This window comes from Megasphaera indica, assembly GCF_046614755.1.
GTDB lineage: Bacteria > Bacillota > Negativicutes > Veillonellales > Megasphaeraceae > Megasphaera > Megasphaera intestinihominis.
On sequence record NZ_JBKKJR010000012.1, the window covers coordinates 1 to 57,671 of the forward strand.

Annotated in this window: 53 protein-coding genes, 2 tRNA genes and 1 CRISPR repeat array (1 of these 56 running past the window's edge); of the genes, 5 read left to right on the forward strand and 50 right to left on the reverse strand. The window is 49.6% G+C overall.

Features of this window, described 5'->3' with window-relative positions; all coding sequences use genetic code 11:
* Positions 1–248: 248 nt before the first annotated feature.
* From ACFCTO_RS07250 to ACFCTO_RS07260, 3 genes are all read right to left on the reverse strand, one after another.
* Positions 249–1,658 (reverse strand): FAD-binding oxidoreductase, encoded by a 1,410-nt coding sequence (locus ACFCTO_RS07250; protein WP_292262491.1) that lies wholly within the window; start codon positions 1,656–1,658, stop codon positions 249–251.
* Positions 1,659–1,919: 261 nt separating this feature from the next.
* A complete protein-coding gene (locus ACFCTO_RS07255) occupies positions 1,920–3,848 on the reverse strand; it encodes an ABC-F family ATP-binding cassette domain-containing protein (RefSeq protein ID WP_499876629.1) in 1,929 nt (642 codons plus the stop codon).
* Positions 3,849–5,846: 1,998 nt separating this feature from the next.
* Positions 5,847–6,341 carry a hypothetical protein gene (locus tag ACFCTO_RS07260; protein WP_499876630.1) on the reverse strand — a complete coding sequence of 165 codons (495 nt, stop codon included), beginning with the start codon at positions 6,339–6,341 and terminating at the stop codon, positions 5,847–5,849.
* A 174-nt stretch (positions 6,342–6,515) separates the two neighbouring features.
* On the opposite strand from ACFCTO_RS07260, the gene ACFCTO_RS07265 reads away from it, so the two are divergent.
* Positions 6,516–6,872: a hypothetical protein gene (locus ACFCTO_RS07265; protein ID WP_499876631.1), complete on the forward strand. Its 357-nt coding sequence runs from the start codon at positions 6,516–6,518 to the stop codon at positions 6,870–6,872.
* A gap of 144 nt (positions 6,873–7,016) precedes the next feature.
* On the opposite strand, the gene ACFCTO_RS07270 is transcribed toward ACFCTO_RS07265, so the two are convergent.
* The 5 genes from ACFCTO_RS07270 to ACFCTO_RS07290 all read right to left on the reverse strand — a co-directional run bounded on the left by ACFCTO_RS07270 (position 7,017) and on the right by ACFCTO_RS07290 (position 13,511).
* Positions 7,017–7,559, reverse strand: coding sequence for a hypothetical protein (locus ACFCTO_RS07270; protein WP_287046671.1), 543 nt, complete (start codon positions 7,557–7,559; stop codon positions 7,017–7,019).
* 51 nt (positions 7,560–7,610) lie between these two features.
* Positions 7,611–12,536: a DEAD/DEAH box helicase gene (locus ACFCTO_RS07275; protein ID WP_499876632.1), complete on the reverse strand. Its 4,926-nt coding sequence runs from the start codon at positions 12,534–12,536 to the stop codon at positions 7,611–7,613.
* Between the two features lie 209 nt (positions 12,537–12,745).
* Positions 12,746–12,928, reverse strand: coding sequence for a hypothetical protein (locus ACFCTO_RS07280; protein WP_499876633.1), 183 nt, complete (start codon positions 12,926–12,928; stop codon positions 12,746–12,748).
* A gap of 28 nt (positions 12,929–12,956) precedes the next feature.
* Positions 12,957–13,190, reverse strand: coding sequence for a hypothetical protein (locus ACFCTO_RS07285; protein ID WP_499876634.1), 234 nt, complete (start codon positions 13,188–13,190; stop codon positions 12,957–12,959).
* Positions 13,191–13,340: 150 nt separating this feature from the next.
* Positions 13,341–13,511 carry a hypothetical protein gene (locus ACFCTO_RS07290; protein ID WP_293989488.1) on the reverse strand — a complete coding sequence of 57 codons (171 nt, stop codon included), beginning with the start codon at positions 13,509–13,511 and terminating at the stop codon, positions 13,341–13,343.
* Between the two features lie 317 nt (positions 13,512–13,828).
* On the opposite strand from ACFCTO_RS07290, the gene ACFCTO_RS07295 reads away from it, so the two are divergent.
* Positions 13,829–14,002 (forward strand): hypothetical protein, encoded by a 174-nt coding sequence (locus ACFCTO_RS07295; protein ID WP_155274709.1) that lies wholly within the window; start codon positions 13,829–13,831, stop codon positions 14,000–14,002.
* A 30-nt stretch (positions 14,003–14,032) separates the two neighbouring features.
* Positions 14,033–14,308: a type II toxin-antitoxin system HicB family antitoxin gene (locus ACFCTO_RS07300; RefSeq protein ID WP_296910035.1), complete on the forward strand. Its 276-nt coding sequence runs from the start codon at positions 14,033–14,035 to the stop codon at positions 14,306–14,308.
* Positions 14,309–14,385: 77 nt separating this feature from the next.
* On the opposite strand, the gene ACFCTO_RS07305 is transcribed toward ACFCTO_RS07300, so the two are convergent.
* From ACFCTO_RS07305 to ACFCTO_RS07360, 12 genes are all read right to left on the reverse strand, one after another.
* Positions 14,386–15,339, reverse strand: a complete 954-nt coding sequence (locus ACFCTO_RS07305) for a DUF6557 family protein (protein WP_499876635.1) — start codon at positions 15,337–15,339, stop codon at positions 14,386–14,388.
* 20 nt (positions 15,340–15,359) lie between these two features.
* Entirely contained in the window at positions 15,360–15,659 is a 300-nt protein-coding gene (locus tag ACFCTO_RS07310; RefSeq protein WP_499876636.1) for a hypothetical protein, read from the reverse strand.
* Between the two features lie 34 nt (positions 15,660–15,693).
* Positions 15,694–15,996: a hypothetical protein gene (locus ACFCTO_RS07315; RefSeq protein WP_499876637.1), complete on the reverse strand. Its 303-nt coding sequence runs from the start codon at positions 15,994–15,996 to the stop codon at positions 15,694–15,696.
* 135 nt (positions 15,997–16,131) lie between these two features.
* Complete coding sequence (locus ACFCTO_RS07320) at positions 16,132–16,389, reverse strand: metallophosphoesterase (RefSeq protein WP_499876638.1); 258 nt, start codon at positions 16,387–16,389, stop codon at positions 16,132–16,134.
* Positions 16,390–16,492: 103 nt separating this feature from the next.
* A CRISPR array of direct repeats spans positions 16,493–16,861; the repeat unit is 32 nt; unit sequence ATTTCAACCCACTCATATACACGGATTGCAAG.
* A gap of 855 nt (positions 16,862–17,716) precedes the next feature.
* A complete protein-coding gene (locus ACFCTO_RS07325; protein ID WP_499876639.1) occupies positions 17,717–18,898 on the reverse strand; it encodes a zinc ribbon domain-containing protein in 1,182 nt (393 codons plus the stop codon).
* Between the two features lie 171 nt (positions 18,899–19,069).
* Positions 19,070–19,807: a hypothetical protein gene (locus tag ACFCTO_RS07330; protein WP_499876640.1), complete on the reverse strand. Its 738-nt coding sequence runs from the start codon at positions 19,805–19,807 to the stop codon at positions 19,070–19,072.
* Positions 19,808–20,080: 273 nt separating this feature from the next.
* The gene (locus ACFCTO_RS07335; protein ID WP_499876641.1) at positions 20,081–21,286 is read right to left on the reverse strand and encodes a relaxase/mobilization nuclease domain-containing protein; all 1,206 of its coding nucleotides are present in this window, start codon (positions 21,284–21,286) and stop codon (positions 20,081–20,083) included.
* The gene (locus ACFCTO_RS07340; protein WP_298587919.1) at positions 21,247–21,573 is read right to left on the reverse strand and encodes a MobC family plasmid mobilization relaxosome protein; all 327 of its coding nucleotides are present in this window, start codon (positions 21,571–21,573) and stop codon (positions 21,247–21,249) included. Before ACFCTO_RS07340 ends, ACFCTO_RS07335 begins: the two co-directional genes overlap by 40 nt.
* A 436-nt stretch (positions 21,574–22,009) precedes the next feature.
* Positions 22,010–23,647: an ATP-dependent DNA helicase gene (locus tag ACFCTO_RS07345; RefSeq protein ID WP_499876642.1), complete on the reverse strand. Its 1,638-nt coding sequence runs from the start codon at positions 23,645–23,647 to the stop codon at positions 22,010–22,012.
* Positions 23,648–23,963: 316 nt separating this feature from the next.
* On the reverse strand, positions 23,964–25,475 hold the full coding sequence (locus ACFCTO_RS07350) for a DNA primase family protein (RefSeq protein ID WP_499876643.1): 1,512 nt from the start codon (positions 25,473–25,475) through the stop codon (positions 23,964–23,966).
* Between the two features lie 98 nt (positions 25,476–25,573).
* A complete protein-coding gene (locus tag ACFCTO_RS07355) occupies positions 25,574–26,806 on the reverse strand; it encodes a tyrosine-type recombinase/integrase (protein WP_499876644.1) in 1,233 nt (410 codons plus the stop codon).
* Entirely contained in the window at positions 26,799–27,008 is a 210-nt protein-coding gene (locus tag ACFCTO_RS07360) for a helix-turn-helix domain-containing protein (protein ID WP_169013876.1), read from the reverse strand. The genes ACFCTO_RS07355 and ACFCTO_RS07360 overlap by 8 nt, the downstream gene beginning before the upstream one ends.
* A gap of 123 nt (positions 27,009–27,131) precedes the next feature.
* Between ACFCTO_RS07360 and ACFCTO_RS07365 the strand changes: the two genes are divergently transcribed.
* Complete coding sequence (locus ACFCTO_RS07365) at positions 27,132–27,809, forward strand: helix-turn-helix domain-containing protein (RefSeq protein WP_499876645.1); 678 nt, start codon at positions 27,132–27,134, stop codon at positions 27,807–27,809.
* 147 nt (positions 27,810–27,956) lie between these two features.
* Here ACFCTO_RS07365 and ACFCTO_RS07370 read toward each other — a convergent pair.
* From ACFCTO_RS07370 to ACFCTO_RS07380, 3 genes are all read right to left on the reverse strand, one after another.
* A tRNA-Ala gene (locus tag ACFCTO_RS07370) sits at positions 27,957–28,032 on the reverse strand.
* 151 nt (positions 28,033–28,183) lie between these two features.
* Positions 28,184–28,639: a flavodoxin family protein gene (locus ACFCTO_RS07375; RefSeq protein ID WP_499876646.1), complete on the reverse strand. Its 456-nt coding sequence runs from the start codon at positions 28,637–28,639 to the stop codon at positions 28,184–28,186.
* Positions 28,640–28,735: 96 nt separating this feature from the next.
* Entirely contained in the window at positions 28,736–30,283 is a 1,548-nt protein-coding gene (locus ACFCTO_RS07380; protein ID WP_499876647.1) for a pyruvate kinase, read from the reverse strand.
* A gap of 167 nt (positions 30,284–30,450) precedes the next feature.
* Here ACFCTO_RS07380 and ACFCTO_RS07385 point away from each other — a divergent pair, with 167 nt between their 5' ends.
* A complete protein-coding gene (locus ACFCTO_RS07385) occupies positions 30,451–30,993 on the forward strand; it encodes a phosphatase PAP2 family protein (RefSeq protein ID WP_292281279.1) in 543 nt (180 codons plus the stop codon).
* A 163-nt stretch (positions 30,994–31,156) separates the two neighbouring features.
* Here ACFCTO_RS07385 and ACFCTO_RS07390 read toward each other — a convergent pair whose 3' ends face one another.
* From ACFCTO_RS07390 to kdsA, 27 genes are all read right to left on the reverse strand, one after another.
* Complete coding sequence (locus ACFCTO_RS07390; protein WP_020310745.1) at positions 31,157–31,954, reverse strand: HAD-IIA family hydrolase; 798 nt, start codon at positions 31,952–31,954, stop codon at positions 31,157–31,159.
* 28 nt (positions 31,955–31,982) lie between these two features.
* A complete protein-coding gene (locus tag ACFCTO_RS07395) occupies positions 31,983–33,143 on the reverse strand; it encodes an acyl-CoA dehydrogenase family protein (protein ID WP_499876648.1) in 1,161 nt (386 codons plus the stop codon).
* A gap of 450 nt (positions 33,144–33,593) precedes the next feature.
* A tRNA-Pro gene (locus ACFCTO_RS07400) sits at positions 33,594–33,670 on the reverse strand.
* Positions 33,671–33,714: 44 nt separating this feature from the next.
* Complete coding sequence (locus tag ACFCTO_RS07405) at positions 33,715–35,064, reverse strand: pyruvate carboxylase subunit B (RefSeq protein ID WP_302491186.1); 1,350 nt, start codon at positions 35,062–35,064, stop codon at positions 33,715–33,717.
* A gap of 65 nt (positions 35,065–35,129) precedes the next feature.
* Positions 35,130–36,185, reverse strand: coding sequence for an elongator complex protein 3 (locus tag ACFCTO_RS07410; RefSeq protein ID WP_499876649.1), 1,056 nt, complete (start codon positions 36,183–36,185; stop codon positions 35,130–35,132).
* A 137-nt stretch (positions 36,186–36,322) separates the two neighbouring features.
* Positions 36,323–37,039, reverse strand: coding sequence for a ribonuclease III (gene rnc / locus ACFCTO_RS07415; protein WP_020310749.1), 717 nt, complete (start codon positions 37,037–37,039; stop codon positions 36,323–36,325).
* 17 nt (positions 37,040–37,056) lie between these two features.
* Positions 37,057–38,310, reverse strand: coding sequence for a beta-ketoacyl-ACP synthase II (gene fabF / locus ACFCTO_RS07420; protein ID WP_020310750.1), 1,254 nt, complete (start codon positions 38,308–38,310; stop codon positions 37,057–37,059).
* Positions 38,311–38,343: 33 nt separating this feature from the next.
* Positions 38,344–39,300: an NAD(P)H-dependent flavin oxidoreductase gene (locus ACFCTO_RS07425; RefSeq protein ID WP_499876650.1), complete on the reverse strand. Its 957-nt coding sequence runs from the start codon at positions 39,298–39,300 to the stop codon at positions 38,344–38,346.
* Positions 39,301–39,376: 76 nt separating this feature from the next.
* Positions 39,377–39,622, reverse strand: coding sequence for an acyl carrier protein (locus ACFCTO_RS07430; protein ID WP_014015039.1), 246 nt, complete (start codon positions 39,620–39,622; stop codon positions 39,377–39,379).
* 38 nt (positions 39,623–39,660) lie between these two features.
* Positions 39,661–40,404, reverse strand: coding sequence for a 3-oxoacyl-[acyl-carrier-protein] reductase (gene fabG / locus ACFCTO_RS07435; RefSeq protein WP_499876651.1), 744 nt, complete (start codon positions 40,402–40,404; stop codon positions 39,661–39,663).
* Position 40,405: 1 nt separating this feature from the next.
* On the reverse strand, positions 40,406–41,347 hold the full coding sequence (fabD, locus tag ACFCTO_RS07440) for an ACP S-malonyltransferase (RefSeq protein ID WP_292260698.1): 942 nt from the start codon (positions 41,345–41,347) through the stop codon (positions 40,406–40,408).
* Between the two features lie 24 nt (positions 41,348–41,371).
* Positions 41,372–42,367 carry a beta-ketoacyl-ACP synthase III gene (locus ACFCTO_RS07445; RefSeq protein WP_302485042.1) on the reverse strand — a complete coding sequence of 332 codons (996 nt, stop codon included), beginning with the start codon at positions 42,365–42,367 and terminating at the stop codon, positions 41,372–41,374.
* Entirely contained in the window at positions 42,351–43,376 is a 1,026-nt protein-coding gene (plsX, locus tag ACFCTO_RS07450) for a phosphate acyltransferase PlsX (RefSeq protein ID WP_292301068.1), read from the reverse strand. The genes ACFCTO_RS07445 and plsX overlap by 17 nt, the downstream gene beginning before the upstream one ends.
* Positions 43,377–43,391: 15 nt before the next feature.
* Entirely contained in the window at positions 43,392–43,934 is a 543-nt protein-coding gene (gene fapR, locus ACFCTO_RS07455; protein ID WP_036200866.1) for a transcription factor FapR, read from the reverse strand.
* A 145-nt stretch (positions 43,935–44,079) separates the two neighbouring features.
* Entirely contained in the window at positions 44,080–44,310 is a 231-nt protein-coding gene (locus ACFCTO_RS07460; protein ID WP_014015045.1) for a YdbC family protein, read from the reverse strand.
* A gap of 145 nt (positions 44,311–44,455) precedes the next feature.
* The gene (locus ACFCTO_RS07465) at positions 44,456–45,292 is read right to left on the reverse strand and encodes a YitT family protein (protein WP_292260696.1); all 837 of its coding nucleotides are present in this window, start codon (positions 45,290–45,292) and stop codon (positions 44,456–44,458) included.
* Positions 45,289–45,708 (reverse strand): RuvC family protein, encoded by a 420-nt coding sequence (locus tag ACFCTO_RS07470; protein WP_303147556.1) that lies wholly within the window; start codon positions 45,706–45,708, stop codon positions 45,289–45,291. The genes ACFCTO_RS07465 and ACFCTO_RS07470 overlap by 4 nt, the downstream gene beginning before the upstream one ends.
* Positions 45,709–45,822: 114 nt before the next feature.
* A complete protein-coding gene (locus tag ACFCTO_RS07475) occupies positions 45,823–47,082 on the reverse strand; it encodes a DUF3084 family protein (protein WP_370854050.1) in 1,260 nt (419 codons plus the stop codon).
* Between the two features lie 290 nt (positions 47,083–47,372).
* Positions 47,373–50,885 carry an autotransporter family protein gene (locus ACFCTO_RS07480; RefSeq protein WP_499876652.1) on the reverse strand — a complete coding sequence of 1,171 codons (3,513 nt, stop codon included), beginning with the start codon at positions 50,883–50,885 and terminating at the stop codon, positions 47,373–47,375.
* 617 nt (positions 50,886–51,502) lie between these two features.
* Positions 51,503–52,591, reverse strand: a complete 1,089-nt coding sequence (locus tag ACFCTO_RS07485; protein WP_020310760.1) for an LptF/LptG family permease — start codon at positions 52,589–52,591, stop codon at positions 51,503–51,505.
* A 13-nt stretch (positions 52,592–52,604) separates the two neighbouring features.
* Positions 52,605–53,324: an LPS export ABC transporter ATP-binding protein gene (lptB, locus tag ACFCTO_RS07490; protein WP_292301672.1), complete on the reverse strand. Its 720-nt coding sequence runs from the start codon at positions 53,322–53,324 to the stop codon at positions 52,605–52,607.
* Between the two features lie 15 nt (positions 53,325–53,339).
* Positions 53,340–54,083: an LptA/OstA family protein gene (locus ACFCTO_RS07495; RefSeq protein ID WP_499876653.1), complete on the reverse strand. Its 744-nt coding sequence runs from the start codon at positions 54,081–54,083 to the stop codon at positions 53,340–53,342.
* A 2-nt stretch (positions 54,084–54,085) separates the two neighbouring features.
* On the reverse strand, positions 54,086–54,640 hold the full coding sequence (lptC, locus tag ACFCTO_RS07500) for an LPS export ABC transporter periplasmic protein LptC (RefSeq protein WP_020310763.1): 555 nt from the start codon (positions 54,638–54,640) through the stop codon (positions 54,086–54,088).
* Positions 54,612–55,550 (reverse strand): lysophospholipid acyltransferase family protein, encoded by a 939-nt coding sequence (locus ACFCTO_RS07505; RefSeq protein WP_292300786.1) that lies wholly within the window; start codon positions 55,548–55,550, stop codon positions 54,612–54,614. Before ACFCTO_RS07505 ends, lptC begins: the two co-directional genes overlap by 29 nt.
* Before the next feature lie 18 nt (positions 55,551–55,568).
* Complete coding sequence (locus tag ACFCTO_RS07510) at positions 55,569–56,105, reverse strand: KdsC family phosphatase (RefSeq protein ID WP_020310765.1); 537 nt, start codon at positions 56,103–56,105, stop codon at positions 55,569–55,571.
* Positions 56,105–57,076, reverse strand: a complete 972-nt coding sequence (locus ACFCTO_RS07515; protein ID WP_292260516.1) for a KpsF/GutQ family sugar-phosphate isomerase — start codon at positions 57,074–57,076, stop codon at positions 56,105–56,107. The genes ACFCTO_RS07510 and ACFCTO_RS07515 overlap by 1 nt, the downstream gene beginning before the upstream one ends.
* 15 nt (positions 57,077–57,091) lie before the next feature.
* A protein-coding gene (kdsA, locus tag ACFCTO_RS07520; RefSeq protein WP_370843149.1) for a 3-deoxy-8-phosphooctulonate synthase crosses the window boundary here: on the reverse strand, positions 57,092–57,671 show its 3' portion. It continues 266 nt past the right edge of the window; the window shows 580 of its 846 coding nt (coding positions 267–846); its start codon lies beyond the right edge, outside the window; it ends in the stop codon at positions 57,092–57,094.

Genomic DNA, 57,671 nt, shown 5'->3' on the forward strand with positions numbered 1-57,671 from the left:
CACTTTGGTCGCTAAGGCCCAAACCGCAAAAAATCCAACGGACTTAGTTCAGGCCTTGTGTAAACTAGCTTCATCAACTTCCGAGGCAGCGTAAAAGTTGTAAAGTGCTGTTCATAGATATAGGATTATAATAAGTACATTAGTAATTTCCTTTATTCTATTATAGTAAATATATAAAAAGACGGCAACGATTATTATGAATATAATCGTTGCCGTCTTTGCAATTTGCCTTCCCCTCTATGAAATAATTAGTCAATATCTACTAATTTTCCGGGATTCATGATGTTATTGGGATCTAATGCTTTCTTGATGGCTTTAATGACGTTAAGTTCGGCTTGCGGTGTGCAAAGTGCGAATTCTTCCAATTTCTTATAACCGATGCCGTGTTCGCCGGACATCTTGCCGCCTAAAGCATAGACGCGCGGGAAGAGGTCGCGGTGGAAGGCCTTGATCTTTTCAAACCATTCTTCCGGCGACAAGCCCTTGGCGTTCAAAGGCAGGACGTGGATGTTGCCATCACCGATGTGGGCGACCGTGACGCAATAGAGGTCGTATTTTTCGCGCAGTTCCGGAATCTGTTTGGTGATGTCCGGGATGCGGTCGAGCGGTACGACGAAGTCTTCCGTCTGGAACATCTTATCGACGTCGCGGGCGGCTTCGGCGAACTGTTTGCGCAGCTTCCAGATACGTTTATCGGCTTCAAATTCGTCGATAGAGCCGTTGGCTTCGGCCAAATCGCAGAGCTGTTCCATCTTGCGGTCCGAGTCGTCTTCGCTGAACGATTCGACGGTGACGATGACGTAATCACAGCCTTCGTCGACATGAGGCATCTTCATATCGAGGAACTTGCAGGTCATGCGCAGGGCTTCATTGTCCATGAATTCGATACTCGTCGGGTCGATGCCGGCTTTGAGGATCTTATTCGGCAGGGCAAAGGCTTCTTCATCGGTCTTGAAGACGCAGACCATATTGAAAGCATACGGCGGCATAGGACGGAGTTTGACCGTGACTTCCGTGATGATGCCCAAAGTCCCTTCGGAACCGGCAAAGAGCTGTTCCAGGCAGAGGCCGGTAGAACTCTTCTTGAGGCGGGCACCAGCGTCGAGGATATCCCCAGTCGGCGTAACGACTTTCAGGCTGTAAATCTGATGGCGCGTCGTGCCGTATTTGACGGCCTTGTTGCCGCCGGCATTGTTGGCAACGTTGCCGCCGATCATGCTGCTGTCGGCACTGGACGGGTCACCGGCATACAAGAGGCCGTGTTTGGCAGCTTCCCGCTGCAAGTCGCCAGTGATGACGCCAGTCTGGCAGACGGCATACATGTTGTCGGCATCGAATTTGAGGATCTGGTTCATCCGTTCCAATTCGACGACGATGCCATGATAGACCGGGATAGCACCACAGGCGACGCCGGAACCAGCCGAACGCGGCGTAATCGGTACAAGGTATTTATTGGCCAATTTGACGATAGCTGCCACTTCTTCTGTAGAACCAGGGAAGACGACGACTTCCGGTTTATGGAAATAATGGGAGTTCCCTTCTTCGTCAGTCTGGTATTTTTCCAAGTAATCTTCGTCGGTCTTGACGTATTTATCACCGACGACCTGACGTAATTCTGCTAATAATTCTGGCGTAACCGGGTTGAACTGTGTTGCCATATATAAACGCTTCCCTTCTATCGGAATCTTTCCGTATTCTTTATAGATATAATCAAGGCTCCCTCTTCGTGGGAGTTGAGCATAGTATACCACGTCCAGGAAACTTGTAAAGCCCGTTTCCTTGATATTTTTAAAAATTTCATCAAGAAAACGGGCTTTTTAAAACCATACATTGGGATAAATTCGTAAAGTTTTACGTTTTACGCTATTCCGGTCCTAAAGTTTATATTTATTTTTCATATCTATCATGCACGGACAGCGTCACGATTCCGACAGGGCTTCCCATTTTTCATAGGCTTCATCGAGCTGAGCCTGGGCCGCTTCATATTCTCGCGTCAATTCCATCATGGCGTCAGCATCGGTCTGATTCTGAGGCATGTTCATCTGCACTTCGTACATCTTGATGGTCGCTTCCAGTTCGGCAATCTTCATCTCGATTTTCTCCAGCTTGGCTGCCTGACCATACGCCGGAGCCTTGGCCGGTGCCTTCACGGCCTGAGCGGCTGGCGGTTCCGCCTTCTTGGCTGCCGGAGCGGTTTCTTTTTCATGAGCCGGCGAGGAACTTTGCCCTTCGGCTGCCGTCTTTTCTGCCGCTTCCTGGGCTTCGCGGACCTTTTCCCGGTAATAACTGTAATTGCCGACGTATTCCGTGAGCTGCTTATTTTCCAGGACCAGCGTCCGCTGGGTAATCTTATCGAGGAAATAACGGTCATGGGATACGACCAGATAGGTCCCGCCGAATTCCAGCAAGGCCTGTTCCAGGACTTCCCGCGTCGGGATGTCGAGATGGTTCGTCGGTTCGTCGAGGATGAGGAAATTCGGCCCCTGCAGGAAAAGCTTCAACAGGGCCAGCCGTGCCTGTTCACCGCCGCTGAGGCTGTCGATGACCTTGAAGACATCGTCGCCGCGGAACATGAAGCGCCCCAGGACGGACCGGGCTTCTTCTTCGCCGTAACTGAAATCGTTCATGATTTCATCGAGGACCGTCCAGGCTCCGTGCAGGTCCGTGTGTTCCTGGGCAAAATAGCCGATATGGACGCGGCTGCCCAAGGTGATATGGCCGTCTGTCGGTTCCTTTTCGCCCATGATCATGCGGATGAGCGTCGTCTTCCCCGTCCCGTTGGGGCCGATGAGGGACGCTGCTTCGCCGCGGCGCAGGAGGAGCGACAGATGATCGAACAACTGACGGTCGGCAAAACCGCCGCTGACCTTGTCCAGGACCAGGACTTTCTGGCCGCACTCTTCGACAGGCTTGAAATTGAAATGCAGCGATTCATCTTCCGGCTGCCATTCGATACGTTCCAGCCGGTCCAGCTGGGACTGGCGGCCGCGGGCCTGCTTGGCCTTGATGCCGGCCTTGTACTTGCGGATATATTCTTCCGTTTCGTGGATGTGCTCCTGCTGCTTCTTATAGGCTTTTTCCAGGGCTTTCTGCTGCTGGGCATGCTGCTCGACGTAGCGCGAATAATTTCCCTTGTACTTAGTCACCTTGCCGTGGGACAGTTCGAGGATGCCTGTCGCCACGCGGTCGAGGAAATAGCGGTCATGGGATACGATGAGGATGCCGCCGCCATAAGACAAGAGATAGCTTTCCAGCCATTCCAGCATGTCCACGTCGAGATGGTTCGTCGGTTCGTCGAGGAACAAATAGTCCGGCCGGCGGACGAGGGCCTTGGCCAGGTTGATGCGCGTCTTCTGGCCGCCGGAAAAACTCTGGACCGGCCGATCCATGTCGGCTTCCGAAAAGCCCAGGCCCTGGACGATTTTCCGCGACATCGACTCGTATTCATAGCCGCCGAGCCACTCGAACCGTTCCTGCATGCGGGCATAGCGGTTCATCAAGCCTTCATCGTCGGGATGGGCCTGCATGTCCTTTTCAACAGCCTTCAAATCCTTTTCCAGCTTCATGACATCCTGCCAGGCCTCGGTAATCGTCTGGCGCAACGTCACGTCGTCGGCGTAAGTGATATCCTGCTGCAAATAGCCGATAGATTCGCCTTCGGAAACAACAAACGCCCCGTTATCATACTCCTCTTCGCCCATGAGGCACTTGAGCAGCGTCGACTTCCCGGCCCCATTGGCCCCGATGAGGCCGATCCGTTCGCCCCGGCGGATTTCAAAACTGACATCATGGAATACCGTATGTACCCCAAAAGACTTACTCAATTTCTGTACTTTAATACTACCCATCTATATGATACCTGCCCTCCCTGGCATACTGACGACAAAACAAAAAAAGAGCCGCCCGCGACTCTTATCTTGAGCGGCTACTCCTGTAGCAATTCATTAAGGCCAACCGTCCCGCGGCAAGACCTCTTTTCACGTATCTATTATACCGTCAACCCTCAACCATCGTCAAGACGGCGATGATAATAAGACGCAGGTCGCAGGCCGCAGGTGGCAGCCCGCAAAAAAATACACGGCCTACGGGTCGCCCCTACAATGCGGCTTTGCCGCGTCAAATTCATCCCATTTGTCATAAATTCCGACTATCTACGAAATTCACACGGGACGCCTTAACAGGACGTCCCCTACGGTATCGCATAGAGGCGATGAAAATGAACGCAGGCCGCTGTTCGCAGGTGGCAGACCGCAAAAAAACACACGGCCCACGGGTCGCCCCTACAATGCGGCTTTGCCGCGTCAAATTCATCCCATTTGTCATAAATTCCGGCTATGTACAGGATTCACAGCGGTACGCCCTTTGGGCATCCCCTACGGTATCGCATAGAGGCGATGAAAATAATAAGCAGGACGCTGTTCGCAGGTGGCAGACCGCAAAAAATCACGGCCTGCGGCCTTGTGCGTAGGGGCTTCCACGTGGGAAGCCCGCTAGAGAGATTTCGCTACAGCCTAGCCGAGTATGATGGCTGGCTTTTACGAGCTACGATCCACAAACTACGAGCCACGGCCTTTTCTCGGACTCAGATGCGGCGTTCCGCCGCGACAAACTCAAACTAACAACGACGCTTCGGGAAGCCCTCAACGCGTAGCGGGCCGCCCGCCGCTGTCATCTATCCAGGAAATCGTCTCCTGCATCTGACGGACCAGAATAGCTCTGGGCGGCCCCTACGGCATCGCATACAGACGATAAAAAACAAAAATAGCCGCCCAGGACTCCCATCGTAAGCGACTATTTTTGTGGTTCTTATTCTGTTAGTACTAGTCACTCAAAGGTAGACGATAAGGTATGCCTATGATATACTAGCTTCGAGGTTCTGCCTAAAACGGTAGGCGGTTGGTCCCTTGCTTCCTAAGGAGGGATTTTGTGTGAACCCTCCAATCCATGGGAAAGGAGGGGATTTGTATGCTTCTGACTGTAGATACTTTTATTGGTATTCTCGGCCTCTGCTTAGGTGCTTTTGCGCTTGGGTATGCCATCGGATGCGCTTCAAATAGAACACAAAAATAGCCGCCCTCGATCCCACTCGTAAGCGGCTACTTTTGTAGTCATTATTTGGGGACCAACCGTCTATCGGCAGGGCCTCTTTCACGTTTATTATACCGTTATCAGTTAATCTTCGTCAAGGCCGAGGCTACATCTAATTATTTCCCATAAATTGAATGCTCTCATTCCCTTACCTCCCATCTATTCCCTTAAATTCTATATAAAAATAAGGGAATGGTCAATGGATTAAGGGAATCCATTGTCATAAATCTGAAGGAAAACGCGCTCTGCTTATTGGTAAAGCTGCCTACTCCAAACTATTGACTTCCCTTGATGAATCATCATATCTAATCGGACTCAGATGCGGCTTTGCCGCGTCAAATTCATTATTTGATTGCGACCGCGTATCATCTGTCATAAATTCTAGATGTCTACAGGATTCACGCGGGACGCCTTAACAGGACGTCCCCTACGGTATCGCATAGAGGCGATGAAAATGAACGCAGGCCGCTGTTCGCAGGTAGCAGGCCGTAAAAAAATAACCACGCGGCTCATGAACCGCGTGGTTATCGTATTCTTTATGGTGGAGATAAGGAGGATTGAACTCCTGACCTCTTGCATGCCATCTCCAAATTCCCGGAAAATAAGCTCAATCAGCCTTATATATATCATTTAAATAGTACAAACAGTTCCATATGTCCAATGAGCACAATACATCCGGTAGTAACTGCTATACAACTGCTAACCTTCATCGGCTAATATCAATCATCAAAGATGTAAATAAATATGCCAATAAAATGTCATTGATCCATATATGCGGAAATCGAAACAATCTTGTTATTCTTTATTCCAAAGATAAGCCCCCGCATTCCCGATGGATGGACATAATATTCGTAATATGTGATGCCGTTCCGTTGGAATGTATGATCCTCTTTGCCATAAATATCATATAATACAGATTTTTTCATTCCAACAGCAACACCTGCAGGGGTCGCCCATCCATTATTGGCCGTAGTTTCCACACTAAATATAACCTTCCCGCCTATAGAGAAAATAGATATGGTATCCCCATACTTGTAAGTGTATTGGCTAAATGCTGGAAGATTACAAGGCTTGACTTTATCTAGGACCGGTTGTCCATAGATGCTTTCCATGTATTCCAGGGTATAGCCCGGTCGTAAGCCGCCAACTTCAACAGCATCATTGGGGACTAATGCATAGGAATCAGGGATTCCTCCCATCGTAAAAAAAAGACTGTTTACGGAAATCATAGCTGCAATGATTTTTTTCAACATGTAACACACCTCTGTTCATTTTTAATCACGTCTCTACCTTAATAGCAGTTAAATTATAGCATAAAATATTATTTTTTTGTGATATATCAGATAAACTTTCCGGAGAATGGGTAGGTTCTGGACGTTATAATCAAACCGATTTTGATTGCTTCTATACCTTGAAAGTTGAGAAAAATGGGAGCGGTAACGGCTATACCGTCATGCAAACCCGTTCTTACTGGGACTCTAAAGAAAAAAAATAGCGATGGCAGTGTCAGCTATAGCTGGAAAGATGAAAAGACCCCGGCTATGGCAGGAAGTGCCAAAGACAACAGCTTACGATTCACGATTCCTGGTAATACACAGAATAGCTCCATGATTACTTTCATAGAAAAGGATGGCTCATTGCAATATGCAACTGGGGATGCCACTATTACCTTGCATAAAGCAAAGGATACAAAAGACGAATTAGAAAAATTTAAGAGTAGCCAGAAAGAAGAACTAACGGCTAAATTAACAAAAATTGGAAGAAGATTCTCTTTCAACGAATGATTGATATTTAGCAGGCCACGGAATCCGTGGCCTGTTTCTTTTAATCCGAATATGAGTTATAGCCCTTTGCTGATATGTATTCAGAGCTTGTTCTCTTTGATAATTAAGTTCCATCTGAAGGTGGGATATATTGAATTCTAGCGGTTAACAAGTGGGAATGAAAATGCCTATGGTTTCTACTCGATTTGTTGAGGGGTTTACGCCAAAAGTAAGGCCGTATTCATAGCTGCCATAAGAATACATAATAAGGTCATGGCCAACCCAGGAATTATTTTTGCTGTTCCATGTACGAAGTGGTGTACCATACAGGCGGAAAACAGTGTCCAGGTCATGCCCTACAACAATTCCCCGAGGGGTTCCTAATGCTTCACCATCTTCTGCATAGTTGCTTTTTACAGTGAGTGTTGCAATATAATCATTAAGGACACAAACTCTAGCAATGCCAAAATTCAAGTCCATAAGCCTGATACTGTTATTTACGCCAAGACGCTGTTGTGTGACGGGACTTGTCATTGATCCAAATAGCGTATTCAGTTGACTCATGTCAAAGGTATCACGTACGCCGATAGGCCCAATACGGCATTCGTATTTGTAGTTTTCCGAATTAATGTCATTCCCTAATACTAGTGTTGTAATACTCATCACTATAAGAAAAGTTAATCCTATTATTCTTTTTATTTGTTTCATAATTTCACTTCCTTATATTTTTTATTCAGCAGTTTGAATTTACTAAAAATATTATTCAAACTTGATTTCCGGCAGGCTGTTGACGATTTCCTGGGTTTTCAGGCTTACGGTCATAACGCTGAGGAGCAGATCCAGGATGTAGCGCGGCTGGTTGTGCTCTATGGCCCAATCGTTGGGGTCATTGGTGATACCGCTGGCTTTATCGGTTTTGACTTGATAGCGGTCCATGATCCATTCGACGGGGCTGCGACCATTGACTACGTAGTCGTACACGGCCAGAGGAATATGAGTAATACGGATATCGTCGTTATAAATGAGGATGGATTTGTCTTTTTTCGATTTGAATTTCAGTTTTTTGACCGTAAAATTGTCGCTTTCAGCGCCTTCGACTACGATGCCATCCGGGGCAGGCTGATGTTCGTAATTCAGGTGGATATCAGCCAACTGGCGGCCTGCCTTTTCAATTTGCCAGAATTGTTTGGGTTCTTCGACAAAAAGAATTCGGGGCAATGATTTCTTCAAATCGGCGGCAAATTTTTCCCGATACGATGGCAGATGGAGAAAACCATAAACATAGTAGAAAATATCTTCCTTTGTGACCTTCGGGCCATAAATTTTCCGAGCTTGTTTCAAGGCAAAATCTGTAACCCCATCGTGACGGATGTATTCCTTTTCTCCAGCAAGGCCGAACAGGTTATCCATGGCTGTGGCGTGTTCTTCGTAATAGTAAAGTGGGAAACATTGACCATTTTGCTGGAATTGAATATCAGTTAGTTTATTTGTCATTAATATACTAAATTTTTTACTTACACCGATTCCCGATACACAAATCAACAAGTTTTTTTTGCCTCTTGGAAAGAATTTTCCAAATATACCGGGGCTTTCAATCCAGCCTTTAGAGTAATATAACCATTGGGTGCAAAACGGTCTATACGAACCTTGTATAATATCGTCTTCAATATATTCAAATGATATATTTTTTTTGAGAGAAGATTTCAGCCCCCTTGTCCAACTAATTTTTGTTTTATCTGTATTAATAAATTCATTGACTGTCAGTTTAGAATTACATCTTTTTTTATTTACAAATTGCATTCTTTGTGAATTATAAAATGAAATCATATTCTTAACATTGTCAGTTAATCTTGATTGGCAAAAATTATATACCCATGAGTCCCTATTACTTCCAGAACCAATAGCTTGTGTAATAAAGAAGCTATGTGAGACACGGTCAAACTTTTTCTTTGGTGACAGGGGCAATAAATTCGAAAACATTTGATTCCGTTGATTGAGCCAGTCGTTATATTCATTCGGTTTGAGGACGGTAACGGGAAATTTGCTGTTCATACAGCTTTTGAAATTGGCAATGATAGACAGCTTTTCTTCCCGGCTCAGGTAATCTCCGATGTCATGATAGTAGATATCGGCTTTTTCCTTCTTCTGTTTGGGATTTTTGACGAGAATTGTAATGGCGACCGGTGTACGTGAACCGGAGCCAAAAATTTTGCCACCTTCTTTTCTTGACATTTCACCACTGGTACGTTGGTTTCCTCTCAAGTTAAAGATATAAATCGAGCTGAATTCATGTTCCAGGCAATAGCGCATGCCATCCATAGCTGCCCCGTCCAGCCAGCCTGCATTACTGACAAAGCCTATAATGCCGCCATTGTCCGGATCAATACGGTCAGAAGCCCAACGGAAGGCCTTGATATAACTATCATATAATGACTTTTTTAAATTTCCTGAAGAATATTTAGCATATGTGTTATCAATCTGCAATTCTAACTGAGGATATGATTCATTCTGTGCGTCATCATTGGTCGATTTCTGTCCAATCGAATACGGCGGATTGCCGACGATGACTCGGATGGGTGTATTCTTTTGATTTAAGACGCGGAGAGAGTTCTTCAAAAAAACTTCGGAGGACAACTCTTTCTCACGATTTTCTTCACCAAGCTGGAAGGTATCAGTCAAACAGATACCTTCGAAGCTGGTATAGCCACTATCCGGCATCAAGTCGTGAAAAGCGTTTTCAATGTTGATACTGGCGATGTAATACGCTAACAGGACGATTTCATTGGCATGGAGTTCTTGGGTATATTTGCGGATGCGGTCTTTGGGTTTTATGATGTCACTTTGCAGGAGTCTCGTGATGAACGTCCCCGTGCCGACAAAGGGGTCGAGGATGTGGACGTTTTCATCGGACAGACTGCGATTAAATTCTTTTTTCAGGACATCATTAACACTATTCAGAATAAAATCAACGACTTCGACCGGCGTATAGACAATCCCCAATTTTTCTACGGTTTTTGGGAGAGCCGTCTTGAAAAACTTGTCATACAGTTCGATAATGATTTTTTGTTTCCCTTCGGCATTGTCGACGCCTTCGCAACGTTCCCGGACCGATTGGTAGAAACGTTCCAGCTGTTCCTGGTCCTTGGCCATGCCATCATTGTCGAGTAGTGCCAAAATCCGCTGCATCGACTGGGAAACGGTATTATTGTTGACGAAAGAGTAATTTTCAAAGAGCGCTTCAAAAACGGGCTTTGTAATCATATGCTGGGCCAGCATTTCAATGGCTTCTTCTTCTTTGATGTTGGGATTGATGTTTGTATGCAATCCTTTCATGAAGCTGTCAAAGGCCTGGCGGTGCTTTTGATCCGTATCGATCAATCGGATGATACGTTCTTTATGACGTTCGGCTATTTTAGCGATATCACTGGCCCATTGTTCCCAATAACGTTTGCTGCCGACGCGCTTGACCATGCGGGCATAGATAGCCCCTTGGAGGTCGGAAAAGTAGAGTGTCATCTGATAAGGCGGGGCAGACGTGCCGCCGTCGCCGCCCTCGTCATCGTCAGGCGGAATTGTGCTGACGAGGATTTGTTCCGGTTTATTTTTGTTCAATTCAATTTTATTGATGGTAGCATTGAAACGGTCATCATGCGCCCGCAATGCGTTGAGGACAGCCCAAATGGTGCCGAAGTCTTTGCTTTCGTCTAAGGCCTTTTCAGGTTCGACATTGGCCGGGACGACGACGGGAATGATGATATATCCATACTTCTTTTTGCCGTCCCTGGGCTTCCGCATGACGCGCCCGACGGACTGGACTACGTCGACCTGAGAATTACGGGCAGACAGGAAAATAATGGCATCTAAGGCGGGCACATCGATACCTTCGGAGAGGCAGCGGACATTGGTCAGTATATGGCAGTCCTCTTCCTGGCCAATGGCTGATTGCAGCCAATCCAGCTTTTCCTGGCGAGTCATGGCATTCATCGAGCCATCGACATGCATGGCCGATACATGGACCATTTCGGCCCGCTGGTCCGCCGTCAGGGAATCGTAGTATTCCTGGGCATAATTATTGAATACACCCGTAATACGCTGGGAGTTGCGGATGTTGGAACAAAAAGCCAGGGCCGTATGCATGAACCCCGGATCAATGTCTTTCAAGTGGTCTGAATCGCCGATCATCCGCTTGGATAGGGCATTGATGCAGCCAATCAGTTTGGCTGCGGCGTCCGTGTTGATTTCCGTACTATTCGAGCTGACAGCGTCTTGTAAGGCTGGAGGAATCATATCTTCCCCGATGGTCAGGACCAGAACCTTATAATCGGAAAGAAGCCCTTTGTTGACAGCTTCTCCGAACCCAAGACGGTAGAACTCTTCTCCGTATAAGGACTCGTCATCCATGGAGCAGAGAACGGCCGATTCCTGCTTGGCCTTGCTCTTGGCAGTTTCTGTGTACAGCCTGGGGGTAGCAGTCATATACAGGCGATGACGGGCCTTGAGGAAGTCATTATTATGGACCTTGACGAAACTCGATTCTTCTTTTCCTGCCAAAGTGGTCCCCGTCGTCCGATGGGCTTCGTCACAGACGATGATATCGAAAATCCCCGTTGGGGAACCAGACGAAGCCAGTCCAGCTGAATCAGCTACACGAGTCAAGGGAAATAGCAGTTGTCCATCCGTCAAGGGCATGGAGGATATGGGATGGAGCAGGCGGTCCTGGATAGCATGGACGACGTCGATAGATTGGTACGTCGAGAAGATGATAACCATGCCGCCATGCTTTTCCTGCTGCTGAAACCGGATACGAAGCTGGGATACGGCTTTTTCTACATTCGTCGTAGCCGGGAAAGGCAGATCCAAGGTGGACATTTCTTCCCGGTCACTCTGGTTCATCCTGGAAGAACTGGCGTCGGAACAGATGCAAATCGGGTAAATCCGGCCCGTCGTATCATTCATCCATTCACGCAATGTCTGGCTGAGAAGAGCGATGGATGGAACCAGAAACAGGGCGAATCCTTCCTTGTGGGTCTGGTCTTCGACGATTTTCAAGGCCGTGTAGGTCTTCCCAGTGCCACAAGCGCTGATCATTTTGCCACGGTCGTGATTTTTGTAATACGCATGTGCCTTAGCAATCGCTTCTTTTTGGTGCGGACGAGGTGTTTTTTTCTCCGTCAGGGCTTTGGAACCCGTTTCGCCGTCATACAGTTTTTGCCAGTCCACGGGAGCAGTCCGCAAATCATAAGGCCCCAAGCGGTTGACAGGCGGTTCCTGATTTTGCAGGGTAATGTTCGCCTCTTTGGACCAGCGATCGGTCGTAGCAATCCACAGGCGGCGCGTAAAGTGGCGCTGTTGGCCCATTTCATCGGTAAAATATTTTCCCGATGTCGACAGGAAAGTATCGACGTCGGCTTTTGAAATCGTCGTCGAAGGAGCATAGCATTTACATTGAATGGCCCAATAGTCCCCGGACTTTGTCTTGGCTACCAGGTCGATGCCAATGTCCTTGCCGCCGAAGTCATTGCGGAATGGGAATTCCGTCCACAGCCATACTTGGTCTAAATCGTCGGCATATAACGGGTTCGTTGCCAGGAAACGCCCCATCAGTTCTTCGAAACGAGTGCCTTTATCCCGTTCCGAAAAAGAATATTTCTGGTAGTGTTCCAATATTGTCGTAAAATCCATCATCAGTCTCAATCCTTTTTTGTATTACTTAAATATAGCCTTATTTTACCATATGAAAGAGGGCATCGGGGCCATAAATTCAAGATTCATAGTTCTGGTTGCTATTCGGCTTATGCATCTGCAAGAAGAACTTCAACGTAAGCAGCCTGTTTATCTAGGAAATTTAGGCCAGAAGGCAAAAAGCCCCGCGCGTTCTGCACGGGGCTTTCCAATCATTCGATACCATATTCTTTATATAATTTTCCTCTGAGGGTCTTATCGTCAAGGGCGTCAGAGAAGTCCTGCAAGCGGCCGTCGGCTTTCATCCGTTTAAACAAGGCCGCCACTCGGTCTTCGCCTTCCTCCAGTCCTTTCTTGTATTCTTCCAGTAGCCATTGTTCCAATTCCCGACTCATGGCGAACGCCTCCTCGCTATTGTATTATTTATTCTCCCAGTCCTTTGTCTAAATCACTTTCCAGGTATAGATGGCGGGCTACATGCTTTGAATGATGATTCTTTCGATTTTTTTGAGCTTTCTTCCAGGACTGGAAGTCTTTCTGGACTTCCGGGTCGTTGGCGGCCCGGATGAACATATCCAGGAGCGGATTCAAATCAGCATCGTTTCCGACCGGAGCCGGTTCCGGGGTCCAGTTTTCCAGTTCTTTTATATCACTCATCGCCTTTTCCTAGCCTCCTTTTTGCACTATCCCTGGCGAATCGTCAGGGGGATTGACTACGAACATTTGCTTCTGCTTCTGTTTCTGGCACGTGGTACACAGCCGAAGCCATTGCCTTAAGATGAGCTGCTCTTCACGCTGGTTTTTCAGTCATTCGATACCGTATTCTTTATAGAATTGTTCTCGAATTTTCTTATCTTCGACGGCTAAAACCCAATCTTTGAAACGGCCGTCGGCTTTCAGCCGTTCCAGCAATATTGTCAGCCTATCTTCTCCTGCTTCTCGTTCTTCCAGCAGCCATTGTTCCAATTCCCGACTCATGCGAACACCTCCTCGTTGTTCTATTTGAACGATAGCACAATCGCTATGGAAAGACAAGAGCGGAAAGACGGCGTAGATGGAGGCACAACTACACATACACATGTGTATGTGTAGTGCTATTAAAATTCGCTCTTACAAAAAAATACACAGCCGATAGCTTTGTGTGCAGGGGCTTTCACGTACTTTTTCAGCCAGTCAGGTCGTGACTGCAAGGAAGGGCAAGACGGCTGCCGAAAAAGGGAAATGGCTATGCCATGACGAAATATAGCATTAGGACCATTATTGATGGATAACCGTTGATGAGGCAGGTGGAGAGTATGGACGAAGCCGCAAAGGCCATGGCATTAAAAGCCCTGGAAGAATTACAGGAGCAAATGAGAGGCGAAGCTGAAAAAGCCGGCCTCCGGACAGAAGAAGACGTCATTCGATTGGTAAAAGAAATACGGCATGAAGATGATCCCAAACCAGAAGTAAATGACGAAAACCAATGACTACGGGGTTCATAAAGGAGGCATGAGGCGATGAAGGTAAGCTATCCCGCCATTTTCTATGAAGAAAAGATAGGCAATTACACTGTCTTCTTTCCTGATTTCCAGCAGGTCACCTGCGGCGATGATTTAGCGGATGCCGAGTTCATGGCAAAGGATTGTTTGTCCCTGCTTATCACCATCGAAAAAGAAGATCGGCACAAAATCCCGAAGCCGACGCCCATCGAAGCCCTGGACATGCACTGCATCGACTCCGAAGATTGGGAATATGTACGGTCTTTTGTCAAAATGATAGAAATCGACATATAGCATACTATTTTTCCGCAGCTCAAACTACGAATAAAGCGCTCCAGACATTCAGCATCTGGAGCGCTTTATGGTATGCGTCATACTTCGTAAATGATATAGATTGCTTCATCGTCCTTTACCTGTTCCCATTCCTGGCATAGGCTCACCGGGGTTGCCGGCGGAAGAGACTGCTTATCCTGCCTCATTCCCGACAGATGCAGGGTCAGCGCTGTCTGGGCGGCTTCGATGGCCTGGGGGACGTCCCGGCCCCAGGTTATGCATCCTGGCAAATCGGGGAATGTCACATGGATTCCGTCTGGCCCCTTCGTGAAGATGGCCGGATAATGCGCTTTCGTAAAGACTCGCTGGAACATCTTATACGTCTGCTGAATGGCAAGAATCGTGTTGATGATGTCTTCGCGTTTTTCCGTTGCAGCCCGTTTGGGCAGGGCGTCCCAGCCCATTTCACGACGGAATTCGTCGAACGGATAGGTTTGTGCGTTCTTCACGGCTTGCCATTCGTCTTCCATTTCTGCCAGGGCACGGCGATGCTCTTCCAAGGTAACGCCGCAAAAAGATATTTCGTATAACACGGCGGCTAAAAATTGCAACTTTTCGTCCTCTGAAAAATCGCACGGCCAGCAAATATCAACAGCCAGCATATTTTCCCAGGGTTCAAACGTATAGGCATAACTATCCGGCTGATGCTGTTCGGATGGCTTTGAGTTCAGCCGTCGAAAAGTGCTGTAATTCCGTTTTCGTGTAGCACCTTTCCAGCTGCCACTGAGATAAAGCGGCCGAACGTCGCTATATAAATATAATGCAGCGGTCATGAAAGGCCCCTCGTTATCCGGCAGTAAGCATTGCTCGTCTTCCTTTTTGGGGGATAATGTCAGCAGCCGTTGGATGAAATCGAAATAGGCTTTCGTAACCCCATGACATCGCCTTTCATCATATACAGTCGGTCCCGAATCAGCAGCGCGATGATATTCATACGTCGCCGCCGCCAATTTCTGTGCATCAGCCTGCCGCAAGGCTTCCTGTAAAATCATAGAATCACCTCCCTCAGTGCTTACTGGATGGTCCAGGGCATTTCGATTTGCTTCATTCTTTTCTTGATTTCAAGTATTTCCGTAACGACATACTGGCTCGACAAGGCATAATTCTTCACACTCTGCCGGATATAGTAGCGGATACGGAAAATACTTCCGCGGGTAATCTTTAGATTTTCCTGTTTGAGTCGGTCCAGGACATCCTTTTCGACATGGATTTCAAAGGTGCTGCTCCCATCGGTTACCTTCCATCGAGCTTCATTTTGCCTTGCAGCGATGGCTTTGACCCACATTTCCTGCTCCGGAAGTCGTTCGTCCATGACGTCATCCATCCTATCACGTCCTTTCGGGGCATCATTTTTTCTCAATCGGCACGACGTCCTGATACATCCAGGCGGCCACGGAGTCGCCCCGGATGTAGTCGACATGGAAATGGCCGAAGTACCATTTCTTATAGGTCATCAGCTCTTCCAGGCCGCTCAGGAGCTGGGAGGTCTTGCAACCATCGATCCACTGGCTCATGTCCGCGACTTGGTCGACAAAGCGGGCCGGCGCCGTATGGGTGATGACGTAATCGACGGTGAAATCGTGGCCCGTCAGGTTCTTGGCATTGTCGAAGTTTTCGGCCGACGCCTCTTCCTGGGGCCACCAGGACACACCAGGCAAGCGCTGTGCCTTGTCCGTCGACTTGGCCCCGCCGAAGGTGAAGAAGGTCTGGCCTTCGAGGGTGAAGACTTCGCCGCGCAGCAGGTGATAGAGATTGGGCCGCAGTTCATGGATCCGGCCGCCGGACTAGTTTTTCACCGGATAGCGGCAGAGCTGGTCAAAGTTCCCATGGTTCCCGTCGACGAACAGGACCGTATACGGCAGCTGGGCCAGCCATTCCAGCCACTTATGATCTGTTTCATCCGATTCCCCGATCCAGGGAATCCCGAAATCGCCGCAAACGATGACATAATCTTCCGGATTCATATGAATCCCGCGCTGGGCTAAGGCATCCATACCCAGCCTTTCCGGATTGGCATGAATGTCGCCGGTAATATAGATCATAAGAACACCTCCTCAATATAAAATAAAAGAGAGCAAGCCTGAAAACTCGCTCTCTTCTTATTTTGGCACCTTTTTTCTAAATAAAAGCAGATCAGGATTTCAACTCTCGACCCATTCACATACACGGATTGCAAGAACTTCGTGCTTCTCCACGAATACTTATACGCGATATTTCAACCCACTCATATACACGGATTGCAAGTCTTCTTCGATGAGCTGGTGGATGTATTCATTGAAGATTTCAACCCACTCATATACACGGATTGCAAGCCACGTCTCGCCCTGGTCGGCGCCGTACACAGGTATTTCAACCCACTCATATACACGGATTGCAAGCAGGATGCCCACCATCTTGCGGCCCTTGACCAGGAATTTCAACCCACTCATATACACGGATTGCAAGCCCTTGGCGGTTATCCGGAAGGGGTTTGCTACTCCATATTTCAACCCACTCATATACACGGATTGCAAGGGGGTGGTGGAAAACTCTAGCACCCATCTTATTCCGGTCTTTGGTTTTTGCGAACCTCATTGAAGAGTGTTACCAGAGTGGAGTCCCCTGGCAAGCTTCGCACAAATTGGGTGAGTTGCTGGACTTATTTTTTGCCAGGCTTTTGCCGAGCGGTACCGGTGATTTCGGCATCGGCCCTTCTCAGCTTAGGGAAAAGCAAACGAACCCAATTATGGTATATACCCTATCCTTTGACGGGGCGTTTTTTTATTTCAACTCGCTCACGGTGAGTTGCTGGTCTTATTTTTTGCCAGGCTTTTACCGAGTGGTACCGGTGATTTCGGCATCGGCCCTTCTCAGCTTAGGGAAAAGCAAACGAACCCAATTATGGTATGTACCCTATCCTTTGACGGGGCGTTTTTTTATTTCAACTCGCTCACGGTGAGTTGCTGGTCTTATTTTTTGCCAGGCTTTTACCGAGTGGTACCGGTGATTTCGACGCCGGCCCTTCTCGGCTTAGGGAAAAACAAACGAACCCAATAGGTGGTGCCATTGATGTACATTGCGGTACATCGATTACAGGTATTATTATAGGATACTTTTGCTTTATTGTCAATAAAATTATGCATATAAAACCAAATGGATTTTTATTAGCACGACCTTGGCTCCTCTTTTTAAGCTATGAATTTATCTATGTAAAATGGCGTTATTTAGCCATTCCACTATTATACACATACACATGTGTATGTGTATGTGTAGTTTCGCGTTAATTATATTTTAGAATATTTATTCTCTATCATGAATAACAAACATGGCATTGGAATTATTATATGTAAAAGCAGGCCGCAAAATCCGCAGCCTGCTTCCAGAAATTGATTACGTACTTAACGTATTACCGAATTCTTTTCCGAGATTGGCTTTCCCACGCTCGTAAATGTTCCGGGCAGCGTTTTCGTCATCATCTACGATGGTATCGGCCCCATAGCCGCAGTTCCGGCAGACGAAACGATGTTCATTCTGCAAGCGATTGGCTCTTTCTACATGACCACATACGGGGCAAGTTATGCTGGTATCGTGGGTAGAGCATGTATAGATCCATTGGCCGGACAATGCCGCAAAATAGGTCAGCATGTCTTCCAGATGCCTATACGGCCAGTTGCTGGGCCGTTCTTCATCTTTAAAGGTAAGGTCTTCTAAAACGAAAACGGTTCCCGCTGGTTCCTGGCTTACGATTTCTCGCGCGATTTTGATATTGGCGGCAAGCGCTTGCTCGCCTTTATCCTGGGGTGACGAAGAACCGCAATCCAGCAAATATTCTTTTCTGGAATACCGCTTGGCATTTCCTGGTGTATACGTAGTGGCAATATTGATGATACCTCTATCAACCCCGACAATGCGAGATACTTGTTTGAGAGATGTTATTTCCGGCTTCCTAAAGGCGATTCTCATCATCCACGTACCATGTTTGTACTCAAGAAAAGCCATCTTTGACTTCCAGGAACTCGGCGGTAAGGGAATGCCGGTGGGCAATGAGAATTTCACCGTTACCTTTTTGCCAATACGGAGTACACAGGTAAAAGAATCCGCGTCATTATCTGCCTGAAAACGGATATCGTACGAACGTCCTGGAATGAGCCGAACAGAAAGGTGTCGAGAATGCTCAAGGTTGAATTCCTTGTGCTGGTTCTTCGCTTGCCGATATGCTGACATCACGGTAGCTAATGGGTATTGGCCATACTTTATACGAAGTTTAAAACGTTGGTTCAGCCGGTAGCTTATCTGGTGACTGATTCTTTTTACCTGATTTATACTCTTATCTTCTTCTGAATGGATTTCCCCCTTATTTCTGTATTCCCAGTATTGTTTTTCGAACACGGCGATATCTATATTCCTTTCTTCAAAAAATTTCACAATATCCAGGCAGGCATCCCGGTATGTATCCTGCGTATGTTGCAACAGGTCCATGGCTGTCTGGTCTGTATGCAGGAGAATTGGTAAATGAAAATAGGAAGAGGTAGGATTGTCCTGTCTGGTATACGTATTGGTTGTTGTTGTCATGTGAACCCACTCCTTTGTTTAACACCACAATGGTTTGCTTTTTGCGCAAAATGAAAAAACGGACCTGGGCCAGAGGCAGGGGCAGCTTGCTGTACATTTTACCCTTGCCGGCGGCACAGGTCCGTTTAGAATGACGCGCGAAAAAGCACCCTGGGTTAGGTCACATTTTCGTTAGGACTTATCATGGCTTATGTTCCAGCGTGGTGTTGTGTAATACCACCAGTTTCCACTTGAATAACAAACAACGTATATATTATTCCCACAATCTGCTTTGACAAAAAAAGCTTCGGCGGGTTTGCCATAGACCCATTTACAAGAACGCTGATGTACTTTAACGAGCGAGGATAATCCAAAGTCGGATATTTCATCGACTACACGGTTATCTATTTGCACAATATCTTTCCCAAAGGGATACCATCCTACTACGTATTGAAAAATTTCCCCGTGCAAAATATCCAACAAAGTCCACATCAAGTAGCAAGGAGGCTGATGCTCATTAGATAGAATGTTATTTCTGCCGGGTATATGTGAAATACACAATGCATAATCGAAGCATGCCGAGAAAAGGTCTATTGGTTTTTTCCCCGAATGCGGAGCTAAATAGCACCCGACTTTTTTTGCACCTGTTGTTTCTTTTGTATTTTTTAGGAACTCGCAAAGTTCTTGCATGTCCTCTTTTTTATAGGTTTTACTCGCTATGCCCATATCTTTGCGCGAATACCGATTTAAAGAGTTCGCAACAAAATCCTCAGCGAATAGTCCTGCGTCTATAGCTTTCAATACCGTATCCGAGACATAGATTTCATCTTTTTGCTGCGAATTCGCATTCAATTTTACCCAATATGATTTTTTTCCCGTTGGATAGGCTTCTTCCCAAAGGGCTTCTTCCCAAAGTTTGCTCAATTTCATATTTTTAAAACCACCTTTCGTAGTCAATAGCCATAAAAAAATTTATGAATCTTACCTATAAAGTAATACAGTAATAAAACTCCCAGAAGTAGCATTACGCCAGCCAATACATAATCAGTGAGCGTCATGGATTTCATGAAGGCCCATATAGATTGGAAGGTCTGGGTAGTGGGGATGAAATAGGCTGTCATCCCAAGACTGTAAAGCAGCAAGCCTGTCAAGAGGAAGCTCCAGCGCATGGAAAATCCTTTCCCTTGACGGATCCGGTTATATCTATCTTTCCATGCCTTGGTCTCGGCTTTTCTTTGCGTTATTTCTCGTTGAAGAGAGATAGTGCTTTCGCTGATGAGCTCCAGGTCGTGATTCAGTTCGTCTTTCTCCTGACGAAGCTGTTGCTTCTCTTTCTCCAGTTCCTGAATCTCGGCTGTTTGTCTTTCTACCTTGTTCTGGAGTTCCGCAATCAGGCGTTGACGGGCTGATTCTTCCGCTTGTGCGGACGGTGGTTGGTATTTCATGCGAGGTCACCTCCTTTCCGGTCGTAATAGAGGTTTGAGCAGCAATCTGTAGGGCTTCCTGGGTTGCCGCTTCTTGGTGCTGTTTTCGCCAGGAAGCAACGGTCTGCGTAATGGATTGCGTAAGTGATTTCCAGAACGACGCCTTTTCAGTTTTAGCTGATTCTTCTTGCAACTTCTTCAAGGCTTGGACATTCTTTGCGTTTTCAGCGAAATGGGCTTCCAAAGAGTCTTTGGAGCAGGGGATTTTCAAAGTCTTTTCAAAATTACTATCTCTTACCTTATGTCCTTCGGCATCAGCAAAAGTAATGTGCTTCCGCTTGTCTGTCCAAGTGACCTGGATCCCCTTTTCATCCATCAGCCGGACGAAGTCTGTCCGGCTTACGGATTGGCTTTGACATGTTGAGATGGCATCGGCCATCTCGAGGTAATAACTTTGATATTGGCCTGCTAAGGCCTTTGACAAGGCTTGCTGCTTGGGCATATTCCAAGCGGTGATATCCGGCCCTTTTTCGGGCACTGAGAGTCCCTGGGCCTGCGATAGGGTATTACAGCGTTCTTTCAGCTCCGCCAGGTCCTGCTTGGACCATTGCAGCTTATACCCCGTTTCAGTATGGACGGAATTGACGACAATATGGGCGTGGATATGCTTCCGGTCCTGGTGCACAGCGATGAGGGCCTGATAGCCTTGCAGTGCCGGCGTTTCCGTCACGAGACGCTGTGCGTTTTCCAGCACCTGCTCTGGCGTAATGGCTTCCCCTGGCGGGAACGAATAGATGAAATGCTTGTACTGCCGACCGTTCGTCTTATGGAACAGTTCTTTCGTCAGCATCATGTCGTCATAGGCGTTTTGTGGGTCGCAATCAATGCCGGCCATTAAATGCTCTTCCGTCTTCTTGGGCTGTGTTACGTAATTAATAATACGCTTCAAAGATGCTCCTGATTGAGCTGCCTTAATGATTGCCATAGCTGACTCAGCTCCTTCCGCATAGCGACGATTTCAACATACGCTGGATGCTTTCCCTGGTTACAGCTGCGGGCCATCTGATTCAGGTTGTTGCCAATGCGCCGGATTTCTGGAAGCAGGGATTGCAATCCATAATTATTGATAATAGGTATCGATAAAAGAGCGTGAAGAACGAAATCTCTTTGCGACCTTCCCGATTCTTTGATTCGTTTTTGGACTGCCTTCCTTTCTTCGGCAGTCATGCGAATGGACAGGCCATAAGGCCGGGTCCGCTTACCTTTAGCCATTGGGGAAACCTCCTTATTTTGCATTTGGGGCCGGGGTTCGAAGGGGCAGCGCCCCTCGCAAGTTCTGTTTGACCAGCCGGTGGCTGGCCAAATAGGGAACTTGCCAAAATACCCCCACGCCGCCAGAAAAAGATACAACGAAATCCCCGGACTGCCGACGACCGATGGCCATAGAACAGGCCGGGGAACAGAAAAAACGTTGATGCCATTACCGGCGTGGGGTAAGAATCAGTACCACGTGGCGTCCCAGAGGTCATAATGGTAATACGTTCCGGAGGCGTATGTGACAATCCAGTGATTTGACGCCACCATTTTAATTGAGAGTATTTCTCCGTCATTCCAATCGCAAATGGAATGATGAAGACGTATTACACCGTGTAGTCGGCACAGAGAATGGAAAACCGTGAGAAAGTCTTTCTGAGTCGGTGTCATACATTTATTCTCCTTTCTTTTTTGGATCAACCTCTTGTTCAATCCAACCGTAGAAACGCTTTACGGCATCGGATATTAGTACATCGGATGGGACGAGGGGACGTGATAAGTGCATTTTGTGCACATCTTTACAACGAGATAAGGCCACGTACAACTGGCCAGGCGCAAATATATTCGCAGGATCGACGTTCATGGCGTCATATGATTGCCCTTGACTCTTGTGAATGGTGATGGCCCAGCCGAGCATTACGGGAATTTGGGAAAACTTCCCCACCACTTTTTCTTCTACCCTTTTTTCACCCGTATCTTCGTCTTCAATCAAGACCGGACGGGTTACTTGCCAGATTTTGCGTTTTACTTCAATCTCAGAGCCGCTGTCCAGCTCAACCATGACAGAGTCCATTTTGGTGGCCGTCACAGTGCCGAAAGACCCGTTGGAGTATCGAGGTGGATTTTCCTCAGTATCGTTTGCTAAGAACAGGATGCGAGCTCCCGGTGTGAGTTTTAAACGACCGGGGATATTCCGCTTATCGTCATCGGTTACATCCCCTTCTTCTTCAAGCCGATACGTTTTTTGGTATTGCGTGTCCAGCTGTGAGTAGTGTTCCTTGTTAATCCGGTCGACCTCGCTGTTTTTTGTGCAAACGGTCATACAGTTTGGTTGCGGCATTTTGGAACTGTTCTCGTTAATATACTGGATACCGGCTGGATTGCCGCGCCGAATTAAGTTTAAGGCTTCCGCGAAGGCAGGATCCGCTTGACGTATTACCTTTTTCAAATCGAATATTTTTAGCTTGAGTGCATCCCATTGGGCCGTCAGAAAAGGCCAGCCAGCCTCATTTTCAGGATAGCAGCGTCGCCAGACTTCTCGACTGTCTTTACCGATGATAGGCGGTAACTGAGCGAAGTCACCACAAAGTATAAGCTGTATATGGTGCCTTATTGGGGTGAGTTTCTTATCTTTTTGCGTATCTTCCTCTTTGGCATCAAAGCGGAAGGGAACATGGAGCTGATCTTCGGCCAAGATGATTTTTGCCAGGTAGGCAAAGAGGTCGCTTCGACACATGGATATTTCATCGACAATGAGGATGTCGGTTCGGGCGATTACCTCATACACTTTCTTGCCCATTTGATGAGCATAGCTGGCAAGCTGAAAATTATCCGGACCGATGACGGTAGTAGGGGCATGGATGGCTCGATGGATGGTTGTTCCCTTGATGATACGCGCCGCAATGCCCGTTGGTGCCATCCGTAATACAGTTTTTCCTTCGTCCTGGGCATATTGGATAAAGTGCTCTAAGACGTAGGTTTTCCCGGTCCCAGCACCGCCACTCAAAAAAACATTATGCCCATCTGCCATGGCGGCGAAGGCGTCTTGCTGTTCCAGTGTCAGTGTCGAGCTAACATCAGCACTCTCTTTTACTGTGCAAGGCTCAGGGGCAGGTGGAGATGGTGGGCATACGGTATTTGCAGCCTGCGGTATCCCCAGAAAAATACAACATTTTTCCATATCCTTGCGGAGAAACTTAACGAATACCTTGATTACTTCGTATTCAGCTTTGGAAGCTCGGATCGTACAGGGACGGCGTTTATCATCTTCGGATATATTTTGGGGTTTACGGCCCCGACGTTTAGTTGGCATTAATAATCACTCACTTTCAGTACATTGACATCTATCTTATCAAAAAAGTCACATTGTCACTTTTTGTGACATACCGCAGACTGCCGCAAACGGCTTCAATATGCCATTATCCCGCTGTCCGTGACATCTGTGACTTTTTTCTTCAATCATATTCAATATATATATAATCTTTTATAATCTTCTATAGAAGTAATTACCAGTAGAATGTCACGATTGTCACGCCTATGGGAAAACTCCTGATGGCTAAGCCAAAAATGGCGTGACAAAGCAGTGACATTTTCATAGATATGGTGATAATCTCATCCTTTCGGCGACATTATTCGGCATTGGCTTGATATTCCAAACCAATGCCTTGGAAAGACCACCCTAGGTGTTTGCGGCTGTAGCCATACCCCTTTCGTTGCATACTTTCGATTATGGTTTTCCTTTTTATTTCAAAACAACCATTTGCACTGCGCCAATCATTGTAAAAGTCAATGAAATCAGTAGCCAACACAGATTTCCCAGTTTGTACAACACATTTTTCCTCAATAAATTGAGATAGAAGATCATTCATACCGTAATATCGATCTAAAGCTTGTGATATCGCAGCAGGAAGTGGCTCAAGCCCCTCAGCCTGATAGTCCTTGCCCCCTTGAATTAACCAGTTAAGGATCGCCGACTGCGTCTCAGGTTGCCTCAGTTTTTCCGGCAAGTCCCGGTCTATTTTTTGGGGCACAGAGTCACACGGGACGATGACCATACGGGCCCTCATCCCTTTATCTTCCGTATCAGTTACCTCAGGAGCGTAATTTGTCATAAGTACTAATGTGTGGGTCGGCCAAAACTCAATGGGGTCACGATGCAGGGTACGGGCTGTGATACGGTCATCGGAGGTGATATTTTTGATGAGCGCATCATTAAAGACCCGTCCCTTTCTTGTTTCGCTGGCAACTGCCAAGCGAATCCCTCGCAGTTTAGCCAAATATGGCGTCGGCTTGGAACCATCAGTATCGGCCCGTGTGTCCAACAATACAGCCGGATCCATGGTAAAGCAATAGCTTCCCAATGCCGCTGCGATTGCATTGATAAAGGTACTTTTTCCGTTGCGGCCCTCGCCAAGCAAAATCAAAAATTTGTGTTCACTGGTCAACCCTGTGGCTGCATAGCCGAAGAATTTTTGAATCCAGTGACGGATGTCTTTATCCGAGAAAACATCTTTCAAGAAACTCGACCAAAGGCCATCATCGGCAGTCTCATCATAAATAGCAGCGCTGATGTGCGTAATACGGTCTTTGGGGTCGGGCTCATGCAAGGAGCCATCCCGAAGATTGATAGTTCCGTTAGGGGTGGCCAACAGCCATGGATCTTGATCAAGAGCGTTAATAGGTTTGTATACTTTAGCCGCTGCCAGTCGACTAACGGCTTGTAATCTGGGCTGGTTTTCAGCTACGAGCAACGAATGAATGATTTGCCTTATTTCTTTGTCGTCTCGCCCCTGCATCTCGTACAGCCCACGAGCATAGCGCACAGTGCAAGTGATGGGCTCATACAGGAGCATTGCCTCGATTTGTGTCCAATAGGCCCCAGTCCATTGATACCAGTCACGGCCAGCATACAGGTACTGGTCATGATACAAAGCCAAAAATCGTTCGGCATTACCGGCATCGGACAAAGGCGCTTCGCGCAAGACGGCAAGCGTTTCGGGAGAGGGAGACTGGACAGCGGCTGGCAAATCCAGCTCATTTAGGTACTTCATTGTTTTGAGGAGTTTCTGATCTTTCCGATTGCGAGGCATCATCGAGTATTCCGGTGGCATTTCGCTCATTTTTGTGATAGGTTCTTCCATAATTATTCACAACCTTTTCATTGATATTATGTTAAATCTATGCTAAGATGTGAACAAACGATATATATCCATAACTTCAAGGGGGATTAATCGTTGTTTCACTTATCGGATTGTGTGCCAGCACAGTCCGATTTTTTATTTTTTGGACCAGTGACCAGATCAGCTAACTTGTCGGCGGCCTTGGCATCATTTTCATTCAGAACATGGGCATAGACCTTGAGCAGCATCGTCGCATTGGCATGACCTAAGCGCTGGGCACAGGTCTTGATATCGACGCCAGCTTGGAGCATCAACGTCGCTGCCGTGTGGCGCAAGGAATGAAGAGTACTGCCCTTCGGCAGGTCCGCGGCCCTACACATAGCCGCCCAGTGACGACATCGAAAATTGTCTGGATGGACGAAAGTCCCAAAGGCATTGGTCAGAACGAGCCGGTTGGGGTTCCGGAACTGGTTCCCTAGTAGGCTTGCATATGCTTTCTGATAGTGATGCCAGTCATTGAGCACTTGCATTGTCGTGTAATCCAGACTGATAGTACGTATCGACGTTCGGGTCTTTGGCGTCCCCAAGTAGTAGCCCTTGTTCGAGCTGTACTGCTCTTGGTGGCGGATGCTGATTGTATCGGTACCTATGCAGGGCCAAGTAAGACCGAGGAGCTCACCTCGACGCATTCCGGTGACCAACGCCAATCGTATGAGAACCGCATAACATTTTAGCAAATAGAGCTGGCCCGGATCAGCGGTCGTTTTGTCAATATAGTACGTTCCCTTTTCGGCGACGGCCAGGAGCCTTTGTGCTTGCGCTGGGGAGAGGAACACCTTCTCTTTTCGGATGAGCCTTGGCGGCTTTGTTGCCTTGGCCGGATTAGTTTTTAGGAGACCGGCATCTTTCGCCGAATCAAGGCAAGTGATTAGTGTACTGCGGATGCTACGGACAGTGCTTGTTGACAGCGGTCCGCCATTCTGCCGGCCATGGTCTAGTAAGTCCATGAGCATTGATTGACACATCAGAGGTGTCAGCGTCGCCAGCGGCCTTTTTTGCATTCCCTTTGGGACATAGGCCAACATTCGCCGGTAATAAACAATGGTGTTGTCTTTTACTACATTATCAACGTACACGGCCAGCCATTTCTGAATCCATTCTCGCAGCGTGATATCTGGGGCGACAGTAATGTCCAGTTTGGCGATGCGTTGTTCCAGCGTTGCTCTCGTCTTGGCCGCGATGGCTCGGCGATGCTTTTTGCCGTCTGACATGGTCTGCCAAAACTGAAAAATCCAGCGGTTCCGCTTTTTGTCGTGGATAATGGTTCCAGTTCCCTTTGCTCGATTAGCCATTACGGCTCACCTTGATGGGCCCGTAAAGAAAGTCTTCGACATAGGACGCCGGAATCAGGGGTTTTTCGCCAAAGCGTTTTGCCGGAATCTTGCCTGTTTTAATCTGGTAGTAGATGCTTTGCTTACTCACGCACCCAGTTAGGAGCTGATAAAGCTCATCAACGGTATAGTACAGCCGTTTGTTTGATTCGTTTTTAGTCATAGTACGTTTCCTCCTTTGTGTGATATAATGTATTAACAGTAATAATTCCATAATTTTTGTTGAGAATTATCATCTGTAATTATATTACAAGATGATAATAATCATCTATCAAGGAGGGATTGGATGAATTCTGCGATTTTTTCCAAAAGGTTAAAGTTACTTCGTTTGACCCATAAATTAAAAAGTAATACACTTGGCCCACTTATAGGTTCACCTGGAAAGGGTTCAATAAGTAGACTAGAAAATGCTAAAAATAATCCAGGTTTTATCCCTTTAACGGGACTCGCTGAGTTTTTTGCCATTGATTTGGAATGGCTTGTAGGGCGGGTTAACAAACCATATCGCGAAGAAATTATATCTTATGAAGAAAAAAATCTCTTTCCTATATATGCTAATATAGAAAAAAAATCAGTTGAAATTCTTCCTTATCAAAATTTATTATCCTTGCCAGAAGACTATGTCGATTTGACTCTTAGAAAAAAAACGTATTCGTTGGCATTAAGGGCCGATATTATTTTTCTTTCACGATATTTAAAATATATAGTTGAAGATGATCCTAATGTTTTAGAATTATCAGAGTATTTACCGCTTATTTTAAGACCACAATCAGAGAATAAATCCGAAGGCAAACGTGCTCTGCTTATTGGTGAAACTGCCCGAGCCAAACTATTGACTTCCCTTGATGAATCGTCATATCTAAAATGTTATTCTTTGTTGTATTCTATTTTTTATGTTAAAAAATTAGCGCCTATAGACCAACAAATTCCGGTATTTAATATTATGGTATCTAAAGAACAATGACAAAAAAAAACAGCGAAAATACATCTCCGCATGAGATGATTTTCGCTGTTTTTTGCAAAAGCTATACTATTAGCTATACAATTCACATTATGGTAAAATAAAAAATAACCACGCGGCTCATAAACCGCGTGGTTATCGTATTCTTTATGGTGGAGATAAGGAGGATCGAACTCCTGACCTCTTGCATGCCATGCAAGCGCTCTCCCAGCTGAGCTATACCCCCATGTGTTTGGTACGAAAAGTATTATAGCATGGGTTATGGATTGTTGTCAAGGGCTCTTTAAGGAAAAGGGACCGCGCATGGCAGTAAAAGTACTATGCAACGGTCCCTTTGCATCTGACTATGTTACCGGAGTGGGATTCTGGTAAACGAATCAGGCAACCTTATCTGTTTGAGTACGGTAATAGGTGTTTTCGGCAAAGTCTTTGACCGATTCTACGTCGATCAATTCATTTTCTCCCAAAGGTGTCTTAGCCATGGCTTCGGCCACGTAATTAACGTGGGTCCTGGCGACCCATACGCCGCTGGGCAGGAGTTCGACGGCGCTGCGCAGGTTCTTCGAGATGTCGTCGGAGAAGAGGTCGCGGTGCATGATGGCAAAGAGGGCGACTTTTCCGGCTTTGAGCCGCGGCAGGACGGCTTGGGAGACGTTATCTAATTTCAGGTTCAGGAACCAGACGCCGGCAAAGACGATATCGTAATCGTCAAAGTTTTCCGGGGCTTGTTCCATGGGCAGGAAGTCCGTATCTTTCGGCAGGACCGAACGGATGGCTTCGGCTAATTTTTTGACTCTACCTGTCTGTGAGGAATACAATACCAGTGCTTTCATAGTTTCCACGCTCCTTTCACATGGATGAGCATCCCTTTTCTCTCTGGCTTTACTATATCATAGAAAAGAGCGGAAAACTGTTGTATTTACAACACCTCACAGTTCTTCAAAGACGTGTTCGGCAATATGAAGGGCCCGCAGCTGGGATGTTTTTTTGTATTGGTGCTGTTCCATGCGCTGGAGGATGTTGGTCAGGACGGTGACGGCTTCGACGATGTACGGGCCTTTATTGAGCATGACACATTCCGCCCGTTCGCCCATGGCGGCGTCAGTGATTTCCGCCCGTGACGGCAGGCCTGTCTTGACCAGGTTTTCCAGGACCTGCGTGGCCCAGATGACGGGGATGTGCGCCGCTTCGCAGACCCACATGATTTCTTCCTGGACCTCAGCCAGGCGCCGATATCCGACTTCGACGGCCAGGTCACCGCGGGCGATCATGATGCCCAGGGGCTGACGGGATGCGGCCTGGATGATGATGTCCGGCAAGTGGTCTACGGCTTCTTTATTTTCGATTTTGGCGACCAGGGCCAGGTGATGGAACGATTTGCCGCAGCGTTTCTTCAATTCTTTCTGCAAGAGGGCCACGTCGGCTGCGGACTTCACGAAGGAATAGCCGATGGCATCGGCATGTTGAACGACGAAGCCCAGGTCTTCTTTGTCCTTTTCCGTCAAAGGCGACAGGTTCATCGGCGTCTGCGGGAAGTTCAGGCTCTTCTGGTTCTTGATTTTCCCGCCTTTCGGCTTGGTGTAGGTAATCTTCAGGTAGGCCCCCTTTTCGGTCAGGCTTTCGACGACGGCCCGGATTTTCCCATCGTCGATGAGGACGGGCTGGCCGCTCTGAAGGTTTTCAAAGACTTCCGGGATGCTGCACGACAAGACGATATTTCCCGTATAATCTGAAGGATACGATGAAATGGCGCCGGATACGAGGAAGACTTGTTCTCCCGGCATGACCTTGGCTTCGCCATAGCGCAGCAGGACTGAGGCAATGCGGACCTTCGGACCGGCCAGGTCCATGTAGACTTTGCAGTGATGCCCCGTTTCGGCTTCGGCCTGGCGGATGTAGGAAATCATGGCATCCCAGACTTCGCGGGAATCGTGGGCGCAGTTGATGCGGGCGCAGTCCATGCCGGCGGCGACGAGGTTGCGGATCAGGGTCCCGCCATCTTCGGCGGCTTCTGTCGGCAGGGTCACCATGATACGCGTCCCCGTCTTGGCCGTACCAAAAATCCGCCCTGTGTTATAGGCCAGGAGCGTATCGCCGTAGAAGAAGCGCTTCGTCTGGGGATAAGGAATGAGTTTATCCGCCGGTTCATGGCAAATCCGGCCGAGGGAGGCCATGACGGCATCCAGATTGGTAATCGCCCGGGCTTCGCCGCGTCCCAGGGAGGACAGGCCCAATGGCAGAAGGGAGCGCTGGATTTTCCGCAGGTCATGGCAGCGCAGGGCTAAGTAAAAGGCCATATTCCAGGCGCTATAGACGAAGCGCGTCCGCTGTATCTGCGGCAGCCAGTGCTGGAATAAGGCGTCGCCCCGAGAAAGGACGTCGCGCCGGAGCTGGCAGAGGACGTCGTAGAGTTCGTTCGTCGATGTATATATTTCCTGTTCCAATGTAATCACCTCAATATCATGAATTTTCTTCATATCTATTATTATATTCCCGACATGTGGCTTTCTCAATGCTTTCTGTTTTGTTTTACAACGATTTTACAGATATATTTTTTACATATGGATAATCTATGATATATATATTTTTCTAATCATAAAATTCATGATATACTGGCTTTTGTTTCTACGAAAGGAGTCTTACTATGGAATGGATTACGACGACGGATATTCACATCCTCTTTGGGCTGCATCGCCTGGCCGGGCCGCACATGGATGCTTTCATCACTTATTTCACGACGGTGATCAATACGCTTTGGCTCTGGGCCATCCTGGCGGCCGCCGGCCTTTGGAAACGGCGGAGCCGCTGGGTCACGCTTACCATCATCGTCGCCGTCATCCTGGCCATCCTCGTCGGCGATGTGGCCATCAAGCACTTCGTCATGCGTATCCGGCCGTATCTGGTCATCCCCGGTGCGCCGACGCTGGATACGCTGAAGTACCCGATCAGCTACTCTTTTCCGTCAGGCCATTCGTTCTTCTTCTTTGCCGGGGCCACGGTCTTATTCCGGTCCTGCCGGCGCCTGGGCATAGCGGCCTACGGCCTGGCCTGTGTCGTCGCCTTTTCCCGTATATACCTGTTCATGCACTTCCCCAGCGACGTCCTGACCGGCGCCATCCTGGGCATCATCATCGGAAATATTGCCTGGCAGATGTGCGGGTATGCCAAAAAGAGGCTGTCGCATTAAGACAGCCTCTTTTTGAGCTTTAAGTTTTCAGTTTGTAGTTTTTAGTGAAGGCTTTTAAATTTAAAACCATCTTCTACAAACTATAAACTCCGTACTACAAACTATAAGACAAAAGGGACCACGCATGATGGCAGAGAAACCTTCGTGCGTAGTCCTTTTTTAATTAAGCTTTTGCTTTTTTCGGCACTAAATCACCGATCCGGTCCAGGATATAATGGGGCTGGTAAGAGAACTGCTGGATATTTTCCCGATTAGAGACACCGCTCATGACCAAGACTGTTTCCATACCTGATTCTACCCCACCGATGATGTCCGTATCCATCCGGTCGCCAATCATGACGGCTTCTTCGGAATGGACGCCCAGCTTTTTCAAGCCCGTGCGCATCATTAATGGATTCGGCTTGCCGATGAAGTAAGCTTTCTTCCCCGTAGCCAGTTCAATCGGTGCAATCAAGGCCCGGCAGGCCGGGATAACGCCCCGGTCACTAGGACTGGTCATATCGCCATTGGTGCCAATAAGCTTGGCCCCTTTGTTGATCAGCTCGGTTGCCTTGATGATCATTTCATAATTATAGCCTGTCGTTTCGCCGACGACTACGTATTCCGGATTGACATCATTGAAAGGAATACCAACTTCATACAGAGCATTGATCAGGCCATGGGCTCCGATGATGTAAGCCGAACAGCCTGGAGCCTGGGTTTTCAGGAAATGAGCCGTCGCCAGGGCGCTCGTATAAAAATGACTTTCCTCGACATCCAGTCCCATAGACTGAAGCTTTTTGCGAAGTTCCAGCGGGGTCCGTTCACTAGAATTGGTAAGGAACAGAAACTGCTTCTTTTCTTTCTGGAGCCAGTTCACAAAATCCTTTACCCCCGGAATCAAGGTGCTGCCTTGGTAGATAACACCGTCCATATCACTGATAAAACCTTTTTTAGAACGTATAATGTTCAAATCCCTCATGAATTGGTTCCCCCTTCATTGATGAGTGTTATTTATTCGCCACGAAGCCGGCAATGACCATGCGCTGAACTTCGTTAGTGCCTTCGTAAATCTGCATGATCTTGGCATCGCGGACGAGTTTTTCTACCGGATATTCCCGGCTGTAACCGAAGCCGCCAAGGATCTGAACAGCTTCCAATGCGACCTGGACGGCCATGTCACCGGCAAAGCATTTGGCAATGGCAGCTTCGCGGGTATAGTTCCGTTTCGGTACGGCATAGTAGGTGTTGAGGAAGTTGATGATTGCCGCACGGGCGACTTCGGTCTTCATGTCCATGTCAGCCAGTTTAAAGGCGATGACTTCGTGCTTGATAATCGGTTTGCCGAAGGTGACGCGTTGTTTGGCGTATTTGACCGATTCGTCAATAGCCCGCTGGGCAATGCCGACGGCCAGGGATGCGACCATAGGCCGGGCCAGGTCCAGGGTCTGCATGGCATAGATGAAGCCCTTCCCTTCCTGACCGATGAGGTGGTCAGCCGGGATATGGACGTCCTGGAAAATGACTTCCGTCGTGTTGGACAGGCGGATGCCCATCTTATCTTCTTCCTTGCCGACAGAAACGCCTGGGCGGTCCCGTTCGACGATGAAAGCCGAAATGCCTTTGACGCCCTTTGTCTTGTCGGTAATGGCAAAGACCGTGTAGACCGAAGCGACGCCGCCGTTGGTGATGAAGCATTTCGTGCCGTTCAATACGTATTCATCGCCCTGTTTGACAGCGACTGTCGTCCCGGCTGCCGCATCGGAGCCGGCATTGGCTTCGGTCAGGCAGAAAGCGCAGAAACCGCTGCCCTTTTCACCGGTCAGGTATTCGGCATAGAGCTTCTTCTGGGCATCCGTGCCGTGCTGGAGTATCGGTTTCAGGCCCAGGCCGGAAGCGGCAATAGCCGTAGCGACACCGGCGTCGACTTTTGCCAGTTCTTCATAGACAGCGGCAACGGTATAATAATCCTGGCCCAGGCCGCCGTATTCTTCCGGGATTTCCAGGCCGCAGAAGCCCATGTCGACGGCTTCCTGATAGATGTCCAGTAACTTCTGGCCCGGTTCCTTAGCCTGATCCAATTCATGAACAAAAGGAGCGACTTTCTTTTCAGCAAAATCTTTAGCCAAATTGACCAGGTCCTGCTGGTCTTTCTTTAAAATGTAACCCATGATGAAAACCTCCTCTGACAGAAAATAAGCGGATGACAAACGGATATATACTATACTATTTATCATCATTCTATCAGAAATGGCCGAAAAAGCAACCGTGAGAAGTGGTTAGTGGTTAGTGGTTAGTGGCTAGTGGTTAGCATTTCGTAGTGGCCGTCCCAAAGGGCGGCCCGCTTCAGGATATGTGTGATTTTTCCCAACTAGTCTGTCAGAAGAATCATCCAAATTCCGGAACGGGCTCCCCACGTGCGAGCCCCTACAATGACAAAAAAGGGGCTGTCGCACGAAGATTATGTCATCATGCGCAGTCCCTTTTACTCTACAGTTTGTAGCACAGAGTTTGTCGTTTGCAGAAAAAGCCCTTAAATTTAAAGCCATCCGCTAACAACTAACTGCTAGCTACTGACAACAAAAAGGATTTGTCGCATAACGACAAACCCTTTTTTGTCTTGGTCGGAACGGCGAGATTTGAACTCGCGACCTCTTCCACCCCAAGGAAGCGCGCTACCAAGCTGCGCCACGTCCCGTCGACTTTTCTATTTTAACTGATTCGACAGGACTTGTCAATAGTCTATTTGTTATCTCTTTTACGGAAAAACGGCAGGGCTACTTCTGGGAACAGGGTATAGCTCAAAACGTCTTCCGGGCTGGCATCGGGGAATCCTTCATCAGCCAGGGCTTTCTTCGATTTTTCCAGTTCCGGTTCCAAGTCGTCGGCCGGGCGGTGGGTGATGACCGGTTCGTCGCCGATGCACATTTTGCGGAACTTTTCATCGATCTTACCGGGGACGCGGCCGTATTTCCCGCGGACGATGTCGCGGACTTCGTTGGTGACGATCTTATAGCGGCCATAGAGGACGTTGAGGGCTGCTGCCGAGCCGGTGATCTGGCTGGTCGGCGTAACCAGCGGCGGATAGCCGAGGTCGCGGCGGACGTTGGGCATTTCGGCCAGGACTTCGTCGAAGCGGTCTTCGGCGCCCTGGGCTTTTAGCTGGTTATAGAGGTTGGTCAGCATGCCGCCGGGAATCTGATATTTGCGGACAGCCGGATTGATCTGGTTGGGCATGGTCAATTTGAATTCGTCTTCCAGTTCTTTGCGGACATGCTTGAAGTGGTCGACGATGGACCACAGGCGGTCGACGTCGATGTCCGTATCATAGATGCTGTGCTGCAGAGCCATGACCATCGATTCCGTCGCCGGCTGGCTGGTGATTTCTCCGAATGGCGACAAGGCCGTGTCGATGATGTCGACACCGGCTTCGATGGCCTTCATATAGGTCATCTCACCGAGGCCGCACGTACAGTGCGTGTGCAGTTCAATAGGCACGGACAAGTGCTTCTTGAGCATGCGGATCAGGTTGTATGCGTCATACGGCGACAGCAGGCCGGACATATCCTTGATGCAGATGGAGTCGACGCCCATGTCCTGCAGTTCCTTGGCGACCTTGGTGAACGATTCCATCGTATGGATAGGACTGATGGTATAGACCAGGGCGCCCTGGACGTGGACGGACTTCGTGTCTTTCGCCGCCTTGATGGACGATTCCAGGTTGCGCGGGTCGTTGAGGGCGTCGAAGACGCGGATGATGTCGATACCGTTATCGACGGCGCGGTTGACGAATTCGTAGACGACGTCGTCGGCATAATGGCGGTAGCCTAAGATATTCTGGCCGCGGAACAACATCTGCAAGGGCGTCTTCTTGACGTGCTTCTTGATGGTCCGCAGGCGTTCCCACGGGTCTTCGTCGAGGAAGCGCATACACGTATCAAAGGTAGCGCCGCCCCAACATTCCAGGGCATTATAGCCGACTTCATCCATCGCTTCCAGGACCGGCAGCATCTGGCGCAGGCGCATACGCGTGGCCGCAATGGACTGGTGGCCGTCGCGAAGGACCGTTTCTGTGATTTTTACTCTTGCCATTCTATTTCCTCCAATGTTGTATTTATCTTCAAAGGTTGGATGCGAAAATCATGCGTACCATCTTATTATATCATAGTAGGCCCGGTTTTGCTATTCACATCGAGGTCATACACAGTCCGGCCCTGACAGACACGGATATGACCAAGAGGTACCTCATCCTGATGCCAGGTCAGGTGCTGAGGCAGGCTCCAGCGGGCCGTCTTGACGGTAACGTTGCGATAGCCCCGGACGCGGGACGTATCGCGCCGGTTATAGCTGATGGTGATTGCCGGTTCATCGGGCAGGCTGCGGAGGAAGGAAAGGAGCTGCCGACCATAGCGGCGAGTATCGACTAATTCGCCCATAGCCGGCGTGTAGGCCCCGGCCAGGACCTGCGTGTAGTCGTCGAGGTCTTCCGTGGCTTGCAGGCCCGTCCGGATGCAATTTATGCCCTGTTCCAGGAAGTGCTGCTTCATGTAGGCCGCCCGGACGACGCCTTCATGGATGGTCAAGGGCTGATAGCGGCCGGCCCGCCAGCTGTCGGCCAGGTCCGTCCCGGCGAGGACGGCGACGGGATAGATGCGGGTCAGGTCCGGCTGGAGCCGGCAGATAGCCGCTGTCGTCCGGACCAGGCTCGGCCAGTCTTCGCCGGGCAGGCCGGGCATGAGCTGATGGCCGACGGTGAAGCCGTACTGCCGCAGGAGAGCCGTCGCCGCCACGACATCCCCTGCCGTATGGCCCCGCCGGGCCTGCTCAAGGACGGTATCGTCCATGGACTGGACGCCCAGTTCGACGCAGGTCATGCCGTACTGCTGCAGGCGCTGCAATATCTCCGGCGTAATGCAGTCCGGCCGGGTCGAACAGCGGATGGCGGCAATCGTACCGGCCTCCAAGGCTTCGTAAGCCGGCTGCAGAAGGCCTTCCTGTACCTCCCCGGGCATGGCCGTGAAACTGCCGCCGTAGAAAGCCACTTCCCAGTGGCGCGGCGTCCGGGCCGACGCCGTATAGGACGCAATGAGACAGCGCACCTCATCGGGCGACGGCAGGCCCTGATGTCCCGTAATCTGCCACTGATTACAGAAGACACAGCGGTGGGGACAGCCGATATGGGGAATGAAAATAGGGATGATAGACGTTTGCATGATGCCTCCCGTGGAATGAAAAAAGGCTTGTCGTATGACGACAAGCCTTTCAAGGTGTTAGCGGCTAGGGGTTAGGGGTTAGGGGTTAGGGGTTAGCCAAACCAGACACTAACTACTAACGGCTAACTGCTAACTGCTCAAAAACCTTCGCCTTTCAAATCCATGAGCGCTGTATGGGCTGCATGTTGTTCGGCGTCTTTTTTTGTTTTTCCCGATCCTTCGCCCAGGACTTTGCCGTTGACTTTGACTTCCATGTAGAAGGTCTTGTCGTGGTCCGGTCCTTCGCTGCGGCACAGTTCGTATTCGATGTGCTGCGGGCCCTTTTGCTGGACGTATTCCTGGAAGAGGGTCTTATAGTCTTTTTCATAATGGCCGCTCTTGACCAGGTCCAGGTAGCCCTTGAGCTGGTGAAGGATGAATTTACGGGCTTCTTCATAGGAACTGTCAATATAAATCGCACCGACGACGGCTTCAAAGGCGTCGGCCATGATGCTCGGCCGCGTGCGTCCCCCCGTAGCCAGTTCCCCCTTGCCCAGGAGGATATAGTCCCCCATGTGGAACTTGGCACAGACCGAAGCCAGCGGCGTTTCGCTGACGACACTAGCCCGGGCCTTGGACAGTTCCCCTTCGGGCATGTTGGGATAATGAAGGAATAGATATTCACCTACGACCAGGTCCAGGATGGCATCGCCCAAAAATTCCAGGCGTTCGTTATAATAGCCGTGGCTGGCCTTGTTTTCATTGGCATAGGATGAATGGGTCAGGGCCTGATCCAAAATGAGGAGATTGTGGAATTCCTTGAGGCCCAGAACCTGTATGAATTGTTCTAACTGTTGTTTTCGTTCGGTATCCATCAGGTCAGTCTTCTTTATTATTCAGCGTACTTCTTGAAGAGCAGGGTTGCATTATGGCCGCCGAAACCGAAGGAGTTGGAAATGGCGACGTTGACGTCAGCTTCTACGGCTTTATTGGGTACATAATTGAGGCCCAGTTCTTTCAATTCGTCTTCCGGTTCGACGAGGTTGATCGTCGGATGGACCTTGCCCGTTTCGATGGTCATGGCGCAGGCAATGGCTTCGACAGCGCCGGCAGCGCCGAGGAGATGGCCGGTCATGGATTTCGTCGAGCTGATGAGCATGTCTTTGGCATGGTCGCCGAAGACGCGGGCAATGGCCTTCGATTCGTTGAGGTCGTTGAGGTGCGTCGACGTACCGTGAGCATTGACGTAATCGACGTCTTCCGGCTGGAGGCCGGCATCTTTGACGGCCAGAGCCATGCATTTGGACTGCTGGATGCCTTCCGGAGCCGGAGCCGTGATGTGATAAGCGTCGGCATTGCTGCCATAACCGCCGATTTCACAGTAAATGTGAGCGCCGCGTTTCTTAGCGTGTTCCAGTTCTTCCAGGAAGACGACGCCGGCGCCTTCACCCATGACGAAACCATCGCGGTCTTTATCGAAGGGGCGCGATGCATGAGCCGGGTCATCGTTGCGCGTGCTCAAAGCTTTCATAGCGGCAAAGCCAGCTACGGCACCGGGAGATACAGCGGCTTCGGTACCACCGGCAACAGCGGCGTCGAGTTCGCCGCGCTGGATCATGCGGTAAGCAGCGCCGATGGAGTTCGTGCCTGTAGCACAAGCCGTGACGACGCTGGCACAATGGCCCTGGAGGCCGAAGAAGATGGATACCTGGCCCGATGCCATGTTGGCGATCATCTTCGGTACGACGAAGGGGTTGACGCGGGACGGACCTTTCGCGAACAAGCCTTTGTACAAGTTGTGGAGCGTTTCCATACCGCCAATGCCCGTACCGATGATGGTGCCGATGCGGTCGCGGTCTTCTTCATCCAGATTGATTTTGGAATCGTCAAGAGCCAGTTTGGCAGCAGCTACGGAGAACTGCGTGGACGGGTCCATATGGCGAGCTTCTTTACGGTCGATGCCGTAGTCAGCGGGGTTAAAATCTTTGACTTCGCCGGCAATGCGGGCAGCATATTCGGTTGCGTCAAAGTGGGTAATGGGGCCGATGCCGTTTTCGCCGTTGAGCAGGGCATTCCAGAAAGCATCTTTACCGATGCCAACAGGAGAAATGACACCTAACCCTGTAATTACTACGCGTTTTTCCAAAGTTTTCACCTCATTATAAAAAGTAACGTACTATCAGTCGGGAATGGCTTCCATTTCCCGTTTGATGTTGGCAAATATATCCTTGACCGGCAGGATGTCGTGGATTTCCATCATGCGCCTGCCGGAAAATACCAGACCTGTTTCGACATCGCCCTGCTGAGCCCGCGTCAATGCCCGGATGATGCAGTATTTATGACTGCACTTCTTGAGACACTGGTCACATGTTTCCGGCTTCGGTGCCGTCCCCAGGAGGATCCGTTCGGAGAAAGGCGTGCGGATAGCCTGGCCGGGAAGGCCGACAGGACTGTGTACGAGGATGAAGTCTTCCGGTTTATTGGCCCGGAGATAGACTTTCTTCAATTCTTCAGAACCATTCGATTCAACGCTGGCAGCAAAGCGGCTGCCCATCTGGACGCCATTGGCGCCGAGGCGGAGCATTTCCGCAATGTCTTCACCATGCAGTACCCCGCCGGCACCGATGACAGGGATGTCAACGGCAGCGCGGACTTCCGGCACGATGAGGCGGCTCGAACGGTTGGTCCCCAAATGCCCGCCTGCTTCAGCTCCTTCGACGACGACGGCCGAAGCACCCAGGGATTGGGATATTTTAGCTAGTTTGGCAGAAGACACAATAGGGACAATAGGCGTGCCCGATGCTTTGCCCCAGGCAAACATGTCCCGGGAAAAGCCTGCGCCTGCCACAACCAGATCGATTCCTTCTTCAATAGCAGTGGTCACGATGCCCTTGAATTCACGGGCTGCAACCATTACATTTATACCTATGATTCCATGAGGAGACAATTTTCTGGCTAACTTAATTTCATATCGCAATTCGTCAAAAGGCATGCCAGATGCCGCAATAAGGCCGATACCGCCTTCATTGGCCACGGCTGCAGCCAGCCGGGCTGTGGACAAACGGATGGCCATGCCGCCCTGAATGATTGGCACCTTTGCTACGAGCTTACCTATTCTTAATTCTGGCAGCTTCACTCTGTTTTCCTCCATTCAAGATACCGGGAGGGGAAGACATGCAACATGCCTCCCCCTTCGGGCTCTTATTGCGTACTTACGCTTTCTTTTCCTTTTCAATGTAATCAACTGTATCTTTGACAGTTTTGATTTTTTCAGCCACATCATCAGGGATTTCGATATTGAATTCTTCTTCGAAAGCCATGATAAGTTCAACAATGTCCAAGGAATCAGCGCCTAAATCATCGATGTAAGCAGCGTCCATTTTGACTTCTTTTTCGTCAACGCCTAACTGTTCAACAACAATGCTCTTAACTTTTTCAAAAGTATCCTGTTCGCTCACGTCCATTCACCCCCTTTCAGTGGAGTATGCTTTTTGTATTACATTACCATGCCGCCGTCTACGTTGAGGGTCTGGCCGGTAATATAGCTGGCATCGTCCGATGCCAGGAACAAGACGGCCTTGGCCACTTCTTCCGGCTGGGCGACGCGGCCCATGGGAATGGTCTTGACCATGGCATCGACGGCGTCTTCACCGAGGACAGCCGTCATATCCGTGGCGATGCATCCCGGTGCTACGGCATTGCAGCGGATATTGCGCGAAGCCAGTTCTTTGGCTACGGACTTGGTGAAACCAATGAGGCCGGCTTTGGCAGCGGCGTAATTGGCCTGGCCGGCATTGCCCGTTTCGCCGACGACAGACGTAATGTTGATGATCGAACCACTGCGCTGTTTCATCATCAGCCGCGATACGGCCTTGGTGCAGCGGAACGCCCCATTGAGGTTGGTATTGAGGACGGCCTGCCAGTCTTCTTCTTTCATGATCATGAGCAGTCCGTCGCGGGTGATGCCCGCATTATTGACTAAGATATCGACGCGGCCCAATTCTTTCTTGACGGCCTTCACCATGTCGGCTACGGCTTTTTCATCAGAGACATCGCACTGGATGACCATAGCCTGAGCGCCTTTTTCTTCGATGGCCTGCTTCGTTTCTTCAGCAGCCTTCGTATTGCCAGCATAGATGATGGCGACGCTGGCACCGGCTTCAGCCAGGGCGATGGCTACGGCGCGGCCGATGCCGCGGGAGCCGCCGGTGACGATAGCAGTTTTCCCTGTTAAGTGCATTTTATCGAACCTCCTGGAAAAATTCAAGCGTTTTCTGTAAGGAAGGAATATCTTCTACATTTTCGCTGTGGATTTTGCGGTCGATTTTACGGTTAAAACCGCAAAGGGTCTTGCCCGGGCCGACTTCGACGAAGGTTTCGGCACCGAAAGCCTGCATGGTCTTGGTGCAGTCGATCCAGAGGACCGGGCTGGCAGCCTGTTTGACCAGGTTGGCCTTGATATCGGCAGCCGATGTTTCGATCTGGCCGTTGACGTTGGCTACAACGGGGATCTTGGCATCGGAAATGGTGATGTCGTCAAGCACTTCGGCCAACCGTTTGGCAGCCGGTTCCATGAGCGTGCTGTGGAAGGGAGCGCTGACATGGAGGAGGATAGCCCGTTTGGCACCGGCTTCCTTCATGGCAGCGGCAGCTTCTTCGACGGCTTTGGTACTGCCGGCGATGACGATCTGGCCGGGGCAGTTGAAGTTGACGGCCTGGACCGTGCCGCCTTGGGCCGAAATCTGAGCACAGATGTCTTTGATCTTATCTTCAGCCAGGCCGAGGATAGCGGCCATGCCGCCTTCACCGAGGGGTACAGCTTCCTGCATGAACTGGCCGCGGAGGCGGACCGTGCGGACGGCGTCAGCAAAGGTCAGGGCGCCGGCAGCGACGAGGGCCGAATATTCGCCGAGACTGTGGCCGGCAGCGATGTCCGGTGTCAGTCCTTCCTGGGCGAGGACGCGGCAGCAGGCCGTGCTGGCCGTCAGGATAGCCGGCTGTGTATTATAGGTCTTCATGAGTTCTTCATCGGGACCTTCAAAGCAGAGCTTGGTCAGGGAGAAACCCAAAGCGTCGTCGGCTTCTTCAAAAAGCTGTTTGACAACGGGATATGCGTCGTATAAATCCTTGACCATCCCAACTTTCTGGGCACCCTGGCCGGGAAAAACAAATGCCTTTTTCATCATCAGTCACACCTCTCGTAATAATTAATACCACTTCATAACTAAACCAGCCCACGTCAGACCGGCCCCAAAACCAGCGAGGGTGATGATATCGCCCCGCTTCATGCGGCCCTGGCGGTTCGCTTCATCCATGGCAATCGGAATGGATGCGCCTGACGTATTGGCATATTTGTCGATATTCACGAACACCTTTTCCATCGGCAGGTGGAGCCGTTTAGCCGCCGATTTGATGATGCGGATATTGGCCTGATGCGGGATGAGGAGATCGATGTCTTCATGATCCAGCCCGGCCCGTTCCAAAGCCCGTTCCGCTGTACGGCCCATGACCTTGACGGCGAATTTATAGACTTCCTTGCCATCCATCTTGATGAAAGTCAGGTGTTTGGCCCGCGCTTCATCGGTCGGTAGGATGGCGACACCGCTGGACGGAATGTTCAAGTATTTGCCGCCGTTGCCGTCGGCACCCATATCGGCACCGAGGATGCCATAGCCTTCCGGTACGGGGCCGAAAACGGCCGCACCGGCACCGTCACCAAAGAGGACACACGTGTTGCGGTCCGTCAGGTCCAGGAAACGGCTGAGGATTTCAGCACCGATGACCAGGACGTGGCGGCACATGCCCGTTTCGATATATTGTGCTGCCGTAATGGCGCCATAGGCAAAGCCTGAGCAGGCAGCATACAAGTCAAAGACAGCGGCGTTCTTGGCGCCGAGGTTCTTCTGAACGATGCAGGCCGTCGAAGGGATGGTCATATCCGGTGTCAGCGTGCAGACGATGATCATATCCAGGTCTTCGGCTGTAAGCTGGGCCATTTCCAGGGCCTGTTCGGCTGCACGGGTGCACATGTCCGACGTATTCAGTCCGTCTTCAGCAAAATGACGTGTCTTGATACCCGTACGACCTTGAATCCATTCGTCCGATGTATCGACGAGCTTTTCCATATCTGCATTGGTCACGATTTTATCCGGTACATAATGACCGGTACCCAATACACCAGCTGAATTAGCTTTCACTATCATACTGTTCTACCTCTTCTTCCTCTATACTTTTACGAATATGGCCGACGACGTCCTGTTCGGCGATTTCACCGGCAACGCGGACGGCGTTCTTGATGGCCTTGGCTTTCGAACTGCCATGACAGATAATAAAGCTGCCATCGACACCGAGCAGCGGCGCGCCGCCGTATTCGGTGAAGTCCAATCGTTTCTTCAGCGATTTCAAGGCCGGGTAGACCGCTAAGGCCCCCAGTTTGGCGATGAAGCCGCTTTGTTTGATCGTATCTCTGACGAGGCGGATGATGAACATGGCCATGCCTTCGCCAAATTTCAGGATGACATTGCCGACGAAGCCGTCACAGACGACGACATCGACCGTGCCTTTCGGTATATCTCTCCCTTCTACGTTACCATAGAAAGAGATAGTTTTCAAATTTTCCAGCATAGGATACGTCTTTTGGCAGAGTTCGTTGCCCTTCGACGCTTCCTCGCCGATGTTCAGCAGGCCGACCGTCGGCTTTTCGACGCCCAGGATGTATTTTGCATAATGGTATCCCATGATGGCCCCTTCGACGAGGTGCTTCGGCTTGCTGTTGGCATTGGCCCCGGAGTCGAGGAGCACCGTAATGCCCTTCTTCGACGGGATAGGTGTCGCGATACAGGGCCGTTCGATGCCTTTGATACGTCCCAGCCCGAAGAGGGCTGCCGTCACAGCGGCGCCAGTGCTGCCAGCGGCGACGACAGCATCGCAGAGGCCGTCTTTGACCAGCCGCGTCGCTACGACGATGGATGCGTCTTTCTTGCGGCGGATGGCCTGAGCCGGATGTTCGCCCATTTCGATGACTTCGCTGGCGTGTACGATGGACAGGCGGTCGCTTTCTTTGGCGCCATATTTGCTCAGTACGCCGCGTATTTTCTTTTCGTCACCTACCAGGACGACATCAAAATCATATGCTTTGACGGCCTCTACGGCACCGAGGACGATTTCTTCAGGTGCGTAATCACCGCCCATAGCATCTACAGCTATTTTCATTCTATTACCGCTCCATTATTCCAAAGATTCTATGATAAATTTTGCCCGGAATACTTCTTTTCGCATCTTCCGGATCGTGACCCATACGTAGTATTTCTGGTCGCGCTGGCGCATGACTTCGGCCTTGGCGATCAGTTTGTCGCCTACAGTGACGGGCTGTTTATATTTAATATTGGCTACGGCTGTAATGCAGACAGGAAGATTCAATACCGTCCGCGCCAGGGAACTGGCCTGGGCATACAGGCACTGGGAACGCACGATGTGTGCTTCGTCGACCATATCGTCTGTTGCCGTCATGATTGAAATGGCATTCTTGCCGATGATACAGTCTACGAGTTCCCCGACGACAGGGGCGTTGCGCAGTTTCGGCTGCGCCGCTTCTGCCTTCTGGCGGATGCGGATACGCATTTCGGGGATTCCCAAGGCCATGCGGTCCAAGCGGATAGTAGCCACGCTGACGGAAAATTCTTCAGCCAATTCTTCATCGTTTATAAAAGGATTTTCTTCAATCCGCTTCTTTAATAAAGCATGTCGCTTATCTCTCGCTATACGAACCATTTCATTCACCCTTGAAATTATTACCAAGTACTAACAGCACATACAACTAGAGATTATATAATGTTTTGGCAAATTTGGCAAGGAAAATAAAAAAGTATGCTTTCATTCATCTCATTGAATTGCCGAAAGCATACTTAATCACTCCTTAGTATTTATCGAAATCCATTTCGTTCAATACATCACGCAGTTTTTCCAGTTCTTCCTTGGTCATGGTAATACCTTTGGTCATGGCCTGATAATCCGGATCCCACGAGCGGAGGTCGAATTTCGGTGCCCGATTATTCCAGCTGATGTACGTCAGTTCTTTGCGCCAGCCGTCTTTATTTTCCGACAAAGTGCCGCAAATGTCTTCGATATTGAAATTTAACTGTGCCATTGTATACCTCCCAATAGGTGTTCTATCACCTGTGTTGTCATTTTTTCAGGTTAACGCTATAACCCAATTATTTTATATAATAGCAAATATGAGCTGTATGTCAATACAGCAGATTCGCCAATTATGTCAAGCTTTTTTTGACTTTTTATTCATGCATTTTATGCCGCTTGAAGAGGCCGCCATGTGCTTCACTGATATCGAAGACCGATACGAAAGCGTTGGGGTCGACGCCGGTGATGGCATCGCGTATCTTGGTGATCTCCAGGCGCGACACGACGCAGTAGAGAATCATCGTCTTTTCCCGCTTGTAAGCGCCTTCGCCGTTGATGAGGGTCACGGCGCGGCCCATATCCCTGGTCAGGCAGTCGGCCACTTCTTCGTGCTTGCCCGTGACGATGAGCATGCCCTTCATTTCATCGAGGCCGTTGGTGACGACGTCGATCATCTTATAGGCGATGAAGTATGCCACAAGGGAATACATGGCACTGTCCCAGGAAAAGACAAAGCCCGAACTGCCCAGGATGAAGAGGTTGAAGAACATGATTGTCTCGCCGACGGAAAAAGGCGTGCGCCTGTCGGCGATGATGGCCAGGACTTCCGTCCCGTCCAGGGAACCGCCCCAGCGGATGATGAGGCCCACGCCGAGGCCGATGATGATGCCGCCGTAAATGGTCGACAAGAAAGGATCCGACGTGACCCGTTCGTAATGGATGAACGTGCTCCACCCGGACAGGCAGAGGATGGAAAAGAGCGAAGATATAGTGAAAAAGGCACCTATCTTCTTATAGCCAAAGATAAAGAAAGGAATGTTCAGGATGATGATGAACACACTGAAACTGATGCCTGTCACCTGCGCTGCCATGAGGGCAATGCCGACGACGCCGCCGTCGATGACGTGGTTCGGGACCAGGAAGACGTCCAGGCCGATGGTGTAGATGAGAGCGCCAAAGGCCAGGCCCAGGGCACGCAAGATGTATTTCATATTTTTTCTCCTCGTTGTTTCGCTAAATAACGGCGGCCGATGATCCAGGCGACGAAGTCATCGACCGGTTCTGGCGGATATTGGAAGGACAGTGGCACGAAACGGCGCCAGCCCTTGCGCGGGGTATATTTAAAATAGAGCTTGCGCCCTTCGACAGTGGTGAATTTTTCATCTGTTAGGGAAAAAGTGATATCCCCGTGGTTCCTGGCGATCCACTGCTCGACCAGGGGCTGCAGCTTTTTATGATTGGTCCCATCGCCCATGACGATATGGGAAAAAGGATAGTTTTCATAAACGTGACTCAAATAGTCGCCCAGTTCCGGCGTCGGCACGATGGCCTTCGTGACCAGGCTGCCGTCATCGGCGACGACAGCAGTCCCCGTCTTTTCCGAACCAGGGTCAATGGCAAAGATCAAAATAACTCCCCCTGTTATCGGCGTTGCCGCATTGCGGCACACCTAAGTTGTAGGGGCGACCCCGTGGGGCGCCCGTTTACGCGGCTAGTGGCTAGCGGCTTGTTTTTATTCCCATCATTCGTCGGCTTCTACGCGGATGTCAATCTGCAAGGGGTCGGCCGTATAGGTATCGGCTTCGGTGACGGCTTTGAGGACGATATCGGCGCCGCTGTGGTTCTTTATCTTGTTGATGGTCTCGAACATTTCCGCAGCCGTCAGAGCCCCGACATTGCCTGTCAGCGGGTCCGGCAGGAGGCCTTTGGCCTGGGCCTGCTGATTGACGTTATGGAGGAAGCGCATGACCTGCAGTTCGGCATTGCCCGACAATTCCTGGGCTGTCAGCCGTTCTTCGTAGACGACGTCGCCGCGGTGATAGATGAGGTTATTGTCATACATTTCGACGTGGACCAGGGCCGGTTCGCCGAGCATGATGTTGCCGGCGGCGATGATACGGAGCAGTTTCTGCGACTTCCCGGCTTTCTGCAGGGCGTCGACAGTAGCGTTGAATTCGTCTGGCGAAATATAGAGGAGGACTGTATTTTCATCGCGGACGCCGAGATGACGGCAGATCATGGTATTGGTCTGGCTCATGGCCCGGCTCAGTTCTTCCCGCGTCTGGGCCTGGCTCAGGCCGCCGTTGAGGACGTTACTGGACAGGACTTCGCCGACGCGGAAGACGACCGTCCCTTCGCGGATATTGGTCATCGTTTCATTGAGCAGCTTGATGCGCTTGTCGAGGACGTCGATGGTGCCCATCATCTTCTGCTTCGTTTCTTCCAGCATAGCTACGTCTTGACGGGCCTTTTCACTATCGGCCAGGGCCGAGTCGCGCTGCTTCTTGGCTTCGTCCATGGCAACCTGGATGACCGTCAGTTGGCGGGCCTTGTCGTCGCGGGCGTCCTGGGCCTGCTGCAGGTCCAGCTGAGTCGTCCGGATTTCTTCATTCTTGCCGTCCAGCTGTTCCTGCTGCTTCTTCAGGAGTTCTTCATTGGAGGCGATGAGCTCGTTCTTGTCGTCCAGTTCCTTGCCCAGGTCCTTGGCCTGCTGCAGCAGTTCATCCCGCTGGGCTTCGAGCTGGGCCTTCTGCATCTGCAGCTGGTGCATACCGAACAAAGCGATGCGGACATTTTCCGACAAGATAGACATGACGCCTAAAGTGATGACGGCAATACTGATTCCCGTCAGGATGGTGACCAGGATGGACGTATACTTCGGCCGCAAACCGAATAATTTAATTTTCCGTTTCCCTACACGGGAGCCGATCTTATCGCCGAGATAGGCAATAATCCCGCCCATAACAGACAAGACGATCAGCATGACCCATCCATATTCCATAAGACACCACCTTTGCTCATTCCTTTATATCATTATATTATAGCCCATAACTACCGTGTACTGCAAGGGCCGTCCTGCCCTAGTCGTTAGCAGCTGGTTGTTAGCCGGTCTCATGCTCGCTGTAGGGGCGCCACGTGGAGCGCCCATTACAGAAATTCAGTAAATAAAGTAATCTGCACTCTGTACAATAGCCGGTCAAATACTTTTGCAAGGTACTGAAAAGGGATTGTCACACGAAGACTTTCTGTAACAATCCCTAATTCATATGCTAGTATATTAAATTTTTAAGCTTAGAATTTCCAGTTAACACTAGCCATCCACTGGTTGTCTTTAACACTGTCGCCTTTCTGATAACCATAGCCCAATCCATAAGTAATGCTACCTTTTTCAGCTTCAACAGCAAGTCGGGCGATATAGCTGCCTGTATCGGTTACGTCATAGCAAAATCCATTACTTATCCCATTAATGCTTACCGTCTGTGTACTATCACGGTCGCCTAGATTCCATATATAACCAACTTCAGCCAGTGGCCGAATGGTCCAGTTGCCGTTTTTAACATCTGCACTATATTTGATTCCTACAGGTAATAACCATAAATTTATGTCATCTGTATTATAATGCATGCCCAGGCTATTGGTATAATCACCGGTGCTGAGATGCATATAACGGATACCGGTATAAGGAACGAATTTACCAATACCTGCACGAAGGCTCTTTTCTGCACGTATGCCGAGGCTAAATACATCAGTCTTAACGTCTGCAGTTAAGTTCATGCCACTATTATACTGGTCAATATCATTTTTGTCATGTAAATAGCTGATATCACCCATCAAGAGGCTGGTATTATCCTGAATTCCGCCATAAATGCTGCCACCATAATATTTCGCATCATTTTCTGTTCGAGCTGCTATCGTATTGCCATCGGTATCGCCATCTACATAACTGAAGGCTGCACCAATAACCGCTTTCCCTTTCTTGTATAAATCAGCGCCCACGATAACACCGTTATAGGTAGAATCATACTGACTACCCATACCAGCTATTGCCAGGCCATCAATATTTTCCTTGCTATGGATATATTTTGCCCAAATATCCTTATCATGGGTTCTTTCATTGGCTAGGGACATGTGATCAGCAATGGCATTCGTGAAGAGATTGTTCACTGTATATGCTCCATGTTCAACGCCTGCTAATTCATTAAGAGCTGCTGCACTATTCAAAGCACTGATTTTTGCCGCATCATCGACATTGTAATGATCATCAGAAGCACGATTGACAAAATCGGCAGCGGCACCACCGGTTGCCAATGCAGCATCATAAACATCACCAGCAATTAACTGGTCACCGTAAGCATCTTTTACCGATTTTGAATCAGTGATTACATCGTATTCATTACCTGTTGCAGCTTTAATTTCAAATGTCAACAGCTTATTATTACTGATGATATTTTCTGCTTTCCACCCCTGTGTACTGCCTGCAAGTATCTTATAGGTTTCGCCCTTCTTTGCATTATCAAGATACAATTTAGAGGCATCAGCAACATTTGCCGATTTCACGCCAGTAATAGCTGCTTTATTTCCCGTAACTGCCGAAGCATCGACCATAAGAAGTGACTTATCAGCAAACTTCACTGAACCTGCAGATAATACCCCAGGAGCTGTTGTCTGAGAACCATCTACCATGATAGAGCCTTTTGTTACATCAACAGGAGAAGCAATATAGGCCGCTGCCGTGATGCCATCAGCACCCCATTTTTCTCCACTCCTTTTAAAAGCATTATCAGCAGCTGTCAAATCTGCACCAAAAGAAATTTTAGAATTCTGTCCGGCTACATACGCACCATCAAGAGCTGCGGAATTTTTTATTGCCAATCCGCTTGCATTGCTGATAAGGTCATTCCCTTTCCACACAGGATCAAGGAAAAGCATACCACCGTTTAATTCGGCCTTATTAACGATAAGAGTACCGTCACTATCTTTATCACCAATTGTCAAAACCGTTTTATCTTTAGCCGTTAATGTTTCAGTATTTACAGTGCCTGTCAGTTTTGCCTTGCCATTGACATTCAAAGCTTGAGTTTTTAAAGCACCTTTCTTAACTTGGAGTGTCCCATCGTTCAAAGTCATTCCATCCGTAACACTCGTTTGACCACTAATATTCAGCTGACTGTCCTTGTTGACAATAACTTCACCATTAAGATAGTACGGTGTGCGTTCATTGGCCAGACTATTACCGATATTTAACTTACCCGTAATTTTTTCTGTACCGGCCTGGTCAGTTCCCACAATAACTTTAACTTTTGAATCAGTGTCTGCAACAGTAATAATATTACCACCCTTACTACCACCAAGTGTGACTTCTTGATCATTAGTAATGATAACGCCCTTGCTGCCAGCACCCAAATTTAGTTTACCAACGGAGAAACCATTTACAACCTGTGTTTTCACATCGATGCCTTCGATGGACTTATCCGGTAATGTTTTGCTGCCGACAATGAGATTATTACCAGCTTCTGCTGTAACCTTGTCGAGTTCAATACGGCTGCCAAATTTTTCAGCGACTTCGCTTACAGGAATTTCCGTTTGGATTTCTCCCGTATTATCTTTAACCAAGTTGCCTTTCATAGTCAACTTAGTTGCCCCTTGTTTTTGCAACTCAGCTTGTGCAGCATTAGCATATGATTGTGTATACTTATCATCATTTAAAACTAGTCCGCCGCCCTTGAAGTCAATACCTTTGTTTGTAATAGCACCGGATTCTTTTTCTGTAGCTGATGCAGCTTTCGCGTAAATCTGATTAGACATAGTGGAGATGACACCATTATCATCGAGAATAAGACCCTTAGCATCTGTATTATAGATAACCTCTTTCTCTTCTGCATCTTGAACCTTATACATCTTCGTTCTCAGTTCATTATCAGCCAAAGTCCCACCATGGATATATATTTTACCGCCTTTTTCTGCGATAATCCCCTTGCCAACAGTATATACTGTTTTTTCTGTACCATTTAATGTAACTATAGCGTTTTTGCCGGAAGCCCAAATCCCTTCTTTAGCATTAATATCTGCTTTGTCTGCATTAATTTTTGTATTAGCATTAGCGACTAAATAGGAAGTATTCACTTTGCCACCATTTATGTCGATTGCACTTCCATCAGCTGCTTCTATGCCATCTTCACCGACAGTATACGTATTACTGCCACTCGCACTATTCAAGCTGATTCGTGCATTCTGGCCTTCGGTATAAATGGAAGTATCCGCATTGATATCAGAATCATAAGTAGTGATGACACCTCCATCGAAAGCCCCAAGATTAGAATCGATCTTTACCTTGTGGAATTCAATTGAAGACCCGGTATCATTGGCACCAACTTCGGTATTATATCCATCTTGCCGCCCCTGTGCAGTATAAAAAGAGCCCGACTTAACACTACCACCATTTAAAACAATTTTGCCGCCAGCATGGGCCGCAATTTCACCGGTAAAGGCTACCTTATTCGCCGTGAGTACACTGCCACTATCGATTTCTGCAGCAACATCAGCAGCAATGATAGCCGGTTCTTCATCATCAGTATGTTTTTCTTTGCTGCCTATAATCTGACCGCCATTCAGGGTAATATCAGCCCCGCCATTTGCTTCTACTTTAGTAAAAGTTTCATTGGTCTTAACAATCGTCGGATTGCCATCCACGATAAGGCTATCTGCTGCTTCTGCCTGAAATACAAAACCACTCATCACACCTGCCGCCATAATGGATAATAGCACTTTTTTCGTCAGCGACTCGTCCTTATTCTTTTTACTCACAAACAATCACCCTTCCTTTTCATGTCATTAAAACGTACAATATATTGTCATTATGTTACAACATTATTGTAGTACAATCCCCCCCCATAGCAAGTATGTCTTTTTGAAAAGGATAGCACTAAAAAATCGTGAGAATTTTTTAGAAAATTCGCCTTTATACCAGTACCTCCTCCTTCCAACAGAATTGTCAGCTGGAATCTGAAATAAGATATTCAAGAAAAAGCACAGTTTTTTTACTGTCTGTGATTTTTTAGATTTCTTTATTCAGTAGCATGAATAAGGCTACCTCTCCAGAGAATCCCTCAGACCGCCGTTGGCGGCCATCTCCCCCTTTAGGAGCTCCTGCGCCTGATTTCTTGAGTCTATTGCGGCGAAGCCGCTTCTGAGTCCGAGCAAACAGGCTCTGAAGAATGATTATAAAGTATGATATTTTGCATACAAAAAAAGGCGCTGTCCCATGAAGACAATGCCTTTTGGAGTATTAAGTTTTCAGTTTTTAGTGAAGTTTTTTAAATTTAAAGCCATCTTCTACAAACTAAAAGCTCAGTACTACAAACTATAAAGAGAAAGGGACCTTGCATGATGGCAGAATCCTTCGTGCGACAGTCCCCTTTTCCTCATTTCGATTTTTTGTAGACTAAGATGACGCCGGCGACGCCACAGATGATGTCCGGCAGGAAGGCGGCGAGGTAAGCCGGGATCTTGCCGCCATTGCCCAGGGCATTGCCCAAGGTCATGATGGAATAGTAAATAAAGATAACGACAACACTGATGCCAAAGCCGATGGACGAGCTGCCGCGCTGTTTCTGCATCCCCAGGGGCGCGCCGACGATGGCGCAGACCAGGCTGGCCAGAGGCAGGGCGAAGCGGTTGTACATTTCGACTTTCATCTTATTGGTGTTGACGGAATTCTGGTCCAATAGTTTAATCTGTTCCCGCAGTTCGCGGATAGTCAGTTCATCCGGTTTCTTCTGGGATGCATTGATCTTATTCGGCTTCTGCGTAATCGGCAGGGCCTGGTTCTGGAACTTCAGGGACCGCGTCGTCTGTTCATTGGCCGATACGTCGTAGATCATGCCTTCGTGCATGACCCATTTCTGGCCGTTCCAGTCGGCCCGGTCAGCCTGTTCGACGCGCATGAGCGTATCATTTTCAAATTCCTGGACGGTAATATCCTTGAGCTGCTTCGTGTTGGCGTCGTACTGACGGGCATACATGAGGCTGGATATATCGGAGCCCTTGGTGTTCTTGATGATGATATGGTCCTGCGTCGTCGGCGCGACATTGTGCTTTATTTCTTCATTGATAATCGTGTTATAGGCGTTGTTGGCCTTGGGCACGACGTATTCGTTGAAGGCCGTCGCCCCGATGGAAATGAAGAAAGCGGCAATGAAAATCGGCATGGCCAGGCGGATGAAGTTCTGTCCACCAGCCCGCATGACAATCATTTCGCTGGAGCTGGAAAGGCGGCCAAAGGCCATGAGCGACCCTAAAAGGACGGACATGGGAAAGGTGACGACGATGATCGACGGCATGGCCAGGACGAAGACGCGGAAGGCAGCCCAGGCCGAAGCCCCATACTGGTTGATGAGGTTGGCAATACGGTAGAGCGTACCCGTCCCGACGAAGACTGCTGTAAAGGCACAGACGCCGAATAAAAAGGGGCCAATAAATTCTTTTAGTATATACTTATCTAATATTCGCATTCCATACTCCCTGTTACATCCTGAATTCTTCGCCTAAGTAGAATTTCTTGGCTACCGGGTCATTGGCAATCATTTCCGGACTGCCTTCGAGGAGGATCTTCCCTTCACTCAAGATATAGGCTTTGTCGACGATGCTCAGCGTTTCCCGGACGTTATGGTCGGTAATGAGGACGCCCATGCCGCGCCGTTTCAAATGGCTGATGATGCCCTGGATGTCGTTGACGGCCAGGGGGTCGATGCCGGCAAAAGGTTCATCGAGGAGGATGAAGGCCGGGTCCATGACCAGACAGCGGGCGATTTCCACGCGGCGCCGTTCGCCGCCGGACAGCTGGATACCCAGGCGGTCGCGGAGCTGGGTGATGGAAAATTCTTCCATCAGGGCTTCCGCTTTTTCATGCTGCTCCTTCTTGCTGAGCTTCGTCGTCTCCAGCATGGCCAGGAGGTTGTCTTCGACGGTGAGCTTGCGGAAAATCGACGCTTCCTGGGGCAGATAGCCGATGCCATAGGCCGCCCGCTTGTGAATGGGCAGGTTGGTGATGTCCTTGCCATCAATGGTTATCTTCCCCGACGTCGGCCGTTCGATGCCGACGATCATGTAGAAAGTCGTCGTCTTGCCGGCGCCATTCGGTCCCAGGAGGCCGACAATCTGGCCCTGGTCGACGCGGATACTGACGCCGTTGACGGCATTTCGTTCTTTATACGCTTTTACGAGATCTTCAGTCTGAATAAACATAGATACCCCTTACGATTACGGATTACTGCCAGGTACGATGACGATAGTCGACCGGCTGCGGGTCTGGACGGAATTATCGGCCAGGCGGATATCGACATTGTCGCCGTTGAGGGAATTGCCGTTCTGAGTGGCATTGACATTCCCCGTCAAGTGGACGACGCCGTCATTCTGACCCGGCGTCTGGGTGTAGACGGCCTGATTGGCATAGGCGATGAGGTTTTCCGCCGGCGATTCGATATGGACGTTGCCCGTACCGATGGCCTTTATCTGCTTGAACCAGGCGTCGATGTGATCGGCCCACATCTGCGAACCCTGGGCTTCAAGATAGCCGTTGCCCGTGACGATACCGTAATCCTGGTCGAGATAGTATTCGACTTTGTCGCCATTGACCTTCTTGTCGCCATAGACGCCGCGGACGCTGCCCGTAGCGACGACGTAATTCTTGTTGGTCGAATGGACCTTATCGGCGTTGAGCTGCATGTCCGGCTGCTGTACCGATACGTTGCCTTCCATGTCGGCTTCGGCGGTCTTCAAGTTATAGACGGCCTTGTTGCCGGTCATCGTAGCCTGGTCGCGGACGATGACGACGTTGCCCGTCGCCGTAGCGACCTGGATCTTACCGTTATATTCCAGCGTGTCTGCCGTGACGGATACGGCCGGGTTGCCGTTATTATCCGCCGCCAGGGCGCCGGCAGCCGACAGGATCATGGCCCCCATGAGGGCGGCTGCTGCCAGTTTCTTTCCAAGTAAATCCATCATAGTTATTCTCCCTTTGTCACCTGCGCATGGCCGGTCAGCGTCACCTTGGTCAGGCTACTGTCCGTTTCAAAAGCATCAGCTTTGAGCGACGTCTTGTCATGGCGGTCCATGACGACCTTGCCGCCTTTGATCATACGCGTATCCATATTATAATACACACTGCCGTCGGTCTGCAACGTATCGCCCTTATCGGTTTCTGCTTTGACAGGCGGCTTGATTTCGATGGTCCGCTTCTGGCGGTCAACGATGCCCTTGTCCGACGTAATGGTCATCTGCGTTCCATCTTCGGCGACAACCAGGGCCTTGGGGTTGGTGAAATACATGATCTGCGTGTCCGGGTCGATCTGGATCTTATCGGCTGTCAAGCGCCAGACGAGCTGGCCGTCTTTCTTTTCTTCCAGCTCCGTCCCTTCGAATTCGACGAGCTTATCCGGACTGACCATGGGGTCTTCCGTCTTCTGGGGATGCATGAAACTATAGAGCATGACGGCAAAGCCGATGACGGCGATGACGGCAATGATGGAGATTTTATTCTTTTTCAGCTTTTCGGCTATCATCGGTATGCGCCTCCGGTTTCTGCTGCAGTGCTATGATTTCTTCCGGTTCTGTACTCCAGCGATGCTGGAACCACAGCCATTCTGTCGGGTGTTCCTTGATGAAATTCTCCGTGACGACGGCCATCTTGCGGGTCATGCGGGCAATGTCTTCGTCCTTGTTGCCTGTGTCTTCGAAATGCATGATTTCACCGATCATCAAATGGGTATGATGATTTTCGTCGTGGACCGGGAAAATCGGCACGATAGGTGAATGGAACTTCTGGGCGAACATAGCCGGTCCTTTCGGCGTCGAGCTCATCTTGCCCAAAAAAGGCTGAGGCACGCCGTGGAAGCCGCCGTCCTGGTCAGCCAGGAAACCCAGGAGTTTCTTGCGCTTCAAGGCACGGGCAGCGATGATCATTTCATTGCCGCCGCGGGCGAAGACTTCCAGGCCCATGCTCTCACGGTTTTCGTTGAGCAGGCGTGTTACGGCGTCGTTGGCCTGGTTCTTGACGATCGTCGTCGCCGGATAGCCGTAGATGGCCAGGGCGCCGAGCCATTCCCAGTTGCCCATGTGGGCTGTGAGGACGATGACGCCTTTGTCTTCCTTCATGGCTTCGTCCAGGCGTTCCGGATGGTCCAATGTCACATAGTCCCGGATATTCTCCGGATTGAGATTGGGCGTATAGAGGATTTCCATGAGCGACTGGCCGAGATTGCGGAAGACGTCGGTCATGATGCGTTCCGCTTCTTCACGGCTGCACTCCATGCCGCGCTGTATCTGGAAAATACCGCGTTCGCGCTGCTTTTTCATCAGTTTTCCTACGAAAGGGCCTAGTTTGCGACCCAAGGAAATGATAACCGGATAGGGCAGATGACAGAGAATCTTGCCGAATCCGCGTGCAGCATGATACTGCCATTCCTTACTCACAATACAGACTCTCCTTTCTTATTGGCGCAACGTAAAGGTCGCGTCGCCAAAGTACTGGCGCAGGACCTTATCCCAGACATGCTGGCTCTTCAAGATATATTCGGCGAATTCCCGCAAGGCCCCGTGGCCGCCGGGATAGGCCGATACGAAAGCGGCCGACCGACGGGCTTCTTCGCAGGCATCGAGGGGCGCTGCGCCGAAACCGGCATTGGCAATGAGTTCGACGTCGTTCAGGTCGTCGCCCATGTATGCCACTTCGTCGAGGGACAGGCCGATTTCACTGCACAACTGCTGCATGGCCAAAAGCTTGCGCGAGCAGTCCTGGAGGACGTAGTCGATATGCAGGTCCTTCGCCCGCTGCTCGACCATGGGTGAGCGGCGGCCTGTGACCAGGGCCGTCTGGATGCCGGCGGCCCGGATCAGGGAAATGCCCATGCCGTCGCGGGCAGAAAAGCCTTTCATGGCATCGCCCGACGGGCTGTAGTAAATGATGCCGTCCGTCATGACGCCGTCGACGTCAAGGGCCAGCATCTTGATATGTGTCAAAAAGCTCATCAGACCACTCCCTGCCGCAGCAAATCGGTAATATGGATCATGCCGACGACTTTGTCATCCTTGTCGACGACAGGCAGGACCGTAATCGGACGGGGCTGGTTCTTTTCCATGATGTGCAGGGCTTCCGTAGCCAGCTTATGGTTGGCAATGACCCGCGGGTTCTTGGTCATCATGGCATCGACAGGCCACTGGAGGAAGTTGGACCCTGTTTCCAGGCCGCGGCGGACGTCGCCGTCGGTGACCAGGCCGACGAGTTTGCCGTCTTCATCGACGACGGATACAGCACCCAGGCCCTTTTCGGTCATGAGGAAGAGGGCATCCTGGACGATGCTGTCTTCGCTGACGACCGGGTTGTCCTGGCCTTTATGCATGACATCGTCGACAGTGAGCAGGAGTTTCTTGCCCAGGGCTCCGCCGGGATGGAAGATGCCGAACTGTTCCTTGGTGAAATGGTGCTGCGTCAAGAGGACGACAGCCAGGGCATCGCCTAAGGCCAGAGCCGCCGTCGTACTCGTCGTCGGCGCCAGGCCCAGGGGGCAGGCTTCTTTTTCGACCGATGCGTCGAGAATGATATCGGCGTGTTTGGCCAAGGTCGAATTGTGATTGCCGACGACGGTGATGAGTTTGGCACCGATGCGCTTGAGCGACGGCAGGATGTTGAGTATTTCCACCGTTTCCCCACTGTTCGAGAAGGCCAGGACGACATCGTCTGCCGTGACCATGCCCAAATCGCCGTGAATGGCTTCTGCCGGATGGAGGAAAATGGACGGCGTCCCCGTACTGGACAAGGTTGCCGATACTTTGCGGGCAATGTGGCCGGATTTCCCCATGCCCGTGACGATGACCCGGCCTTTCGATTTCATAATCATGTTGACGGCATTGACGAAGTTCTGGTTGAGCGTAGGGATCAACTTTTCAATGCCTTGTGCTTCCTGATGGAGCACGTCTTTTGCTTCTTCTAAAATATCCATCATGGTCTCGTCTCCTTACCTGTCCGTGCTTACGCTTTTCTGTACGATTTCGTTGATAGCCATCATATCGCGGAGGACATCTTCGACCTGCGATAAGTAGAGCATATTCGGCCCGTCGCTGAGGGCTTCTGCCGGGTTATCGTGTACTTCCATGAAGACGCCGTCGATACCGGCACCGGCAGCGGCTCGTGCCAGGTTGCCGACGAACTGGCGCTGGCCTGCCGATTTCGTACCGGCACCGCCCGGCAGCTGGACGCTGTGGGTGGCATCGAAGACGACGGGATAGCCGAAGCTGCGCATAATCGGGAAGGAACGCATATCGACGACGAGGTTATGATAGCCCAGGCTGATGCCCCGTTCGGTGAGCATGATATTTTCATTGCCAGCGTGTTCGATCTTGGCGACGACGTTCTTCATATCTTCCGGGGCCAGGAACTGACCCTTCTTGACGTTGACACATTTCCCCGTAGCCGCAGCGGCTTCCAGCAAATCGGTCTGACGGCAGAGGAAGGCCGGGATCTGGATGACGTCCAGGACTTCAGCAGCCGCTTCGGCCTGGCAGGTTTCGTGGATATCGCTGACGACGGGAACCTGG

Excerpts from the sequence above, each read along its gene's own strand:
- ACFCTO_RS07335 (WP_499876641.1), bottom strand. The coding sequence starts at position 21,286 with ATGGCAATCATTAAGGCAGCTCAATCAGGAGCATCTTTGAAGCGTATT.
- ACFCTO_RS07485 (WP_020310760.1), bottom strand. The coding sequence starts at position 52,591 with ATGCGAATATTAGATAAGTATATACTAAAAGAATTTATTGGCCCCTTT.
- ACFCTO_RS07265 (WP_499876631.1), top strand. The coding sequence starts at position 6,516 with ATGGGAGCGGTAACGGCTATACCGTCATGCAAACCCGTTCTTACTGGG.
- ACFCTO_RS07405 (WP_302491186.1), bottom strand. The coding sequence starts at position 35,064 with ATGGCAAGAGTAAAAATCACAGAAACGGTCCTTCGCGACGGCCACCAG.
- ACFCTO_RS07465 (WP_292260696.1), bottom strand. The coding sequence starts at position 45,292 with ATGAAATACATCTTGCGTGCCCTGGGCCTGGCCTTTGGCGCTCTCATC.
- ACFCTO_RS07320 (WP_499876638.1), bottom strand. The coding sequence starts at position 16,389 with ATGATCTATATTACCGGCGACATTCATGCCAATCCGGAAAGGCTGGGT.
- ACFCTO_RS07290 (WP_293989488.1), bottom strand. The coding sequence starts at position 13,511 with ATGAGTCGGGAATTGGAACAATGGCTGCTGGAAGAACGAGAAGCAGGA.
- ACFCTO_RS07255 (WP_499876629.1), bottom strand. The coding sequence starts at position 3,848 with ATGGGTAGTATTAAAGTACAGAAATTGAGTAAGTCTTTTGGGGTACAT.
- ACFCTO_RS07310 (WP_499876636.1), bottom strand. The coding sequence starts at position 15,659 with ATGGACGAACGACTTCCGGAGCAGGAAATGTGGGTCAAAGCCATCGCT.
- ACFCTO_RS07475 (WP_370854050.1), bottom strand. The coding sequence starts at position 47,082 with ATGGAATATGGATGGGTCATGCTGATCGTCTTGTCTGTTATGGGCGGG.
- ACFCTO_RS07345 (WP_499876642.1), bottom strand. The coding sequence starts at position 23,647 with ATGCCAACTAAACGTCGGGGCCGTAAACCCCAAAATATATCCGAAGAT.
- fabD (WP_292260698.1), bottom strand. The coding sequence starts at position 41,347 with ATGAAAAAGGCATTTGTTTTTCCCGGCCAGGGTGCCCAGAAAGTTGGG.
- ACFCTO_RS07460 (WP_014015045.1), bottom strand. The coding sequence starts at position 44,310 with ATGGCACAGTTAAATTTCAATATCGAAGACATTTGCGGCACTTTGTCG.
- ACFCTO_RS07280 (WP_499876633.1), bottom strand. The coding sequence starts at position 12,928 with ATGAGTCGGGAATTGGAACAATGGCTACTGGAAGAATACAAGAAAGGA.
- ACFCTO_RS07285 (WP_499876634.1), bottom strand. The coding sequence starts at position 13,190 with ATGAGTGATATAAAAGAACTGGAAAACTGGACCCCGGAACCGGCTCCG.
- ACFCTO_RS07305 (WP_499876635.1), bottom strand. The coding sequence starts at position 15,339 with ATGATTTTACAGGAAGCCTTGCGGCAGGCTGATGCACAGAAATTGGCG.
- rnc (WP_020310749.1), bottom strand. The coding sequence starts at position 37,039 with ATGGATACCGAACGAAAACAACAGTTAGAACAATTCATACAGGTTCTG.
- ACFCTO_RS07365 (WP_499876645.1), top strand. The coding sequence starts at position 27,132 with ATGAATTCTGCGATTTTTTCCAAAAGGTTAAAGTTACTTCGTTTGACC.
- ACFCTO_RS07410 (WP_499876649.1), bottom strand. The coding sequence starts at position 36,185 with ATGCAAACGTCTATCATCCCTATTTTCATTCCCCATATCGGCTGTCCC.
- ACFCTO_RS07270 (WP_287046671.1), bottom strand. The coding sequence starts at position 7,559 with ATGAAACAAATAAAAAGAATAATAGGATTAACTTTTCTTATAGTGATG.
- ACFCTO_RS07385 (WP_292281279.1), top strand. The coding sequence starts at position 30,451 with ATGGAATGGATTACGACGACGGATATTCACATCCTCTTTGGGCTGCAT.
- ACFCTO_RS07515 (WP_292260516.1), bottom strand. The coding sequence starts at position 57,076 with ATGGATATTTTAGAAGAAGCAAAAGACGTGCTCCATCAGGAAGCACAA.
- ACFCTO_RS07495 (WP_499876653.1), bottom strand. The coding sequence starts at position 54,083 with ATGATGGATTTACTTGGAAAGAAACTGGCAGCAGCCGCCCTCATGGGG.
- ACFCTO_RS07330 (WP_499876640.1), bottom strand. The coding sequence starts at position 19,807 with ATGAAATTGAGCAAACTTTGGGAAGAAGCCCTTTGGGAAGAAGCCTAT.
- ACFCTO_RS07350 (WP_499876643.1), bottom strand. The coding sequence starts at position 25,475 with ATGGAAGAACCTATCACAAAAATGAGCGAAATGCCACCGGAATACTCG.
- fapR (WP_036200866.1), bottom strand. The coding sequence starts at position 43,934 with ATGGTTCGTATAGCGAGAGATAAGCGACATGCTTTATTAAAGAAGCGG.
- ACFCTO_RS07325 (WP_499876639.1), bottom strand. The coding sequence starts at position 18,898 with ATGACAACAACAACCAATACGTATACCAGACAGGACAATCCTACCTCT.
- lptB (WP_292301672.1), bottom strand. The coding sequence starts at position 53,324 with ATGTTTATTCAGACTGAAGATCTCGTAAAAGCGTATAAAGAACGAAAT.
- ACFCTO_RS07445 (WP_302485042.1), bottom strand. The coding sequence starts at position 42,367 with ATGATAGTGAAAGCTAATTCAGCTGGTGTATTGGGTACCGGTCATTAT.
- plsX (WP_292301068.1), bottom strand. The coding sequence starts at position 43,376 with ATGAAAATAGCTGTAGATGCTATGGGCGGTGATTACGCACCTGAAGAA.
- ACFCTO_RS07395 (WP_499876648.1), bottom strand. The coding sequence starts at position 33,143 with ATGGGTTACATTTTAAAGAAAGACCAGCAGGACCTGGTCAATTTGGCT.
- ACFCTO_RS07295 (WP_155274709.1), top strand. The coding sequence starts at position 13,829 with ATGGACGAAGCCGCAAAGGCCATGGCATTAAAAGCCCTGGAAGAATTA.
- fabG (WP_499876651.1), bottom strand. The coding sequence starts at position 40,404 with ATGCACTTAACAGGGAAAACTGCTATCGTCACCGGCGGCTCCCGCGGC.
- ACFCTO_RS07360 (WP_169013876.1), bottom strand. The coding sequence starts at position 27,008 with ATGACTAAAAACGAATCAAACAAACGGCTGTACTATACCGTTGATGAG.
- ACFCTO_RS07300 (WP_296910035.1), top strand. The coding sequence starts at position 14,033 with ATGAAGGTAAGCTATCCCGCCATTTTCTATGAAGAAAAGATAGGCAAT.
- ACFCTO_RS07380 (WP_499876647.1), bottom strand. The coding sequence starts at position 30,283 with ATGAAGAAAATTCATGATATTGAGGTGATTACATTGGAACAGGAAATA.
- ACFCTO_RS07355 (WP_499876644.1), bottom strand. The coding sequence starts at position 26,806 with ATGGCTAATCGAGCAAAGGGAACTGGAACCATTATCCACGACAAAAAG.
- ACFCTO_RS07275 (WP_499876632.1), bottom strand. The coding sequence starts at position 12,536 with ATGATGGATTTTACGACAATATTGGAACACTACCAGAAATATTCTTTT.
- ACFCTO_RS07250 (WP_292262491.1), bottom strand. The coding sequence starts at position 1,658 with ATGGCAACACAGTTCAACCCGGTTACGCCAGAATTATTAGCAGAATTA.
- ACFCTO_RS07375 (WP_499876646.1), bottom strand. The coding sequence starts at position 28,639 with ATGAAAGCACTGGTATTGTATTCCTCACAGACAGGTAGAGTCAAAAAA.
- ACFCTO_RS07260 (WP_499876630.1), bottom strand. The coding sequence starts at position 6,341 with ATGTTGAAAAAAATCATTGCAGCTATGATTTCCGTAAACAGTCTTTTT.
- ACFCTO_RS07510 (WP_020310765.1), bottom strand. The coding sequence starts at position 56,105 with ATGAGCTTTTTGACACATATCAAGATGCTGGCCCTTGACGTCGACGGC.
- ACFCTO_RS07390 (WP_020310745.1), bottom strand. The coding sequence starts at position 31,954 with ATGAGGGATTTGAACATTATACGTTCTAAAAAAGGTTTTATCAGTGAT.
- lptC (WP_020310763.1), bottom strand. The coding sequence starts at position 54,640 with ATGATAGCCGAAAAGCTGAAAAAGAATAAAATCTCCATCATTGCCGTC.
- ACFCTO_RS07340 (WP_298587919.1), bottom strand. The coding sequence starts at position 21,573 with ATGGCTAAAGGTAAGCGGACCCGGCCTTATGGCCTGTCCATTCGCATG.